Source organism: Rheinheimera metallidurans, assembly GCF_036983985.1.
Classification (GTDB): Bacteria; Pseudomonadota; Gammaproteobacteria; order Enterobacterales; family Alteromonadaceae; genus Alishewanella; species Alishewanella metallidurans.
On sequence record NZ_JALAHQ010000002.1, the window covers coordinates 519,042 to 576,712 of the forward strand.

The window sequence follows — 57,671 nt, forward strand, 5'->3', positions numbered from 1 at the left end:
TTGGTTGAGTAGAAAAAACCTTTAATACCCAAAAACGATTGCGCTACGCCCTCTAGCGGTTGGTAAGCATTAAAACCCAAACCAGCCAGCCCAGCCAATATGTTCACTAACAAGACTAAGGCGGAAAAATACAAACTGCGTTGGCACAATAACCGACAGTGTTCTGGCATGCGCTGTGACAACGCCGACAAATAAGCAAACGCCAGTAACGGACTAATGATTTTTAGCGCTAACTGTAAATCAGCCTGTATCCAGCGCATTGGTAGCGCTGACCAATGTAACCCTGGGCCGATTAGCAGCAAAACCAACAACAGCGCTAAACCAGACACGAGCTTTGGCTTTTGTGCTACTAACGAAACCGTCATTAAGCTTAACAGTAGTAATTTATAAATACTGGCTAAGGCAAAACTGCTACCGGTATATTGCAGTAATGCGCCATTGACGCAGTCAACTAATAGAAACAGCGGAATAATACGCAGCAGCAGCGCATCACTGTTGCGCTGCCAGTTAGACACGAAATGAATTGGCATTATTTTTTAAATAGCCCACTAACGCCTTTACTAAACATTTTAATACGCCAGCGACTAAGCACACCAAGCTTATGTTTTATATAGTAACGCCACTTTAGCTTTACTAAGCCAAAACGTGTGCTATTTATCAGCTGCATAAAACTAAGCGGAATATGCTCCATACTTTGGCGATAAAACATTTGGTTATGTAAATTACGCTCATTCATTAAAGCTCGGTGTTTCGACACAAACTGCTTATGTGCATCTAAACGCTTTGGTGAATTAGTAATGCGACCTAGTTCATGGCCAACATTAACTTTATACGTCGGCTCGGCAATACGCAGCGCAGGGCCAAAACCTAGCACCACACGCACCCACATGTCATAGTCTTGAAACGCCGCTAACGACACATCAAAACCGCCAAGTTGCATCATACGCTCGCGCCGCACTAAAGCTTGATTAGATAAGCTATGTAAATCAAGCAATTGTGGCAAACTAACCACTTCTCTTGTCGCAAACAGTTGCTTTTGTACCGTGCCGTAATCCCAAATATAGCCCGAGCAGACGCAGCTATATTTGTCATCATAGGCCTGATATAAACTGGTTAAACGATTAGGTAAAAACTCATCGTCGTCGTCAATGCCAGTAACAAAATCGCCTTTAGCCTGTTCAATTGCTCGATTACGGGCAGCACAGGCGCCTTGACCAGTACTCTGACGAAAAAAGCGTAGGCGCTCGTCATTAATATATTTATTAGTCAGTACCTGCCAAGTATCGTCGGTTGACGCATCGTCCACCACCAATAGCTCTATATTCGGGTAATCTTGTGCTAATACCGATTCAATCGCGCGAATAGCCATATTCACTCGGTTAAAGGTTGGCATGTAAACGCTGATCAAAGGTAAGTTTTGCTGAGTCATATCATTTCATCCGTGACATTAAATTTTGCCAGTCCAGTACCACCACAAATATCGTAGTAAACCTAATTGCCGGCCAATACGGCTGGGCTGAGACAACAAGCGGTAGGCCCATTCTAAATTAAGCTTACACCACAGTTCTGGTGCCCGTTTTACATTACCGGTATAAACATCATAAGTACCACCAACACCCATATAAAAACAATTTGGGTGTTGCGTTCGAATACGCTGGATCAGCAGTTCTTGTTTAGGTGAGCCCATAGCTATGCTGACAAAACGCGCGCCACTTTGCTTTATTTGCGCAATAAGTTCTGCTTCATCTTTAAAGTAGCCATCTACGGCGCCGACTAAATTGACCTGTTCTGCACGCAGTTTTTCTGCCGTTTGCTGATTTACGTCCGGTTTGGCACCAACAATAAATACTGGCACCTTAAATTGTGCCGCGCGCTTTACCAACTGCTGCCAAAGCTCACACCCCGGAATACGCTGTACGTTTTTCTTTAAACGCTTACGCATTACCTTTACTACACCAATACCATCGGCATAGCGGATATCAGCCGCGTTAATTACCGCTTCAATATCAGGGCTACGCATCGCCGTGAGCACTTTCTCAGGGTTTATCGCAATAGCTGAACCGGCATAAACGCTACCATCAGGGCGAATAATAAATTCCATTAATTGCTGCATATCGGCAAATGCCGATACCATTACTGGGCCAATTTTCACTTCAGCAATAGGTTGCTGTAATTCTGCTACCGCTTGGTTCATAACACAACTCTCTGATATATCTGTTGTAATTCGTTAACTACCTGACCTAGCAAATACTGCTCCGCACTGGTGCGACTATGCAGTTGCATAGTGTGATACTGCTGTGGCGTTTGCTGAAAAAACTGCTCTAACGCGTATGAAAACCGGTTAATTACTGTGACTTCGTCGCCTTGTTGGCTTATAAGTACGCCGTTAACACCGCTAACTAATTGCTCAGCACTGCCATCCGTTTGGCTGGCAATCACTGGCGTATAACAGGCCATTGCCTCTGCCATGACTAAACCAAAGGCTTCATGGCGCGATAAACTAATAAAACACCGCGCTTGCCGATATAGCTCTTTTAACGCTGCGCTATCTTTTGGCCCAACCACCAACACATTAGGAAACTGCTGCGCTGCAAGCTGTAATTTTTCCAACCACGGCCCAGAACCGGCAATGACTACTTTCTTATCTTTTACTACCGGCAATAAAGCTAATAAGCGGTCCATGCCTTTATTCTGATCTAGGCTACCTACATATAAAACATCAATCGTTTTGTCCTGCCAAGATACAGGTTCAACCACACGAAACAACTCGCTAATGCCAGCAGGTAACACCTGAGCCTGTTTTACTGGCAAACTAAAATGTTGCGCCAAGGCTTTACTGGCGAAAATCCACTGGTCAACCTTGGTTGCACACCACGTATACAACTTGCCTGGTGGTTGATATTTATAAATATCACTGCCATGACAGGTAACAACAATTTTAACTTTAGGGTTACGCAGTGCTTTATACAATAATGCTAGCCAAATCGTCGGATAATAAAAATGTACATGTACAATATCAAAACGACGCCGACTAAGCATATAACGCCAAATAAAATCGAGTATAAAAACAGGGTATTTCAATAACTTGTTCAGCAAAGAGTCACTGTGCCAGCGCATATAATGATAACTAGGATGAAGCGCCGCAAGGGCCCACACTTGGTTATGCACAAACTTCCCCTGAAACGGTGAAGATGGCTTGGGCCCCATGTTGCTCACAATCAAGATATTATTATTTATGCTTTGCACGCTGAACTTTCACCCTGACAGCCTGACAGACTGTGTACAATACTTGTTGCTTGATAAAAAAACACTTAGTTTATATCGCTTTGCGTATTAAACCCTGAACTATAGTAATAACCGATTTCAGCTGACGCTTGGCTGAATAAACACTAACACTTGTTAACAACCGGATCGGTAAATGCCAACACACTTACTTTTCGCTATCAGCGCTTTTTTCGCGGCCTGCGCCGCCATCTGGCTATTATATCCATTATCGGTGCGCGTCGGCTTAGTTGATGTTCCGCGTGGCCGTAAACAACATCAAGGTGCGGTGCCGTTAATTGGCGGCATTGCTACCTACTGCGGCCTTTGTGTAGCTATGCTTTTATTTGCCGACTCCAGCGTTGAGCCACTATATTACTTAGCCTGCGCCGGTGTTATTGTTATTTTAGGTGCCTTTGATGACTACCTAGATTTAAGCGTAAAGCTGCGTTTAGCGGTACAAACCTTAGTCGGTTTAGCCATGACCTACAGTCTAGATTTACATCTTGCCAGCTTAGGTAATTTATTTGGTATGGGCCAAGTAGAGCTAGGCGTGCTGGGTTTGCCTATTACGCTGGTTGCAGTTATTGCCGCAATTAACGCTTTTAACATGACCGATGGCATCGACGGCTTAGCCGGCATGCTAAGCTTAGTCAGTTTTAGCGCTATCGCGATTTTTATGGCATTGTGGGGGCAGCCTTTACATGCCATGTTCGCTATGGTGATTGTGCTGGCAATGCTGCCTTATTTAGCCTGCAATTTAAATTTAATACCCGGTAAACGTATTTTTCTCGGTGATGCCGGCAGTATGCTGATTGGGTTAAGTGTAATTTGGTTGCTTATTGTTGGCACCCAAAGTGAAAGCGCCAGCTTTCGTCCAGTGACGGCACTGTGGATCATTGCCATTCCACTAATGGATATGATAGCGATAATGGTACGCCGCATCCGCAAAGGTCAGTCGCCATTTCAAGCCGACCGTGAGCATTTGCACCATATTTCGCTGCGTTTAGGCCTAAGCTCGCGTGAATCATTAGCATTAATAACCGCTTTGGCTAGTATTTTTGCCTGTATTGGCATTATTGGTGAGTATTTATTAGTACCCGATATCGTTATGTTGCTGCTATTTTTACTGGTATTTACCGGTTATTTATATTTGCTACAAAACATCTGGCGTATTATTTCGCACGTTCGTAGACAACGGCTACAGCACAAATTTCCTAGGGTTATTAAGTAGTGAAAATAATTAAGAAAATTTTAATCAACCTCAAATACTTACTCTTAAATCCACTTCACCTAGCTAAAGGTTACTTATGAGCAAACCGTTTTACGTCGAAATTAAAGGTGTTCAGTTTCGCAATAAAGGCGCCTATTTAATGTTACTGGCCTGCCTTGATGGCTTAAAGCAACTGCCGCACCCGATTGAACTGGTGCTATCACCCGGCCCTAACTTGCCCTATCCAGAACGCGCCCGCTTAGGCGCTTGGCAAAAGCTGTCGTTTCGCCGTGGCGGCTTAGATTTAACGGCAGTGATTGGTAAGTTACCAAGCGCAATGCAACGCCTATTTAATCGCTACGGCATGGTAACCGAGCAGCAAATAGATTTAGCACTCGAAGCCAGTGGCTTTGCCTATGGTGATCAGTGGCCACTGCGTTTTTTACAAAACACCGCCAAAGAAGTAGTGCGTTTTGCTAAAGCCGGTAAGCCGTTTATTTTTATGCCCCAAGCTTTTGGCCCGTTTAAAAGCGAAGCCAGTAAAGCGGCGATGCGCGACATTGTTAACCATGCCACACTGGTATTTGTGCGCGATCCAGTATCTCTAGAACACGTAAAAGGCTGTGTTGGCACCCTACCCGATACTGTAGTGTTAACGCCTGATTTCACTGTAGGTTTAACCGCGCGCGCCAATGATGAAATACCGGCAATAACGCAGCCTTATGCTGCACTTATTCCCAATAATAAAGTGGTGTCTAAGTTTAACCACGCCAATGCTGAACAACTACGCAGTAATTATATTAATGCCTTTGCCGGCGCAGCGAATAAACTAAGCGCACAAGGTATGCAATGTGTGCTGGTAAACCATGAAGGCAAAGAAGACGCGCTGTTATGTGACGAAATTGCTGCCAAAGCGCCCTGCACTATAGTGCAAATAGAAGATCCGCTAGCGGTTAAAGCGTTTATTGGTAAAGCCGAGCTGGCTATTAGTTCGCGGTTTCATGGTGCAGTAAATGCACTAAGCCAAGGCGTACCTTGCATTGCTACCAGTTGGAGCCATAAATATCACGCGATGATGAGCGATTTTGGTATGGGCGAATATTGTGTTGCCGAACTAACAGAGCAAAGCTTACTTACGGCGCTAGAGCAGCTATTAACCCACAAAGTCGAACTGGCCAGTGAAATAAAAGTTAAAGCCGCAGCGTTAAAACAGCAAAACCAACAAATGTGGCAGAAGTTATATCAAGCTGTTAGTAAAACACACTAACAGCAACTAAGGCCGGCGCTTTTGCAGTTTACGCTGCAACGTGCGCCGGTGCATGCCAAGCAAACGCGCAGTTTGCGATACATTCCCTTCGTGCTGTTGTAATACTCGCTGAATATGTTCCCATTCAACCTGTTCTGGGCTTAACATTAACGTAGTTTCTTGCTCTGTTGTTAACGTGTTTTCACCCGCTAAGCTTTGCAACAAGGTGCTAAAATCGACCGGTTTAGTGAGAAAGTCATCTGCACCTAACTTAATGGCCTGCACCGCACTGGCGATACTGGCAAACCCAGTTAACATAACAATACGTGCTTGCGGTAAGGCTTGACGCAACGGCGCAACAAAATGTAAGCCCGACTGTGCGGCAAAACGCATGTCTAACAAAAAGCAGTGTGCATTGGTGTGTATTAATTGCTGCTCAGTAACAGGTTCAGTAAACACAACCACACTATAATCGTTTGCCGTTAAACGCCGCGCCAATACCTGGGTTAAAGCAATGTCGTCATCAACAATACATAGCTTAGGCAAATCAGTCATATTTTACCTTTACACTGGTAAAGATGATCTGAGTAAGCATGCCACCTTCGGGCAAGTTACTACGGGTAATTTCCCCGCCTAGACTTTCAATGGTCAGGTTAGCTAAGTACTGGCCTAAACCTAAACCTTGCGTGCTTGGCTGCGGTATATGCCCTAGTTCAGCTAAACGCGCATCAGATAAACCTTCACCAAAATCACGAATACTTAGCACTATTTGTTGATACTGCTGTTGCAGTGTTAATTCAAGCTGCGCGTTACCTTGCGCTAAACTGGCGTCAGCCGCGTTATTTAAAATGTTATAAATGGCAGCCGGCAAGCTAGCCATACCCGACAATATAATGTCATTCCCATGCAACGGCTCATTAATACTCAGTTGCACTTCCGGCCGACTGGTTAACCAATGACTAATGCTTTGCTTAATCAGTTCAGTAAGCGGCTGACGGTTTTCAACACGACGAATATCTCTGGCGTTAACTCTAAGAGTTTGCACTATATGCTGACAGCGATCGAGTTGCTGGCGCAGCTCAACGACCACATCGGCGGGTTGCTCTAGTTCGTCGGCAAGTAGCGCCATTATTTGAATAGGCCCAGCTAAATCATGTGCCGCATTTGCAGCATAGGTCGCCACGGCAATGGCTTGTTCTTGTTGTAATTGTTGTTGCTGTAACACGGCAATTTGCCGAGCTTTAGTACGAATAAGCTGGGCTTGGGTACTAACAAACCAGCTAATCATCGCGGCAGATAGCGTAAATGCCCACCACATTTGTAGCATATGCTGGCTAAAATGCTGTTCATTATCGGGCGCTAGCGCACTGTGTTGGTGCGATTCAAGTATTGTATGTGTAATTGCCGTCATATCGCCTAGTTGCAATAATAATGTGTAGGCAATAACCGCCAGCAAAGCGAGTAAATAACTAATACGTACTGGCAATAACACACTACCAATAGCAACAGGTAACAGCAATAACGCCACTAAACCGTTACTGGTGCCGCCCGACAACGCCAGTAAACAACTTAACAACACCAGATCGGTAATGCAGCTACCAATGAAAATAACCGAAGAATAATGTTTAGCGTCACGCAAATAGTGCAGCAATAAATTGGTCGCACTATGTGTAAGCAATAGGACAAAAATTAATGGCCAACTCACGACTAAAAATGCGCTGCTAAAACCTAACACCGCAAAAAGTAGCTCAAAGCCTATCAGCCCCCAGCGCAACCGGCTTAGGCGATTAATTTGCAACGACGGTGATAATTCAGCTCGCACTATAGGTTGTATGGCCATAATTTTTTAAAAAAGCGGCTGCCAAAGCAGCCGTTGCAAAATGTCAGAGCAGACTAAACCATCGCAGCGGTAATGTCATCTCCAGCCCCTGCAGATTAGTCGTATCAGCGATTAGCGGCAATGCGACAAAGTGTCGCATCGGCATAAGCCTATAATTTTCTTACACTAAGCAGGTTGTTAAAATCCGGAGCCTGCCCATGACACAGTATTCAATGCTTACTCTTGCTTTATTCGCCGCCTTTAATGCCCAAACCGCTACAGCCCTTACCTCTTCAGCAAACGACAATGCCGACATAGAGCACGTGTTAGTGGTTGGCCAAGCACTTAGTAGCCCAGTTACTGTGCTTACCGATCCGAAAAAACCGCGCCAGCCGTTACCCGCACATGATGGCGCCGATTATTTAAAAACCATTCCCGGCTTTTCAGTAACACGCAAAGGCGGCGCTGATGGCGACCCTTTATTTCGCGGTATGGCCGGCTCACGTTTAGGTATTTTAGTGGATGGTGAAAATATTCTTGGTGGCTGCAATATGCGAATGGACACACCTACCGCCTATATTTACCCTGAATTACACGACAGCGTCACCGTTATTAAAGGTCCGCAGTCGGTGCGCTATGGTGCTGGGCACTCGGCGGCGACTATTGTGTTTGAGCGCAATACCGAGCGTTTTACAGAACCAGGTTATCGGCTACACGCTAGCGCACTTGCTGCCAGCGCCAATCGTAATGATCAACTAGTCGATCTTACTTTGGGCAATCAAACTGGCTACTTATTATTAAATGGCAGCCATTCTCAAGCCGATAATTACCGTACTGGCGATGGCAATAAAGTGCATTCGCAATATCAACGCTACAGTGCTAATGCAAGTGCTGGCTGGACGCCAGATGATAACCATACACTAGAGTTATCCTTTACCCGCAGCGACGGCGAAGCGGCTTATGCTGATCGCAGCATGGACGGTACCTCTTTTTTACGTGATAGCATTAATTTACGTGGCGAAAAGCGCAACATTAATAACTGGTTAAACGAACTGAAATTTCATGTGTTTGATAACAGTGTTGACCATGTGATGGACGATCAGCAGCTACGCACCGCAGGTATGATGGGCTATGCGAACGTTACCCGTGATACTCATGGCGGTCGCATTAGCGCAGAACTAACCCCCTTAGAACAACTTAAGGTAACACTGGGGTTAGATCAACAAGTTAACAACCATAGCTCGCGTAATGCTCCACCCTCAGGTGTGTATAGCGCGACTATTGATGACGCCCGCATTCGGCAGTTTGGGGTTTTTACCGAATTAAGCTACCAGCTAGATAGCCGTAATTCACTGCACGGCGGTTATCGCTTAGATCAATGGCAAGCAACTGATCAGCGTGATGTTATCAGTAGTATGACAGCAGCAAAACCTAACCCGAGCGCACAGCAAACTCGCAGTGACAATTTGCATAGTGCTTTTGCCCGTGTTGAACACAAACTAGCTAACACATCAGCACTGGTTTACTTTGGTATTGGCCACACTGAACGCTTTCCCGATTACTGGGAGCTAATAGCCAAAGAAGCGGAACAAAGCATTAGTGGCTTTAATATTAAACCCGAACAAACCACGCAGCTTGATACCGGCATAATGTACCGTAACGCAAAAACTGAGTTTTCCGTATCTGCGTTTTATAATCAAGTAGACGATTTTATCTTAGTAAACTACAGCAACATGATGAAAGCCAACGGCTTTGTGCAAAACATTGATACAAGAAGTTACGGCGCCGAGTTAAGTATTGCGCACGCTTTAAGTAACTCATGGACGGCAGAAACCGCGCTATCCTATGTGCATGCCACCAACACTAGTGATAACACCCCTCTACCGCAAATCTCACCATTAGAATGGCGTACTGGGCTAAGTTATAGCCGCGACAACTGGTCAGTAGGCTCGCTAATGCGGGTAGTCGATAGGCAAAATCGTTATACGTTAAACCAAGGTAATATTGTTGGCAAAGACTTAGGTGCCGCGGCCGGTTTTGTTATTTATTCACTTAATGCTAGCTGGCAACTAACCGATAGCACACTGTTTAGCGCGGGTGCCGACAACCTATTTGATAAGAATTATGCCGAGTTTGTTAGCCGTGCAGGCGGCAATGGTATGGGTGGCGGTATTCCAGGGTTTATTCAAACCGAACGTGTTAACGAGCCCGGCCGCACCTTTTGGCTGAAGTTACAACTAACCTTGTAAAGCTAGCCATAGCACCTATAAATTAAGGCTAGCATAGCAATATTTACCGCTACGCTAGCCTTTTATATACCCAGCTACTTAATGCCTTTATCACTATCACTCACTTGCACTTTCTGTTGCATTACCTGCATTTCAATATCGGCTTTTAAACGACATACCGCCAATTGTGCCAAGCGCATGGCTTTAATTTCTGCTAGAGGGTCAACCGTTTGCAGCCGATTATTTTCAGTAGCATAAGATAAACCGTCATTCTTTGTTGGCGCATTATTTTGGTTTTCCATCATCGAAAAATATCTCTTACATCGTTATTTACTGGCATTAAAAGTACTTAGCTACATAGTTAGGTACAACACACTCAACGCGTATTATTGAGTAAGCTCACGCACTAACGGCTTATCAGTAAAGGGTTTAATGCCTAGTTTTGGATAAACCTCTGTCGGGTAATAAAACACGCCACCGCGCGAAACTAAGCTAATCGTTTTAATGGCTTTAAGATCTTCAGTTGGGTTACCCGGCACTAAAAAGAAGTCAGCCAATTTACCGGCTTCAATACTACCTCGGTCGCTATGCCCCAAATAGTTCGCCATATCATAGCTGCCTAGTTTTAGTAATTCTGCGGCGCTATAACCCAACTGTTGAAAAAGCTCTAGTTCACGATGCAACGTAAAGGCACCGCCCAAGTCTGTACCCGGTATCAAAAATATGCCCCTATCCTTCATCATTTTTAACGTAGCCACTATTTTTTCGTAGGCACCGCGATAGGCAACATCTTGTTCCGAACTACTCACTGCAACCATGGATACTTTGGCACTTCGCTGCACCGCTGGCGGCATGTGGTCAATATAGTCTATTGCCCCAGCTTGCATTTCACCATTTCGTGATAGCAGTAACCGCTCATGAATAGCCATGGTCGGTTCGTGAGCGATATTATTATCTATCATTAACTGCAATGTGTGCTGCACTGGCTCACTGTTAAGATCTAATTGCGGCAAGCGATCAAGCGCGGTCAGCCGCAGCAAAGTACGGGTATCTTCGTCTGGCTTTAGCACCCAACCCAGCATGATCTGATTAATATGGGTTAATTCGTGATAGCCCGCAGCAATCATTTGATTAGCATTAGAAAACGCAGGTACGTGGCCAGAAACGCGCATATCAAGCGTTTTGGCCAGTTCTGCCATTGCTGGCACCCATTCACCTTTCATACTGTTGTATATTTTTATACCGGGAAAACCATGTTCAGCATAGGTTTTTACTGCAGCCAATGCCTGTTCTTGCGTTTCTACCAATATACCGTTGTTGTTGTTAGACGGGCTTTTACCCTCAATCATGCCATAACGAGTTATTCTTGGGCCTACCAACGTGCCAGCTTCAATTTTGTCTATTAACTCGCCCAGCACCGGCAATGAATTACCCATATCTCGAATTGAGGTTACCCCTGCCAGCACATTCATTAAGGCATCTTTATCGCCCACATGGCCATGCATATCGTAAAGCCCAGGCACTAATGTGCCGCCACCACCGTCAATTTCTGTTTCGCCAATTGTGGCGGGTTCTTCAAGTGCAGCAATACGCTCAATGCGACCATTTTTTACCAGCACCGACACCGGTTCTGAAACTACAAGCTGCTGCGGTTCAAATACACGCACATTACGAATTCGTACTACACCAGCATAATGGTGAGCAAATTCCGACTGGAAAGCTTCAAGTCTGTCGGTAGAGTATTTTGCTGAAAGCTGACGTAACTGCGCTTCTTCAGCTTCAAAACCTTGTCTAATAACAATATATTGTGGTGTTATAAAGGCAAAAAACTGCTGTTTGCTGTCAACCACTAAATAATCAGGGTTTACGTTAGCGCCGGCTAAAGCGTAAGTCATTAAATTCAGTTTACTACCATCGGTATCTATATTCAGGCTTTCTAACTTTTCTAGCGATAACTGCCCAGCTGGCAGTGCCGGCATAGTCTTATTCTCAGTCTGCATTAGCGCTTTAGCTAAGATGTATTGGGTATAAGGGCTACTGTTTTGTGGCACGTACAATGCGCTTTGGTGCAGGGTTTTCTCGCCAGAACCGGTGGCATCTTGCCAACTGGCTTTCTCACCTAGGCTGTGCATGTATTCGGTAATGCTATTACCAAAGGTAGTATTACCGCTAATTTGCCAATTGGTTGGCACGCCTTGTTGATCTAAAGTTAGGCTTTCCTGAGAGCCAGGCCCACGGCCATTACTCTTATAGTCAAAATCGACCTTTATCTGGCTGCCACTTGGGATCAGGTTAGTGGTCACATTTAAATGCCCCACTGTGTTGCCATTGAGCATTACCGTATAGTTATCCTGACACTCTACAGGCTCGTTGGCTTGCTCAACTGACTTCGAACAGCCAAATAGTAAGCCAAACATGGCGCTATATATTAACACTCGCATTACCTAGCTCCTTTAAAGCGGATTATCGTGGTATCAGCTCAAACCAATAGTTAAAGCCCAAGTTGCTGCCCACAGTCAAATATTTAAAATAATTAGTTATTTTTTATCGTGTTAAGCCAACCAACATAGCCTTGTATATATTTATCGAGAAATTCTGCAGTTTTTTGATCAGCTAGTTTACCGTTTTCATCAAATGCTTTATGTGCCGACGCGAGTAAAAATTCAGGCGCCAAATATACCGGTGATAAAGTGCCAAACAAGATATCTCGTAAGTGAATTTGCGCTCTAGCACCACCTAGCGAGCTCATTGACGCACTGACTATACCGCAAGGTTTCTTGGTTAGTGCGGCATTAAAACCCGGCCGTGACGCCCAATCAATCGCGTTTTTAAGTACCCCAGGAATACTGTAGTTATATTCTGGCGTTGAAAATAGTAGGCCATCAGCGTTTTTAATCGCAGCATTAAATTTGACTACAGCGTCAGGCTTATTATCAGCATCCAGATCAGAATTATAAAATGGAATGTCAGAAATATCGTATATCTCGAATTTTACACCGGCTTTTTGCGCTAATTCAGCAGCGACCTTTAATAAAGCCGTATTAAAAGAACCTGCTCTTAAGCTGCCACTTATACCTAATATTTTCATCTGTTGTCCTTAGATGTTATCAATGATGGAATCACAATTTTCGTGCTGTTCTAGGTGATAAAATACTGCCGTAATTAAAGCTTTAAAATACGCCTCCATACTGACATTGTCTGTATTTACTTGCATGGCAATGGCAATTTTCTTATCTGGGAAATACGCTAACACACTATTATATCCAGGAAAAAAACCATCATGCCGATAACAGGTGCCAAACGCTGACTTTACGATGTTAACACCTAAACCGTAGCCTAACATGCAACCGGTGTCATCGGCTAACGGCTTGGGGCGCGCTATGGATGTCAGCATCTGTGTTAATAAAACGGGTGTAAGCACCGAGCCCTCAAACAACGCTTTGGCCCAGCGCACCAAATCTGCCGTAGTACTAACTATGCCGCCACCTGTCCATTCCAACGAGGGATGCAGCACCAGCTGCCCATGCTCAAGCATGCGTTTGGGGATCCCGAATAAGCGTCGACTCTGCTGCGCATAGCCTTGAACTAAACGGGGTATGTCAATGCAGTCAAATGCCAAGGTGTCAGCTAGGTGGCGTGGTTTAAGCAAGCGCTGCGATAACGTGGCGTAATAGCTAGCTGAGCTTGCGCGTTCAATTAGCATACCTATCAACACATAGCCTGTATCGCTGTAATGAAAGCCCATACCGGCTAAAAACAATGGCGGGCGATCCAGCGCAAATTGTATTAGTTCTTCGGCTGCAATGGGTTGATGTAGCATTTCATCTACTAATTTTTGTTTAATAAAATTTGTAAAGCTGATGCCAGTGTCAAAAACATGGTCGATAAGGCCACTACTGTGATTAAGCAAATGCCGTAAGGTTATGGTTTTATAATTTGGTAGCCGACAAAACCAGTTGGTATTAGCAAACCATGGTGCAATCGGCGCATCTAATACTAAGATGCCATCAGCAACCATGCTAAGCACCACCGCAGCAACAAAGGTTTTACCAATACTGCCCGCAGGCATTTTTGCAGAAATTGTCATAGGTCGTTGTAATTGCCTATCGGCGTACCCCGCGGCAGCGCTTGCCAGCATGCCATCTGGCATAGCAACTGACACAGTAACACCTGGCAGCCGCTTATTGCTTTGCAGCATGAGTTCACATTGCGTGCGCAAGATTTGTGCTATTTGTGCAGCCAAATGTAATCCACTCCTATCTATTACTCATCTCTAGAGGCATACTGAAATCGTCATACACCAAGTTGTCGGGTTGAAAAGGTTATGACGTAGCTACAGCCATTAAGTTGGCTCAGTTTGCTTTAGATTAAAGAGGGAAATATCATGAGCAAAGGCAAAGACAGTAAGAAAGACGTTAAAAAGAAACCACTTTTAACAGCAAAAGAGAAAAAAGCGGCGAAAGAGTCCAAGAAATCCTCAAAAAATGTTCTAGGCAATTAAACGTAGCATAGCCATCGCAATGTGTTGATGGCTTTTATTTTTTGTAGCATTAATAATATTATTCGCCATCATTAAATTTGCCTTATCCTCACGCTATTTTAAATCAGCATCTTGATCGATTATCTCAGCTATTAGTATAAATTTCAGCTGTTACGGATAGTACTCGAATTCTGCTTTGGAATATCACTATAGCTTGTTTGTATTTATTCTATAGAATCAATGCCTAATCAATATGCCAAGCTAGCGGCAACGAAGATGGATAGAGAAAATTGACGACAGTTGTTGTTACCCTGCATTTGCTTTTAGTTTTAAGCTTTACCACGCGAATTTTACTACGTGATGATTTATCACCACCGGGCCGCTTGGCGTGGTTTATTGTGTTAAACGTAATGCCTTATTTTGGTGTAGTGATATATTTTCTGTTTGGCGAAATTGATATTGGCCACCGAGCCATTAAACGCCATAAGCAGATTTTTGCCGATATAAAAGCTAACGCTGCCGAGTTTATGGGCGAAAAAGCCAGTGTCGAAAACTTAATTGAACCCTTATATAGACCCGGGTTTCGCTATGCGGGGTCAATTAATGGTTTTTATACTGTACCCGGCAATACAGCAGAACTGATGGCAGATGATAATGCCACCATAACGCGGTTAATTGCCGATATTGATGCCGCCACAGATCATGTGCACGTGCTATTTTATATCTGGCTTAATGACACTACTGGGCGAGCAATTGCGCAAGCGCTTATCCGTGCGGCACAGCGCGGTTTAACTTGCCGAGCAATGGCTGATGGCCTTGGCTCTCGCCGCCTAATTCGTTCAACACTTTGGCAAGATATGCATGCTGCTGGGGTTAAGCTTGCGGTTGCTTTGTCGTTTAGAAATATTATTAGCACGCTGCTACTTAGCCGGTTTGATTTACGCAACCATCGTAAAATTACCGTTATTGACGCTCGTATTACTTATTGTGGTAGCAGAAATTCAGCTGATCCAGAATTTTTACCCAAAGCCAAATACGCACCCTGGGTTGATATTATGTTGCGTTTTGAAGGGCCTGTTGTCGCGCAAAACCAGTTATTATTTGCCAGCGATTGGATCCAAGCTACCGGTGAGCCATTAGACGCATTTAAACTCAATGCCACTGCTACCGCAGCTGGATTTCCCGCACAGGTCATGGGCGTTGGCCCTACTGAACGTCGAGCTGCAACACCTCAACTGTTTGCTAATTTGATTGCCAGTGCAGAAACCCAACTTACTATTTCTACACCCTACTTTGTGCCTGACGCAACGTTACTAGATTCTTTATGCGCGGCGTCACATCGTGGCGTTCGGGTTACATTAATTTATCCCAAAGCGAACGACAGCTGGATTGTCTCAGCCGCCAGTCGTAGTTACTACCATCAACTGCTCGATGCTGGGTGTATTATCTATGAGTTCAACGCCGGCTTGTTACATGCAAAAACGCTGACTATTGATAATTGTGTTAGCTTAATTGGCTCGTCAAATCTTGACCTGCGCAGCTTTGATCTAAATTACGAAAACAATATTTTGCTACAAGACAGTACAATTACCACGGCAATTCGCGATCGGCAGCAAAGTTATATTACCGATTCTGAGTTGGTTGAACTAAATACCGTGCTTAAATGGCGCTATTCGCGGCGCATCTGGAATAACATTATTGCCACTATTGGGCCTATTCTATAGCAACCCAATTAAAGTAAAATGCCATAAAACAGTTAAGTGGCTTTTGATTATGTTGGCTCAGTAACTTATAGGCTTCGCCATTAATTAACTGTAAAAAGCTTCAACTGTGCCTTTTAGGGTCATTAATAACGGTTGACCACGACGGTCTAACGCTTTTGGTGACGCTGCTTTTACCCAGCCTTCGCTGATGCAATATTCTTCAATATCAAAACGTTCTTTACCGTTAAGGCGAATACCAATGCTATGTTCGAAAACCTCAGCGACATAATGCGGGCTGCGTGGGTTGCTAGAAAGGCGATCGGGTAGCGCCGGTAGAGATTTAGTATCGTTCATGTTTAACCTATAATAAATAAAAGTGCGCTATTGTAGACAATATAGGCCAATCGCTCAATAAGCTAGGCTAACCTCGCGCCATTGGGTAAATTCAGATCAACCGTCGATAGCACCACCGAACCGTCAGCACGATGTAATCCGGTAACTAAACACTCTGACATCATTGGGCCAATTTGTTTAGGTTTAAAATTTACTACAGCCAATACCTGCTTACCTAAAAGCGATTCTTTGGTATATAGCTCTGTTATTTGCGCGCTAGATTTTTTAATACCCAGCTCTGGGCCAAAATCTATCTGTAATTTATATGCCGGGCGGCGGGCTTCTGGAAAATCTTCCACGGCAACTATAGTACCGACACGGATATCAACTTTCTGAAAGTCGCCCCACTCAATATAATGCATCTGCTAGTAAGGCCTCCTAATCCAGTTATAATTTTACATCTAGCCAAGCTAACTAATATTTATCACTAATTCAATGGTGTATTGTTATCGCTATATAAGTAGCTGCGCTGACATAACTGCTGGTAATCGGTTAGTATCGGCGTTTTAAATGTATAAGGCTTACACTTTGACACCTAGGGTAACAACACAACGTTTAGCAAAATGGATTGCACAAAGCGGTTATTGCTCGCGCCGTGCGGCCGAGCGTTTAATTAGCGAGGGCAGCGTTAGCTGTAATGGTCAGCTGGGCAAGCATACCGATTTGGTAGGTAACGCCGATACTATTACCATTGCCGGAAAAGCGTTACCCGCACAAGCCGAGCACCAATACTTGCTATACCACAAGCCAATTGGTATTGACTGTAATAACCGTCCTAGCGATCCAGCCAGTTTATATCAGTTACTAAAAACCTTGCCGCAACGTTTATTCGCCGTCGGCCGGTTAGATAAAGACTCTAGTGGTTTATTATTACTTACCAATGACGGCGAGTTAAGCCAACGCCTAATGCATCCGGATTACTACCATGAAAAAACCTATCAGGTTGATGTCGATAAAGATATTAACGCAGAATTTATACAAAAAATGGCTAATGGCGTTAGCTGGCGATTGGGCGAAACGCAGTATTATTCTCGCCCGTGTCTGGTGCAACAAACTACTACGCGGCAGTTTAATATCACGCTAACTCAAGGCCTGCATCGGCAAATTCGCTACATGTGTAAAACACTAGGCTATCGGGTTACTGCATTGCAGCGCCTTAGTCTACATAACTTACAACTAGGCAATTTGGCCGCCGGTGAACTGCGTGAGCTTAGCGTGGCTGAATTAACTCAGCTGCAAGCGCTTAGCCTGTTGCCACAACCAAAGACATAACAGCAAGGTAACGCTATACATTAATAGCGCGCCAACTACGATGCCAGGCCAGTGTAACCATTGCCAAAACGGCTGCAAATATAAGCTGCCGGTACTGGCCCCCAGATAATAAAACACCAAATACAACGCACTGGCGCTGGCTTTAGCGCGTGTGGCACATTGGTTTACCCAACTGCTAGCCAATGAATGGGTTAAGAAAAAGCCAAACGCATTGATAAAAAAACCGAGCACAATACCAAACAAGCTAGTACTTAAGGTTATCAAAGTGCCAAGCATAAGAATAACAATACCCAAGGCCATACCCAGCGGCACCGGCACTTTAACCGCAACTTTACCTGAGATGGCAGAGCCTATTGTGCCGGTAAAGTAGGTGACAAATAGCAGACCAATCCAAAAGCTGGATAAATAATAAGGCGCTTCTGACAACACAAAAGCAATATAGGTATATTGATTTAAAAAAATAAAAAAGCTAAGTCCACCAATAAGATAAGTTAACAGCAATAAAGGCTGGCGTAAGTGATACCAGTTATCGGCTATTGCGTGGCGTGCGTTAAATGAGCTTGCCACAAAACGTCGTGCTGGCGGCAAGGTTCGCCAAACCAGAAAACAACTTAAAATACCAAGCGCAGTAACCGGCCAAAACACCCACTGCCAATGGCCAATATCAGCCAGCGCGCCAGCCATTAACCGGCCGCTAATACCGCCTAACGAGCTAGCACTAATATAAAAACCAACGGCTGCCACTAATGCCGGTTTAGTATACTCTTCACCCATGTAGGCAATGGCAATAGCTGGTAGGCCACCTAAAAATATCCCCTGTATCGCCCGCCAAAATAATAGTGCGGCAAAGCTATTTACCTGCGTTAATGCCAATGTACTTAAGGTCATACCCACTAACGTGATTAACAGCAGTTTTTTTCGGCCCCAAGCATCGGATAAAGCAGCGTAAACTAATAACGACAAGCCCAAAAACAACGTACTAATGGTATAAGCCCAAGAGGTTTGTAACAGGCTTAAGCCAAATTTACGGCTTAATTCAGGCAGCAATGGCTGCATTAAATGCAAATTAGCAAACACCACTACGGCGGCTAAGCACAAGGCAAAGGTACTGCGATAAAACATCGCACTTTTGTACTCAATCACAGCATTAAACCTATTAAAGAAATAACGCCTAGTATAAAGGCTATTAGTTTATAAATATAAAAATTAAAGTTTTATTAGTTGCTACCGATAACCTGATAAGCACTATACTAAGGTAAAATTTTAGGAGCATATTATGGCTATCACATCAGGTGGTAATACGTCGATTACAAACGCAGCAAAACCCAGCACTGCGCCGGTTAAACCCGAAGAAAATCAAGAAATTAAAAATCAAGCGGCGCAAGCTAAGCAAGCGCAAAACATCGCCATTATGCGCGCTAATGAACAGGTATCATTGCGCAGTAATAACGATTCGTTAAGTTTATTATATAAAACCGCACTAGATGGTATTAACGCAGAGCTTGAACCTGTTATGGGTGCAAATGCTGCACAAAAAATTTACGACTCGGGTATAGATACTTCACCAGAAGCGACAGCAGATCGCATTGTTGCCTTTGCCACTGGTTTTTATAGCCGCTATAAAGAGCAAAACCCCAATAAATCGGAAGAAGAAAACCTTGATAACTTTTTAAAGGTTATTGGTGGTGGCATTGAAAAAGGCTTTGCCGATGCTAAAAATATCCTTAAAGGTTTACAAGTATACGAAGGTGAAGTGGAAACGGGTGTAGATAAAACTTATGGCTTAGTGATGAAAGGCTTAACCAGTTTTCGCGAAAAAATGCTAGAACTGGCGACCAATCCCGAAAAGGCTGCTGCGGATAATACGCAATAGCAGCCTTACGGCTGCTATGTTATTTAGGCTTTATCGCTAGTTTCAATTGGTGCAATGCGGGTTACTAACAGCTGATCTATCTTGTAGCTGTCGATATCCACTACTTCAAATTTATAATCGGCATGTAACACAAAGTCGGTACGTTTGGGTATTTTACGCAAAGTAAACATCATAAAACCAGCAATGGTTTCATAGTTTTCTGAATTAGGAAAACCGTCTATATCGAGTACACGCATTACATCTTGTAACGGTGTAAGCCCTTCTACTAGCCAAGAGTTTTCATCACGAGCAACAATCTGGTCTTCCTCTGAATTTACCAGCTCACCCATCACAATACTCATTACGTCTTTTAGCGTAATAATACCCACCACCAACGCGTACTCATTCATAATGATGGCAAAATCAACACCAGCCGATTTAAAATGCTCTAGCACTTCGTATAGTGACAAGGTATCAGGAATAATTAACGGTGCTCGAACTATACCTTCTTTTTTTAGCGATATAGGTTGGTCATGCAATACCTGCATTAAAATATCTCGGGTATCAATATAACCAACCACTTTATCCAGTACGCCTTCTACCACTAAAAACTTTGCATGTGGATGCTCGGCAAGCTTAGCTTTAATACCTTCTTGCGTTTCATCAGCGGTAAAATAAATAAGGCTTTCACGCGCTGTCATTGCTGAGGTTACGGTGCGAGATTCCATATCAAATACATTTTCTAGTAACTGATGCTCATGCTCTTGTAATACACCAGCCTGCGCGCCAGCTTCCATCATGGCAATAATATCATCTGGCGTAATATCATCTTTACGCATCGTTGGCACTTTAAATAAGCTAAAAAACAGGTTGGCTAAGCCGTTAAATAACCAGACAAAAGGCTTAAGTACGGTAATTAAAAACAACATTGGTGTAACAACACGCACGGCAATTTTTTCAGGTGAAATCATCGCCAAACGTTTTGGCATTAAGTCAGCAAATAAAATAAATAATGAGGTAACAAAAAATACTGATAAAGCGAAACCGGCTTTAGGCACCCAACTGCCGCTAAAAAATAATGATAATAAGTGACTAAAGTATGGCGTGAATGCCGACTCACCTAAAATACCGCCCAAAATAGCTACCGCATTTAAACCAATTTGCACAATAGTAAAAAAGTTACCTGGGTGTTCTTGCAGCGCTAATACCTTTTCAGCGTCCACATTACCCTCGGTAGCCATTAGGCGTAAGCGCATTTTACGCGATGCGGCGAGCGCGATTTCCGACACGGAAAAAAACGCACTGCTTGCAACCAATAAAATGATTAGCAGCATATACTCTAGCGTGGACATGTTCACTCCTGTAACAACGAGTCAGCACCATAAACTGAACTACTGCGCTATTATAGCGTTGTTCTGGCATAATCTTGCTAACTTACTGAAAATATTCAAACAGAATTTTGTGTAACACCAAGCTTGCGCCCTAAAGTCTGTCTATACTTTGTCGGCAAATAACAAATTTGCTTGCCATAATATATTCCCTGGAGGTATTTATGAAGAAAGTTGTACTTGGTATTGCCGCGTTACTTTTAAGCTCAGCGTTTCAACTTCATGCTAATGATCAGTTAGCAGGCACAATGTGTAGCTATATTAAAGAAGACAACCGTAATCAACTCCGAAAGCTATTAGCAGATAATAAAATAAACGTCAGAACTGTTTTTGGTAGTGTATTTTGTAACAACGAAAACATGCTGCAATTTGCGATCCGTAATGATGCTTACGAAACCGGCACCTTTATTGTAAAGCAAATGCCGTCGAAAACTCTTGCCGAGCTTGATTACGCAAAATGGGCTAACGAAAACAACTTTGCCACGTCACCACTGGTAAACGAAATAAGTACACGTATTGGCGAGTGATTTATTAACAAGCAAAGCAGCGTTTGTGCTGCTTTGCTTAATAGCATTGTACTGTGAGCGCCGATTATAATAAGGCAAAGGCTAACGCAAGGCTTCGCCAACTCAATAGTAAACTTACCAACAGCACCAGCAAGCCCAATATATTTTGCTTGCGGTTATTTTTATATTGTCCTAACACCGCATGGTTCATCGCTAACAATAAACACAGACAAATTATGGGTAATAAAATACCGTTTGCAACCTGCGCAAACCAAATAATGCTTACCGGTTTAATTCCCAAAGATGACAACACTACGCCGCAAATAATGATAAATAACCACGTAAGTCGAAATACCGGCTGCTTTAAATTTAGCGGTTTACCTAAGATGCCCGCTAACGCATAGGCGGCAGCCAAAGGTGCAGTAATCGCCGATGATAAACCCGCCGCCATTAACCCTAATGCTAAACACCAGGTTGCCGCGCTACCAAATAACGGCGTTAGTGCCTGCGCTAATTGCGCGACATTATCTAATTGCAATTTACTACCAAAAAAAGCGGAGGCAGCCGTTGAGACAATAGCAATAGAAATTAAACCGCCTAAAGGAATGGCGATGGCGATATCTTGTCGTGCGGCATGCAAAGCTTCCTTAGTGTCTATGCCGTGCCGCGGCCATTTTTGTGCAGCTGCAGCAGCGTGTAAAAATAGCGAATATGGCACAACAGTGGTACCAACTAAGGCCACCACCGTTAATACCGCACCATCTGGCATAGTTGGCCAAAGCGCACCTTGTAACAAGGCAAGCAAATTTGGCTGAGTTAACACCATAGTACCAATAAAGGCCAAACTCATTAGTAGCACTAAGATGATAAGGCTGCGTTCTATTAACTTGTACTGGCCGAACCACAAGATCAATGCGGCTAGCGCGCCAAGCAATAGTGCCCAAAGATTAACGCCGGTAGCAATGCCCCATGTATAAATAACGCTATTATCAGCAAATAGCGCTTCTGCACCTAATGCTGCCCCACTAATATTACCGCCTTGATAAGCCGCATTGCCCACAACAATGGCCACCACCACTAACAATAGTAGTGGCCAACGCAACAAAGGTTGCTGCACCAGCTCACGTAAATTCTCACCCAAGCCTCTGCCTGTAACAATACCTAACCTTGCCGCCATTTCTTGCAACACCATAGTCGCAAATACCGAAAACAACAGTGCCCAAACTAAAGCATAACCGTAATTAGCACCTGCTAATGACGCGGTAATCACTGTGCCTGGGCCGATAAATGCCGCGGTAACTAAGGTCGCTGGGCCAAACAAGGTCTTCTTATGCGTTGCAACTGTTGACATAGATAATAACTGACAAAGATAGTGTGGTATCACCTTAGCATACGCAGGCTGCAATACGATAAACAGAAATATATTTAAAAACCTTGGCTAATTCAGAACAATTACCTCATGCTATTTTTAACGTTTCAACATTTGTATTTAGACAATTTGTCGCAATAATCAAAGGTATATAACAATAAAATAGGTAGTAGATATTATGGTTCAACGCCTAATGACGCTCGTGTTTGCAGTAATACTACTTATCTTTGCGCTGTCGGTAGCGCTAGTGTTTCACCTAAAAACCCAAGTCAATAATCTTGGCGATATGTCGCAATTACGCTACAAATCGTATCAAGCTGCCGATGAATTAAGGCATAGTTCGGATGAACTTACCCGTTTTTCCCGCACTTATGTGGCCACCGGCAATGCTCAATATAAAAAGATGTATAACGACGTCGTTGCTATTCGTAGCGGCAATAAAAATCGGCCCGAAGGTTATGAAGGTATCTATTGGGACCTAGTACTTGATTACGGCGATAAGCCCAGACAAGACGGTAAGACTCAGTCGTTACAAGCGCGGATGCGCGAACTGAACTTTAGCGCTAAAGAATTTGAGCTATTACAACAAGCAGAAAACAATTCAAACCAGTTAGTTGAGCTTGAAGTTAACGCAATGAACATTATTGATAACCCTGCGCACAGCGAACAACAGCAATTAGAGGCTATTAGCTTACTAAATGGCGAAAAATATCATCAAGAAAAAGCGCGTGTCATGCAGCCAATAAATGAGTTTTTTCTAGCACTTGAACAACGAACTAAAACACAATATGAAGCGGCAATGGCATCTGTTGCCTGGTTTGTTATGCTAACCACACTCGTGGTTTGTCTTGGTATCTTGGGCTGTATTATTGGTTATATAATTGTAAAAACCAAAATAACCACACCGATCAGTACCATTTCTCAAGAACTGTTAAATATCAATAAAAGTAAAGATTTAACTAGCCGTTTATCAGACAAAAGCCAATCTGAAATTGGTGCTATTGCTGGAAATTTCAATGAGTTGCTACAGTTATTTCAATCTAGCTATAAAGCTATTAATACCGCAACTAACCAAGTGGCTATTGTTACCGACGTGGTCGCGTCCTTAGCCCGTGATAGTAGCCAACAGGCAACCTCGCAAATGGAAGAGCTAGAAATGGCCGCTGTCGCGATAGAGCAAATGACTACAGCCCTTGCTTCGGTGTCAGAAAGCACGCAAAATGCCGAAATTCAGGCCGCTAAAAGTGAAGATCATGTCGACTCCGGCTTACGCTTATTCTCGGTAGCAGTTAATGAAATGCAGTCACTATCAACCAACTTGGCACATAACAGCTCGTTAATTCAGGCATTATCTGATGAAAGTAAAAATGTAGGTAATGTGCTCGATGTTATTAAGTCTATTGCTGAACAAACTAATCTGTTAGCACTAAATGCGGCAATTGAAGCGGCCAGAGCCGGAGAACAAGGCCGCGGTTTTGCTGTCGTTGCCGACGAAGTAAGAACCCTAGCGCAACGTACTTCTCAATCTACGAAAGAAATTGAGCAAATGATTGCCAATTTACAACAAAAATCTGAACAAACGCGAATTGCCATTAACGACAGTAATAGCTTGATGTTAAGCACCCAAGATAAGGTACAACAAGCATCGGATTCACTATCCGAAATTGGTAATGCCTCAGCCGAAATTCATAATTTAAATACATCGATCGCAGCAGCAACGGAAGAGCAACTCGCTGTATCAAGCGAAATTTCTAGTAATATTACCCGAGTCAAAGATCTGTCGTTAAATATGAAAACAGCCATCACCGGCTTGCCGACAAAATTACATGAGTTAAGTAACAGCATGACGCAGCTGGTAAAAATATCCTCTGAATTTAAAGTGTAAATGCACAAAATAGCGTGCTTGCACCGTAACAATAAAATACCTCGTCGCTGTTTTCGACTTTAAATAACAGCGACTTTACAGTGCCAGTAATAGTCGGTTAAAACTAGCTGTGGTATAACATTACAATAAAAACAACCTTGTAATGGGATACAGGCTATGACGCTGGGTCAATGTTTATCTGCTGCCACACTGCTAGTATTTACCCCACAAAGCTATGCAACCAGTGCTACCGAGCAGCTACAGCAGTTGCTTGCTGAGCACTGGGCACAGGCTAATAAAGAACAAATTTTCTTTCGCAAAGACCCTGACGCATTTCGCATGAATGGCAAATTACCGGATATGTCCAAAGCGGGACGTGAGCGGCGTGAAGCCTTTAATCAACGTATGTTGCAACAGCTCGCGAAAATTAAGCCTGATACGCTCTCAGCCGCGGATAGCATCACTTTACGCTTATTTAAATACGAGCGGGAAACAGAAGCGCAAAGCTATCAGCAATTTGATTATATGTTTCCAATGCAGGCTTATTCTGGTTACCACAGTTATTTTGCCGGCGCACCAGATAATATGTCGTTTTTAACTAAGCAAGATTACGATAACTATCTTATTAGCTTGGCTGATTTTCCGCGCTACAATCAGCAACATATTGACGATATGCGTCAAGCTATTAAGAAAGGTTACACCCAGTACTGTGATAGCTTTGCTAATTACGATAAAACCATTAGCCAACATATTGTAAACAAGGTTACTGACAGCGTATTTTATGCACCTTTAGCCAAGCAACCGGCCCAGTTTAGCCAAGCACAGCAAGATTATTATCAAGCTAACGGTAAAAAGCTGATTACTGAAACAGTAATTCCTGAGTACGCCAAGCTATATACGTTCTTTAGCCAAGAATATATGCCGGCTTGTCGTAAAGAGGTCGGCATTACTGCTCTAGAAGATGGCAAAGCGTATTATCAGTACCTGATTAACTTTTACACTACAACCAATATGACGCCAGAGCAGATCCATCAGCTTGGTATAGATGAGGTAAAACGTATTCGTTTACAGATGACGAAAATTATTAAAGACGTTGGATTTAAAGGCGATTTTAAAGCCTTTATTAACTTTTTACGTACTGATGATCAGTTTTATGCCAATTCACCACAGCAGTTACTGGAAAAAACCAGCTACATTACCCGTAAAATGGCCGGTCAGTTGCCCAAATGGTTTGCCACCCTGCCCAGAAACACCTTTGACGTTAAAGCCAGCCCCAATAGTGGCGCGTATTATGTGGCATCAGATGGCAGTGGCACCACATCAGGCACCTACTTTATTGGTGCAAATGACTTGCGCAGTGCGCCACTCTATAACTTAGAAGCCCTTACATTTCATGAAGCAGAGCCCGGTCATCATTTGCAAAGTGCTTTAGCACAAGAAATGGATATGCCCGAATTTCGCAAAACCCTATACCATAGTGCTTATGGTGAAGGCTGGGGCTTATATGCCGAAAGCTTAGGGAAAGAAATGGGTTTTTATCAAGATCCGTACAGCGACTTTGGCCGACTAACCTATGAGACGTGGCGTGCTTGTCGTTTAGTGGTAGACACTGGCATGCATGCGATGGGCTGGAGCCGTCAACAAGCTATAGATTATCTAGCCGATAATACTGCGCTAACAATGCCCGAAGTGGAAGCACAAATTGACCGTTATATAACTTGGCCAGCGCAAGCCTTGTCGTACAAAATTGGTGAAATAAAAATTCGCCAATTGCGCCAGCAAGCTGAACAACAACTCGGTGATAAATTTGATATTCGTTTGTTTCACCAACAAATCTTACAATCCGGTAGCCTGCCACTAGAGCTATTAGAACAGCTAACGTTAGAATGGATAGCCAAGCAACAATAAGCAGCCTGTTAGCACAGCACCGGCATATTACACACCATCGAGTAATTGCCGGTGTAACTGTTTTAGCTGCTTAATATCATCGCTATCTGTCATAGCCTGCTCGGTACCTCTATTTGCGGCAACTAAACCACGCTAAGTAATTAAGTACGGTTTATATAAGGCTACACATGCTTGGAATGCGGTAGTTGTTGCCACCACTGTAGCAGCTGCTCAGCATTGCCGCGCATAATTATCGGCACATTGCGTTTTTTTAGCTGATACGCATACATAGGATCGTAATAATCGGTTAATAACCGCTTGATCCAAAGCCGATGTAAATGGATATCGCCGCTTTGCTGCTGCTCAAGCAATGCCTGTTGTAACAATGTTTGTAACTGCGCATATAGTGCCCCGCCTAAACGCTTACGAATACGCAGCATCGCTTGTTGCAACATGTCGCTATAGATAGCAAAGCCTTGCTCTGCATTATGTTGCTGAGCTTCCAGTTGTAAATCGATAATATAGTCTTGCAGTATCACTTCAACCCGCTCAGTTAGCGGTTCTTCTAATAACAATAATGGCCCACGCTGCATAGCTTGGTGTAACAGCGCGGGAATATTACGCTGGCCAATTAATAAGCTTTCATCTTCTAATAACAAGTAGCTGGGGTTGGTTGCCATTACCTGCAAAATAGCGCCGGCTAAATCGTTTTCAAAGCGTATTTGTTCGGGCTGTGCTGATAGCCGGCGGCCAAATGACGAGCCACGATGATTAGCAAGTGCTTCTAAATCTACGGCGTGTAATTGTTGTAACAACCGAGTTTTACCACTGCCGGTTGGCCCACCAAGCAGTAATAGTTTTTCCGTTGCGGCGTGATTAATAACATCAATTGCCGCATTACGCAGTGCTTTAAAGCCGCCTTTAATACGCGGGTAAATTACGCCGCTGTCAGCCAACCATTGCTGGGCAATTTGTGAGCGCAACCCGCCTCTGGCGCAATACAGCATGCCATTCGGGTTAGCTTGCGCAAATTGCTGCCAGCTGGCTATTCTAGCTTGTTTAACTTCACCAGTAACCAGCTGATGGCCCAGTTCTATGGCAGCCTGTTGGCCTTGCTGTTTATAGCAAGTACCAACGGCAGCCCGCTCGCTATCGCTCATCAATGGTAAATTATAGCTATGCTTAAATGCGCCTTTACTAAACTCTATTGGTGCACGTAAATCCAGCAGCGCGGGCTGCTGGCGTAAAATGTCATGATAATTGTCAAGCAATGGCAAGTGGTTAGGCTGTTTAGCGAACACGAATAAGGTGGCCTTTTCTCGCTGACTTTAACTCGCCAATTGGGCTCAGTACTAAATCGTGGGCTACCGCCAAATGAATAAACGCCGCTTCAGCTTCGGGGCTTACCGCCACTAGCAAGCCACCACTGGTTTGTGGATCACACAATAACGCTTGTTGTTCTACAGTTAACGCCGAAACTTTACCGCCATAGCTGGCAAAATTACGACCGCTACCACCCGGAATGCAACCCAGCTTAATGTATTCGTTAATATGTGGTAAAACCGGCACAGTATGGCTATCAATCTCGGCGCGCACACCACTGCCTTCACACATTTCAACCAAATGGCCCAGCAAACCAAAGCCAGTAACATCGGTCATGGCCGAAATGCCCTCCAGCTGCGCTATTTCGGCACCAATACTATTGAGTTGCACCATAGAATCGCGCGCAAGGTTCGCATGTTCTGGTTGCAGCTTTTTCTGCTTTTGCGCTGTAGTTAAAATACCTACGCCTAGCGGCTTAGTTAAATATAACCTATCACCGGCTTTGGCCGTATTGTTACGTTTTAACTGAGCAATATTTACTCGGCCAGTAACGGCTAAGCCGAAAATAGGCTCTGGCGCGTCAATACTATGACCGCCAGCTAACATTATGCCGGCGTCTTTACAGGCTTGTCGCCCACCTTCCAGTACTTGTTGCGCTAACTCTGGCGGTAATTTATTGACTGGCCAGCCTAAAATAGCAATAGCCAGCATCGGCTTGCCGCCCATAGCGTAAATGTCACTTATGGCGTTAGTTGCCGCAATGCGGCCAAAATCAAAGGCGTCGTCAACTATTGGCATAAAAAAATCGGTGGTACTTAGCACGGCACTGCCGTCACCTAAATCGTATGCTGCCGCATCATCTTTACTGCTATTGCCTACCAGTAAATTAGGATCGGTAAATTGCAGTGAAGAAACGAGTATTTTATCCAATACCTGAGGCGAGATTTTACACCCGCAACCGGCACCGTGACTGTATTCTGTTAAATTAATAGAGGAAAAATCAGACATATATAAACTTGGCTATAACCTAGTGGCGGTAACATAACGAAAGCATGGCTCAAGCACAAGAGCCAGCAGCAATTTCTGATATAGCGGCTAAGGCAAAACCCTAGCCGCTAGTCTATTTAGTGTGTAGCCTTCAGTGAATGGTCCCGAATGGTGCGAAACTCTTTACCCTGATGCCAATTCGGCCAGCTAGAGCTATTGGCTAGCTCGGTGCCTACCTGAAAAAACAAATATAGATCTTGTTGGCTGCCACGTAAATCCCAGTTTGGGTCAAACTCGTCGGTAACTTTATGATAATAATCGCGCACATAAATACGGCGCTGTTCTAAACCCCAATCTTTACCATTAACAAAGCTATCCACACCGCCGCGCGCATATAACATCGGCACGCCTTTTTTCGCTAAATTAAAATGGTCTGAGCGATAATAAAAACCGTCTTGCGGTGTTGGCTCTGGCGCAATATAGCGGTTTTGTTGCTTAGCATATTTCGCTAGTATTGGTTCAAGTTCGGAGCTGCCATAGCCAAATACTAAAACATCACGCATTGGGCCGTACACGTTTAGCACATCCATATTAATACCGGCGACGGTTTTATTCACCGGAAATAGAGGGTTATCAGCATACCAGGCAGAACCTAGCAAACCACGCTCTTCTGCAGTAACAGCAACAAAAGCAACTGAGCGCTTCGGCGGCGGGCCAGCTTTAAATTTTTCTGCTAAAGCTAACAAAGCTGCAACACCACCGGCGTTATCTTGCGCGCCGTTAAATATTTTATCGTCTGGACGACTAAAATCTAAACCGAAATGATCCCAATGAGCCATATAAATAATGGCTTCATCAGGCTGCTCAGTGCCTTTAATATAACCAATCACATTGCTTGACGTTAACTCACGCAGGTTATTGCTAATACTTACTGCGGCTTTAGCATTTAACGGCACAGGTTTAAAATCGCGTTTTAGTGCCTTTTCCCGCAGTTGCTCTAATGAGGTGTTATTAGCAGCGAATAGTTGCTCTGCAGCACCTAACGACAACCAGCCGTAGACTTCTGAGCGGTCCATGTTTTTATTATCATTTGCTAGCTCAAAGCGTATTGGGCTAGTGCCAGCAACCACGTTCCAACCATAACTGGCAGCGTCGGTTTCGTGCACAATAAGCGCCATTGCTGCGCCTTGGCGCGCGGCCTCTTCATATTTGTAGGTCCAGCGGCCGTAGTAAGTCATGGCATTGCCGGTAAACAGCGCGTCATCTTGCGTGGCATAACCGGGGTCGTTAACTAATATCACCACGGTTTTACCTTTTACGTCTAAACCGGCGTAATCGTTCCAGTTATACTCCGGCGCTACTATGCCGTAACCCACAAACACCACGTCACTATTGGCAACATCAACTTGCGGTACCATCCGCGTAGACCAAGCCATCATATCGGTTTTATAACCTAAGCTACGGGTTTTGCCGCTACTATCCGTTAGCGTTAATGCTGATACCTTAACCGGATCAATTTGCACCACGGGTACTGGCTGGCGATAGCTATCACCGCTGTATGGCGTTAAACCAATACGAGCAAACTGCTGTTCAAGGTAACTTACGGTAACTTCTTCACCCTTGGTTGCAGGTGCTCGCCCCAACATTTCATCTGAGGCGATATGCTGAAAATAACCAGCAAAATTATCACTAAAGTCAGTTTGTACTATTTCCTTATCCGCTAAGAGTGCGGTTTTTTGCTCGGCGCATGACACCGATAACAACGCAGCAGCACCAATTAGTGCTAGCGTATAACCAGAAGGGTGTTTCATTTATTTTCCTTTTACAACAGAAAAAGCCAACGCTTACCTTAACGTATAATGCCAGTGGAAACGACAAAATTGCGACTAGCTGTTACCTTGTAATTATTATTAGTTTGCCAGTACACTGCTTATTCTTATCGTTGCAAGGAAAGAACAACCATGTCTGCTCGACTTATTCCCCTCGCCGCCGGCTTGCTATGCAGCAGCTATGTTATGGCTAATACCGATGCTCATAGCTATGCCAATTATGAGGCTGTTGTCGTAAATCATCTGCATTTAGATTTAAATCTAAATTTTGCCCAAAAAGCCTTAACCGGCTTCGCTGATTTACAACTTAAGTGGCTAGATAACAGCGCTAACAACATCTACTTAGATACGCGAGATCTATTAATAGATCGCATTTACGCAAAACGGGCCGACGGTAACTGGGTAAAAGTGCCATTTTCATTGGCAAAGCGGGACGACATACTCGGCAGCAAATTAAGTATTACACCGTCGTTTAAAGCACAAACGCTGCGCATTTACTACAGTTCAACCGATAAGGCTTCCGGCTTACAGTGGTTAACCCCAGAACAAACGGCCGGTAAAACCACCCCTTTTATGTTTAGCCAAAATCAGGCTATTCATGCTCGTAGCTGGATACCAATTCAAGATACACCAGCAGTGCGCATGACGTACACCGCGCGTATTCATGCGCCTGATAACATACTGGCCATCATGAGCGCCAGCAATGAACCTGGTATGGTTCGCGATGGCGATTACCAATTTGTCATGTCTAAAGCGATACCTGCCTATTTAATTGCCATCGCCGCAGGCGACTTACAATTTAAAGCCATGAGCCAGCAAACTGGTGTTTATGCTGAGCCCTATATTTTAACTGCAGCGGCCGACGAGTTCGCAAGTACGCAAGCAATGATTAATGCTACTGAAAAACTGTACGGCGATTACCGCTGGGGACGTTACGATTTATTAATGCTGCCGCCCAGCTTTCCTTTTGGCGGCATGGAAAACCCAGAACTGTCATTTATTACCCCTACCGCAGTAGCGGGCGATAGCAGCCTAGTCAGTTTAATTGCGCATGAGTTATCACACTCTTGGTCAGGTAATTTAGTGACTAATGCGAGCTGGCGAGATCTGTGGCTAAATGAAGGTTTTACCTCCTACGTAGAAAACCGCATTATGGAGCAGGTATTTGGTACCGACCGTGCGGTAATGGAACAAGCCCTGGCGATACAAGGTTTAAAAGAAGAGATCGCCAATTTGCCGCCAGCCGACACGATGTTGTACATCGATTTAGCCGGTCGCGATCCTGATGATGCGTTTAGTGGTATCCCTTATACCAAAGGTCAGATGTTCTTAATGTTTTTAGAGCAACAGTTTGGCCGAGACAAGTTTGACCCCTTTGTACAGCAGTATTTTAACGATCATGCGTTTCAAAGTATTAACACCACCGACTTTATTCAGTATTTACAGCTTAATTTACTGCAAAAGTATCCCAATACGGTAACGCTAGAGCAGGTAAAAGAGTGGATATACGGCACAGGTCTGCCAGCTAACGCGCCAGATCCTAAATCAGATGCATTTAATCAGGTGCAACAACAAGCCAGAGCTTGGCTTAACGGCGAGCAGCCCTTGGCTGATGTTCCGACCAGCAATTGGACGGTGCATGAGTGGTTGTATTTTATTAATAATTTGCCGCTAAATATTAGCGCCGAGCAAATGGCCGAGTTAGATAACACCTTTGATCTTACCCATTCCACTAACGCTGAAATTGCCCACGCCTGGTTTTTAATCGCATTAAAAACCGGCTATCAAGAAATTGCCCCAGCGTTAGAGCAATACTTAATTAAGATTGGTCGTCGTAAACTGATCATCCCGTTATATAAACAACTTGCAGTAACGCCAGAAGGTTTAGCCTTTGCCCGTGCGGTTTACGAAAAAGCGCGCCCAGGTTATCACCCGCTATCACAAAGCACGGTTGATGAGCTACTAAAATAGTAAACCAGAGGCCGGCACCATTAAATGGGTGCCGGCGCTGATCCAAACCCGCCAATAAGCGTATACCCGTTAGCAGAATACGTTTTTCACTAGTATTACGTTTAACCTAACGGGCATAACGATGAAAAAACTTTTTTTTGATGGCAGCTGTAAACTTTGCTTACGTGAAATTTCTTGGTTGGCACCTAAACTTAGCCCTCACATGCAGCTGGTAGATATTAGTCTTGCTAACTTCACTGGTTATGCGGGTGTGGCTAAAGCATCGATGATGCAGCAAATTCATTTATGGAATGAAGACCACTTCCTCATTGGCATTGATGCCACACTGCACTACTGGCAACTGGCTGGGCATAACTGGCTAGTAAATTTCTTACGTTTTCCGCCCTGCTATTGGTTAGCCAGTAGAGGCTATAGATTTTGGGCCAATAAACGCATACGGTGCAGTGATGGCCAGTGCGAGTTACTTAAAAAGTTAAACCACGCCGATAAAGCAGAATAACGGCGTGCTAGGTTACTACTTAATGCGACAGTAAGTACTGCTTTATCCATTGTGCAGTATCAGCGGCTGGTGCGGGTTTAGCATACAGATAGCCTTGATAACAACGACAGCCACTTTGTTGTAATAGTTGTTGTTGCTCATGAGTTTCGACACCTTCCGCTACTAGTTTCATGCCATAAGTATTAGCAATACCAACAATAGCATCAACAATTACCCAGTCTCGGGGTTGTCCTGTGCTGCCACTGCGGACAAAGTACTGATCTATTTTTACTTCATCAAACGGTAAGCGCGATAAGTAAGATAATGACGAATAACCAGTGCCAAAATCATCCATCGAAAACTTAACACCTAACTGCTTAATTTGCTGCATACGTGCTACCGCATCATCTAAATCAGCCAATACCAAGCTTTCGGTTAGTTCTAACATTAGGTATTCGGGTGTCAGGTTATATTGGCGTAAACACTGTTCTACTAAGCTAACAAACTCCGGCAAATAGAACTGCTGGGCACTAATATTAACTGACATGGTGATACCGACTAGTTGGGGATCAGTTTGCCATTTTTGTAATTGCTGACAAGCCTGATGTAATACCCAAAACCCGATATCTTCAATTAGCCCTGTTTCTTCTGCCACCGGTATAAAGGTTGCTGGTGAAATTGCGCCCAAATCAGGGTGAAACCAGCGCAACAGCGCTTCAACACCAATCACTCTGCCGGTATCGGTTACTTGTGGCTGATAATACAAACTAAACTGTTGCTGCTCTATGGCATTAACTAACGCCTGCTCCATGTTAAAACGCTGCTGAATATTCTGATACATTTGTGGTGCAAACATCGACTGGCTATTACCGCCAGCCGTTTTGGCATGAGAAACCGCAATGTCCGCTTGCTTTAATAATTCATCCGCATTGGCGTGCAAATTGTTAAACACCGAATAGCCTAAACTAACGCTACTACTATAGTAATGGCCGCCAATCGCGTAAGGCTGTTGTAAAGCCTTACGTAGCTCTGCAGCAAACTCTTTAAGTTGTTGCTCAGCCAGCGGTAACTGCGACGGCAAACTATTTACCAGCAAAACAAATTCATCACTCCCTAAACGACCACAAATACTGCCCACCGGCGCAAATTGCGCCAACCTAGCCGCCACTTGTTTTAATAATTCATCGCCAGCTTTATGGCCTTGGGTATCATTTATTCGTTTAAAATCATCAATATCTACCAAAATTACTGAGCCACTTTGCGCCTCACCATCAAATTGTTCGAGTAAATCTTGTAAACATTGCTGAATTTTACGCCGATTAAATAAGCCGGTTAAACCGTCAAAAAAGGCCAGCTGATAAATATGTTGCTCGGTGGCTTTACGCTGCGAAATATCGGTAATAAAGCCGCTCCAACTCACACCAGTTTCATCACGCTCTGGCATTGCATTACCAAGCAACCAGCGAATATCACCATTTGCGTTTTGTACACGATATTCATGATGCCAGGGTGATAAACTTTGCGCCGAATCATAAATAGACTGACGCATAGCGTCACGATCATCCGGATGTATCGCTAGCATTATCGGCATAGCATCAAGCTGAGCTTGTTCTGGGCTAACACCGTAATAATCTTGTATAGCATCACTGGCGTAAGGAAAGGTAAAGCTGCCATTATCGTCTAATCTGAATTCATACACTAAGCCTGGCACCCTAGAGGCAATACGCTGTAACCTAATAGCAAGCATTTTGGCATGTTCATTAGCTTTATCTGTGTTGTGCTCGGCACTACTAACGCGTTGTCGCATAATAACGGCAACCGTAGCCAATAATAAAATAGCCACAGCAACCACTACGGCTAATGTGCCTAAAGTAGCTTTGTTCAGTACAATACTGCTAATGGTGTTAGGCGATAATGTTGGTACAAATACCGTAGCGTGCATCGCCACATAATGCATACTGGCAATGGCCATGCCCATCACAACCGAGCTAATAATCTCTAATAGCAGCTTATTGCGCAGTATATTATTAAGCCAAGGCCGAACGGCTAACGCCAATACTGCCATGAGTACGGCAACCAAAATAGATAACGCAAAAATTTCCGGCACATATAAACGTTCAGCTTGCAGCACCATAGCTGCCATGCCGATATAATGCATACAGCCAATACCAGCGCCCATTAATACGCCACCCACCAGAATACGCCCGGCACTTTGCTGTGGTGCAGCCACAACATTAAGCGTAACAACAGCGGCAATAATTGCGGGTAATACTGAGATAAGCGTTAAATCGAGGCGGTAATTTACGTCGACTGGCAGTTGTAGCGACATCATACCGGTAAAGTGCATAGCCCAAACACCCAAGCCCATAGCTATGGCGCCACTGGTATGCCATAAATAACGTGACACCGGCTTAGCAGCCCCCTGCATTAGGTGGCGATGGCTAAAACTAGTATAAGCAGCCAGTATGGCAATGAGTAATGATAATAATACTAACGCCATCGCATGATGGCCATGATAAGCAACAGACAAGTTAGTGGTGTCAGAGGTAAAGGCAAGCAGCATAGTACGACTCATAAACACGGCTATAGAATTTGACGTCCAGTATTGCCCAGCCTTGGTCGTACCACAAGCGAGAAACTATAAATCACATTGTTAACGAGACCAGCATCAAAACGGTAAGCTATGTTGACGCAAAAACAGCGCGATATCATCTTGTATTGCTGGCGTTAAGTTCAGGGTAAAGGCAGCAATGTTTTGCTGTAATTGCGCCATACTAGTTGCGCCAATAATAGTAGAGGTAACACCGTCTACCTGATTAACCCACGCCAAGGCTAAGCTTGTTGCCGCTATACCATGATCATGCGCTAAGCTATTAAACGCGGCGATAGCTTGGTCAGACTCTGGCGTATCTCTAAATAAACCATTACGTTGCAACATACTCCAACGCGTGCCCTCGGGGCGTTTACCCTGTAAATACTTACCGCTTAATGCTCCGCCCGCCAATGGCGACCAAGGTAAATAGGCAATATCCTCATGTACACATTGCTCAATTAAATACGGCCAGTCTTTGGTATGCAAAGCGCTAAACTCATTTTGAATAGACACCATGCGTGGCAAGTTATGCTCTGCACTTAGTTTAAGATACTGATTTATTCCCCAGGGCGTATCATTAGACAAACCACAATACCGAATTTTTCCAGCATTAACGCAACTTTGCAACGCTTGTAACAGGCCTAGCATTTGTTCAGTGTGCTGCTCTGCATTTACACTAGAAAAGCTCAGCTTATTAACACTATGGCGTGCAAAGTGTGGCGTGGTTCTATTTGGCCAATGTAGCTGGTACAGGTCAATATAGTCAGTTTGCAATCTAATAAGCGAGTCATCAACCGCTTGCAGTAAGGTTTCTGGCGTCATATCACCGCCGCCGCGAATATGCGCTAAACCATTACCCGACATTTTGCTTGCCAGCACTAATTCGTGGCGCTTACCAGAACGCGCTAACCAATTACCAATAATACATTCAGTTGCACCATAGGTTTGTGGTGATGGCGGCACCGAATACATCTCGGCAGTATCGACAAAATTTATACCCTGAGCTAAAGCATACTCTAGCTGGGCATCAGCATCGGTTTGCGTATTTTGACAGCCCCAAGTCATTGACCCCAAGCACACCCGAGATACCCTAACCTTACTACTACCTAATACTGAATATTGCATCTAAAACCCTATTATTCTATTAACTACTGCGTTAACGCGTATTGTCGCACCAGTTTAGTGTTACAACACTAGCAGTGTCGTAACGTTTTGTATCATAATCACAACCATTATTCTTACAGAAAAGAGTTAACCATGAAATTAATCCATTTACTCACCGCCGTTATCTTAACCCTTAGCTTAGCGGCATGCTCTGACAAACCTACCGAAGCCAAATTAGAAAACATTCTTCAGCAACAAGTTGATGAGCGTTACAACGGACTCATATCGGTAGACGATGTAAAAAAACTAAATGGTTGGCAAGACAACGACAAGCATTATGCCGCCGAGGTGTCGTACACTATTACCTTTAAACAATCTTTTAAAGATTATATTGATGCACAAACCACGAAACCCGGTAACCCATTGGAAAAAATGGCTAACGGTATGTCGGCGGGTATGTTGAAGCTGCAATACGGCGATTTTAAAGCCGGCGATCACTATCAGGTGGCCAAAGAAATTATTACACTACGTAAAAGTGAAAACGGCTGGATATTAGATAACTAAAGCCGCTAATCGGGCCATAATGTCGTCGCTACAGGATTGAACTTTAGCGCGTAATCTACTATGGTATCGCTATGCAAACCCTGTTAGTTATTCCAGCCACAATGTTAATTGTGTGCTACCAATCATATATCGCTATTGCCTTCCATTCCTAGGCCGGTTTTGCCCTGCGCGAAACCGGCTGAACAGTTTTAATTTTTAATTTCTTTGCTGTCACAGCTGGCTACTATGCTACTTAGCAACACTTTACAAAGAGAACTCGAACTAACCCTGCTTCGTCAGCGCTCATATTTTGCGTACTAACGAAGCAACATGTAACACATACTTTAAAAGGATTGAATAAATGAACACACCAGAAATAACGCTTTCTATTACAGACAGTGACCGTTTAGAACAGTTATTAGACAACCTAAGCCCAGACGCTGTTGGTGCAGCGACCTTGCGTCAAGAACTAGACCGCGCCAATATTGTGCCGACGGCTGAACTTCCTGCCGATGTTGTAAGCATGAACTCTACTGTGCGCTTTAGCTTCGCCGATGGCAAAAGCAGCTGCTTAACCTTGGTTTATCCAAAAGATTTAGATCAAAGTGGCAGTAAAATTTCTGTGCTAGCCCCGGTTGGTAGTGCCCTGCTTGGCCTACGTATTGGTAACAGCATTAATTGGCCATTACCGCATGGTGAAATGTCGACAATTACCGTTGACGAAATAGTTTACCAACCAGAGCGTGAAGGTGCACTGCATCGCTAAACTGTATACTGACACCGGCCGGGGCATACCCGGCTACCGCTTTAAATAAGTATCTTCTCAGTATATTTTTCACGCTTCGCTTATCTCGTAATCTACTATAGAATGCGCCACCGAAAACTAGCCTCAGGTGGCGTCGCTATGTTGTTATCTACCTTGTTACCCAATGCGTTATATACCGATCTGTCCGGTTATTACGATCTTATGTGTGCCGATATTAACTATCAGGCGCAAACCAACACGGTACTAAGGCTGGCTCAAGCACTGGGTAATGGTGGCAAAACGCACCTCGATTTAGCCTGCGGCACCGCACCACATATCTATCATTTTCTTAAGGCTGGTTATCAAAGCATTGGCTTAGATATTAACCAGCCAATGTTAGACATAGCGCAGCAGCGCTGCCCACAAGCGCAGTTTATGCTACAAAACATGTGTGAATTTACGCTAAGCACATCGGTTGACTTAATCACCTGTTTTTTATATTCCATTCATTACAGCGCCAGCATTGCCCAATTACAACACTGTATTCGCAGCGTATATCACGCGCTTACACCAGGTGGTGTCTTTTGTTTTAATGCGGTAGATAAAGATAAAATTTGTAATAACAGTTCTGTGCGCCACAGCACACAGCATGATGGTAGCCAGTTTGTGTTTGAATCTGGCTGGCATTATTCTGGTCAAGGTGAGCAACAAGCACTTAATCTTAGTATCAGCAAAACCTGTACTGCACAAACACAACACTGGCAAGACCAGCATACTATGGTGGCCGTTAGCTTTACTGAACTTGAAGCCTTACTCCTACCCTACTTTGAAGTGCACATATTGGCGCACGACTACGACAAGCTCACGCCTTGGGACACCCAATCAGGTAACGCCATTTTTGCCTGCGTAAAACGTTAACGACAAACAAATTCGTAATCTACATATTTTGTATTTACGTATAATCAAAACATAAATTTACGTTTATCATAAAATAATTATTGATAAACATAATTTATTGCGCTAAATTAACCGCATGAACATACAAATTAATCTTGATATACAACTTGCTAAAAACAAGATGTCACTTACCGAATTGTCGCAACAAGTTGGTGTGTCACTAACTAATTTGTCGCTATTAAAAACCGGCAAGGTAAAGGCCATCCGCTTTAGTACATTAGAAGCAATTTGTCAGGCTTTGAACTGCCAGCCTGGTGATATTTTGCAATACCTACCACAGGACACTAACGCCCAATAGGCATAGTTTAAAAACTCGGAGCTTTTATGATTAAACATAATTATGTTTTACCCGGAATTGCCGCTTTGCTGCTGGCCGTATTATTTCCGGTTTATTGGCTTTATGCCTTTGACGTTGGCGTAGAAAATTTTATTGAAGTATATCGTGCTGACTTACTTAGCCTTAGCTTATCAGACTTAGCTTTTGTACTGATTGGTGCATTAGAAGTGTATATTTACCTGTGTTTACGCCACAGTTTTAATCAGCGTTTAGCAACCAATACGGCCGGTATATTACTGTTACTAATGGCAATATTGGTGGCTATATTTCATGCCACCGTATTAGTTGACGTAGTACTAACGTTTAACGGCTCAGGCATCTCTGAGCAGACCATTAACACTATTTGTGAGCTAACAATAGTTGTTGCATTAGGTGTGCTATTTGCCTATGCGGTAGTGGGTTTCATTCTTAGTATAGTATTGCTACTTAACCGCACTGGCGCACCGAGTGTACTGAAATACTTTTCCGCGGTGTTATTGGTATGCTGCATACTGCAATTAAGTGTTATTTTAAGCCCTATCAATACTTTTGTCTTTCCAGTTGCACTGCTGTTGCTAGCCGTTTATTTTTTAAAACCACCACAGATGCTAGAAGTGGTTTAACCTATACATGAGATAGTACGAAAGCATATCGTACTATCTTGTTTATAGTATTTATTGTGCCGCAAGCTCAGCTTCTAGCATATTATTACAATCAAATGTTTGCCGGCGTAACGTTACACTAACGTCATCACCCAATTCTACTTGATATAACATGCTGAAGTCTTGCTCACTAAGTGACGCGATATCGATACCACTTAACTGAGTAATAAGCTGTGGAATAGTATTACTATGCCCTACTACCAACACGGGGTTTTCTGCCGCACGTAATAAACCCAATAAGCTGCTGGGATCTCTCGCATCATATAAATAAATTTTACTCTGATGCTGCCGTGCTACCGGGGCACCCGTTTGCTGTGTGCGCTGATAAGCTGTTGCATATACTGCACTTATATCAGCATTAGCAAAATAACCGGCTAAAGCGTCGGCTCTGGCTTGGCCACAGCTGGTTAGCTCTGGATCAGCACCGACATTTTGCTTTTCTGCATGACGCACAAAATACAAAGTATTAGCTGTTACCTGTAGCGATATTAAACACAAAGCACCGCTAAGCAGACCCAACAAGCTAATTTTGCCAAACATAATAATATCTCCCTAGCACACTGATTTAATTCATAGTATGACAGAATAACTAGCGTAAAAAATATCGATGTGTGGTTTGAAGCGAAAAATAACCCGCTAAAATGCTACACGGTTACGGCCTTCACGTTTCGCCTGCATCATTGCTTGATCAGCACTATTTAACAGCTCATCAAACGCATTTTGTAGTAATACATCGCTTGTCGCTTGGGTTAAATCAAGCGTAGCTATGCCAAAGCTTGCGGTGCAATGTATGGTAGCGCCATTAAGACTTATACTTTGTGCATCAAAAGCAAACCGCATGCGCTGCGCCAATTGCTTAGCCTGCTTAAGCGTAGTATTGGGGAGTATTATGGCAAACTCCTCACCACCAATTCTTGCTAGCGTATCTGCGGCTCTAACCAGCTGTGTTGCCAAAGCGGCAATATTCACCAACACAGTATCGCCAGCGGCATGCCCAAATTGGTCATTAATTTGTTTGAAGTTGTCTAAGTCAAACATAATTAGCGAAAGGTGAGTTTTGCTACGTTGGGTTTGTTGTACTACGCGCTTACCTTGATTAAAAAACGCACGTCGATTATTTAATTGGGTTAACTCGTCAGTATCAGCCAGCTTTTCGGCCAGAGCTTTTGCATCGTATAATGCTTGCTCCATCAATTTACGCTCGGTAATATCAGTGGCTATTTCTAGCCGCACCGTGCGGCCATCAATCCAAGTAATGGCTTGATCTCGGCATTGATACCAACGATTATTTTTAGGGTTTTGAATTTCCCAAACATGCGCTCCAAGCAGGCCACCGCTTTCATCGACAAGTTTCTTGTTAGTGCAAAAATCGCAAGGGCCAGTCTGACCAGGCTGAAAAACTTGATAACATTTGCGCCTTGCGATAGCCCCCCAAATAGATACGCCATAGTCATTTAAATACACTAACTCATGTGTCTGCATATCTGCGACATATACCAGTGCATCGAGACTATTAAGCACTCTATCTACGGCTTTATAGCTTTGCGCCGCTTCAGCTGGCAGCAATAATGTACTGTCAATCTCGACGTTACTGGTATCTGGGTTCATGCTTTGAAAACCATCCATGTGAATTCAATAAAAATAACATTTAACAACTGTAGCATACTTTGTATTTGTACTCAGCGCTCCTTAAATTGGAGCGCCTGGCGGTAAGGCTTTGGGTACAAAATTCGCTTGCCAAACGCCTGTATTTACATAACTTTGCCAATCACTGAGTAATTTTTGATGATCGGCATCTTTTTGTTTAGCCAGCCAAACTGCTGTATCAACCAGCTTACTATGCAATAGTGCCCTTGCTTCTGGCGCCAATTCTTTTGCATTAAGACTTTGCATTAGCTGATAAAAAGCAACATGTGCCACTCGCTGCTGTACTAGTAAATCTGCCCCTGTTAATTTTTGCTTAATAGTTGCAGTCAATACGGCATCTACCACATTACCTAATTGCTGCTGGCCGCTAATTCGGTTTAACCGTTGTGGATGCAATATTAGCTTTAGCGTATGGTTTGCCGAGGCCTCGGCTGCTGACAGTGGATCAAAAGCTAAACCATAGCGGCCGTTAAAACTTTCGCGGCCATTAGCATCACCAAATATTTTCGGTGGTATCAATGCTAATAAGTTATTAGGTAACGCTAAATACTCGGCACTTAGGGTATTAAGCAACGCCTGCAGTGCCTGTTGTTGAGTGTTACTATCGACCCAACGAAAGCCCTTGGGTGTTTTATAATCACCTTTTAGCTCGTACTCATAATAAGCGCCGCCAAGCAATTTACTTACTGCTTCTACTTGGTACCGGTGCAATAAATAAACTGGCACTAACGCTTCTTGTAGCGACGACAGCGCCTGCCCATTAGCAAGGTTATTTAAACCGAAGTTAGCCAGCGCGACTTTACGCACATCGGCTAAGCGGTTTAGCTCAGCTACCGCATCAGCGCCACTATCCCATAAATGGCCAATAGCACTCACTCCGCCTTCTGGTCGTGCATCTTCGTCGGCCATAAACTCTAGCCCTTTAGTTCTAACCTGCGTTACAAGCTGCTGCAGCTGCGTTGTAGAATAGTCACCATAACCATAGGCAATAGCATAGTTGTCCCACTCGGCTAAACCTTCGCGATACGCGTTTTCTAAGCTTATTTTGCCATCGGCTAGTGTTACCTGCGGATGCGGGTAATCCATTACTGTGGATTGGCCGTTAGCACTGCCGGCAAAGTTATGAATAAGCCCAAGGGTGTGGCCTACTTCGTGCGCTGATAGCTGGCGAATTCGCGCCAATGCCATCGCTTTTTGCTTTTCTAGATCAACATTATCGCCAGTAAAAGGTGCCGTAAGGCCGGTGGCAATTAAAAAATCTTGCCGTACCCGCAATGAGCCTAAAGTAACATGGCCTTTAATAATTTCACCGGTGCGAGGGTCAGTAACACTGGCACCATAAGACCAACCGCGAGTGGCACGATGCACCCACTGAATCACGTTATAGCGCACGTCCATAGGGTCGGCATCAGACGGCAAATCTTTTACTTGAAACGCGTTTTTATAGCCTATTTTTTCATACGCGCTATTCCACCACGTTGCACCTTCAATTAGTGCCGTGCGCACAGGCTCTGGCACTCCTGGGTCTAAGTAATACACTATCGGCTCAACCGCTTCACTTAACGCGGCACTAGGGTCTTTTTTTACTAAACGGTGGCGAGGTAATAGCTTTTTCACTATCGGTGCATCAAAGCTAGTGGCGTAATCCATATATTCTACCGGCCAATAACCCGAGTAAGGATGAAATTCACGGCTTTGATAGCCTTCTTCAGGCAAAGCAATTAACGAATGATGTAAATGCACGCTAATAGCGTGCGAAGCCGGTGTTACTTGCCTAACGTACTCACCTGCATTAGTGCCGCTGTAAGTCACCAAGGCTTCAAGTTCAGTGTTTCGCTCAAAGGCTTTACTACGCGGTAAATATACACCGCTACGTTTACTATCAACGCTATAGCTACCCTGTTTTTGTGCAGCAAGGCTAGCACTTACTTGATGAATATCACTTTGCAAGAAATCGGTATAATCAACTAATACGCTTTTACCATCAGAGGCGACTACCGATAAGCCCGCAATAACCGAGCTAGCAAAGGCTTCTTCGATACTTAAACGCTCAGCACTATTATTAGATTCGGCGCGATAATAGGTGTTCAACTGCTTTAGCATCACTTTATTGCCAAAGCGTTCAAACTGCACTAACCGCGTATCGCCTAGCTGGCCACGGTCTAAACCAATATCGTTTGAACCAATGCCGCGCGGTAATGAACTTTGAAAAATAAACGGTTGGGCTAATTTATCTACTTTTAAATACAGCTTATCGTTAGTGTTATCGTGATAAAAATCAAAATAGCCGCTTTGGTGTGTCATGCCACGGGTAAAGCTAGCAATAGAGGTAAGGTTATTTACACTGGTTTTATCACTATTATTAGCGTTTGCCGCATGTACAGCAGTAACAGGTAACATTCCTGATGCTAGCAATAACAGACTTAGCAGACTGACAATCTTCATGCCTATTCCCTTTATTTTTCTAGTTAGTCGTTATAATTAGTTATCTATATCACGCAGACAGTAGCTCGCGCATTAGCGAACTACTATATAACGACTGGCGCTAGGTTAACAGACACAAAACCGCAGCTGGCCAATGGCAGTAAAATTTATTACGGTAAGTAAGATTAAGCTTAATCAGCTTATTTTTTATTCGCTAACATTCGACGCAGCGTATTATCTTTAAAGCCATAATGGTGAACTAACGCCGCAAAAGCGTGCAAGCCAATTAAATAATAACCAAGAGTACCAATCGTTTCGTGGATCTCTTTTATCTGTTTAGATAAGTCTTTATTTTCTGCTACCAATGCCGGTAGCTCAAGGCCAAAAAATGGAATAGGTTTACCGGCAAAACTGAGTATTAACCAACCGGCTATTGGCATACCCAACATTAAGCCGTACAACGCATAATGCATTAACGCAGCCACTAGTGTCTGCCAGCGCTCTATGGGTGGTGTGATGGTAGGTTTAATGCCCCCAATAAACCGAGCAACTACGCGTAATAACACTAATAACAATACCGACAAGCCCAGCATAAAATGCCAAGTTTTTAGCAGTTCACGTAATTCACTGCCTTTAGGATAAAGTTCACGTAATTCGATACAAGCATAAACCGCCGCTATTAAAATAAACATTAACCAATGTAAGCCAATTGATACCGAACTATAACGTTCAGAGGTATTTTTCCAGATCATAGTTTGCCCAACATGCTCAATAATTAAGATATAAATTTAGTGAACAAAAAGACAAAAAGCGAACCTAGCTGTATTTTTTATGATTTACATCAAACATTAATCTTATTTAATAAAGATATAAAAAAACCCAGCCTTGCAGCTGGGTTTTGTTGTTTTAACCTATTATTTAAACCTTACCGATACGCCTCTGGGCTTGGGCAAGAGCAAATTAGGTTACGGTCGCCGTAAACATCATCGATACGTGATACTGCTGGCCAAAACTTGTTTTCACTAACATAGCTAGCTGGAAACGCCGCATATTGACGCTCGTAAGCACGGTCCCACTCTGGGTCGAAAATGTCTTGCATAGAGTGCGGTGCAAACGCCAATGGGTTGTTATCCACTGTCCATTCACCGGCTACTACTTTGTCAATTTCGGCACGAATGGTGCTCATGGCTTCAATAAACTTATCCATTTCCGCTTTGCTTTCAGATTCAGTAGGCTCAATCATCAGCGTACCGGCAACGGGGAAGCTCATGGTCGGCGAGTGATAACCAAAGTCCATTAAGCGTTTAGCAATGTCCATTTCGGTAATGCCGCTGGCTTCTTTTAATGGACGAATGTCGATAATACACTCGTGCGCCACGCGATCGTTTGCGCCGCGGTATAATACCGGGAATAACGGATCAAGCTTATTCGCCATATAGTTAGCGTTTAAAATAGCGTATTCAGTCGCCTGTTTTAAACCCTCGCCGCCCATCATGGCAATATACATCCAGCTGATAGGTAAAATACCGGCACTACCATAAGGTGCAGCTGAAACAGCACCATTACTAGCGCCGGTACCGGCAATATTCACTACTGTGTGGTTAGGTAAAAATGGCGCTAAATGGCTTTTCACACCGATTGGTCCCATACCTGGGCCGCCACCGCCGTGTGGAATACAAAACGTTTTATGCAGGTTTAAGTGCGATACGTCTGAGCCGATGAAGCCAGGTGAAGTTAAGCCAACCTGCGCGTTCATGTTAGCACCGTCCATATACACTTGGCCGCCGTAACTGTGCACTATGTCACACAGCTCGCGAATGTTTTGTTCAAACACACCGTGCGTTGATGGATAGGTAACCATAATTGCTGCTAAGCGATCGCCAACTTCTGCGGCTTTGGCTTTTAAGTCAGCCATATCAATATTGCCGCGTTTATCGCAGTCAACCAATACCACTTCGTAGCTAGTCATAGACGCTGTAGCTGGGTTAGTACCGTGTGCAGACACCGGAATTAAACAGATATTACGATGACCTTCGCCACGGCTTTCATGGTATTTACGAATAGCTACCATACCAGCGTATTCACCCTGTGCGCCCGAGTTTGGCTGCATAGAGATATTGTCATAACCGGTAATATTAACTAACCAATCGCCCAGTTGGCTGATCATTTCGTCATAACCTTGGGCTTGGTCGCGCGGTACAAATGGGTGCAACGAGCCAAATTCAGGCCAAGTGATTGGGATCATCTCAGCGGTTGCGTTTAGCTTCATAGTGCACGAACCCAAAGATATCATTGAATGGTTTAATGATAAGTCTTTGTTTTCCAGCTTTTTGATATAACGCAGCATTTCAGTTTCACTGTGATACTGGTTAAATACTGGGTGGCCCAATACACTGCTGTTACGCACCAAATCGGCTGGAATAGACTTGCTGCCATCTTTAACAATAGCCGCATCTAACGCGTCTACGTTTAAACCGTGACCTGTGCCTAATACAATATCAAACAACTCAGCAATATCATTGCTGTTAGTGGTTTCGTTAAAGCTTACCGCTAAAGTATCGGCAACATCGGTACGCAAGTTAACACCAGCAGCTAAAGCACGCTTAATAACACCAGCGCGGTCGGTAACCTTAAAGGTAATAGTATCAAACCAATGCGCGTTAACAATTTCTATTGCTTTAGCTTTTAAGCCAGCAGCAAAAATATCGGTGCTACGGTGAATACGCTCAGCAATATTCTTCAGGCCTACTGGGCCATGATACACCGCATAAAACGACGCCATATTGGCTAACAATACTTGTGCCGTACAGATATTCGAGTTGGCTTTCTCGCGACGAATATGTTGCTCACGGGTTTGCATTGCCATACGCAGGGCCTGATTGCCGCGACGGTCTTTCGACACACCAATAATACGGCCTGGCATAGAGCGCTTATACGCATCACGGGTAGCAAAAAATGCCGCGTGTGGGCCGCCGTAAGCCATAGGTACGCCAAAACGCTGGGCAGAACCTAATACTACGTCGGCACCTAATTGACCAGGCGCTTTTAATAGCATTAATGCCATAGGATCTGTGGCTACCGCAACAATGGCTTTATTTGCCTGTAACTGGGCAATTAATGCGCTGTCGTTACGAATATCGCCATTAGTCGTTGGGTACTGAATTAATGCACCAAACACGTCATGCGCTGCCGCATCTGCGGCTTTACCTACGATGATGTCAAAGCCAAACATTTCGGCACGCGTTTTCACTACGTCGATAGTTTGCGGGTGTACATCATCGGCAATAAAGTACTGATTAGATTTGCTCTTAGTTACACGTTTAGCCAACGCCATCGCTTCTGCCGCAGCCGTTGCTTCGTCTAACAGTGACGCACTGGCTAATTCCATCGCGGTTAAATCCAGTGTTATTTGCTGGAAATTCAACAACGACTCTAACCGGCCTTGCGCAATTTCTGGTTGATATGGCGTATACGCAGTATACCAACCCGGGTTTTCTAACACATTACGCAGAATAACATTAGGCGTTAACGTCGGGTGATAACCCATGCCAATGTACGATTTGAACATTTTATTCTTGCTAGCAGCTTTTTTAATATGGGCCAGCGCGTTAGCTTCTGTCGTTGCTGGGCCAGTGGCCAGCGGCGTTTTCAAGCGAATGTCAGCTGGTAAGGTTTGCGCAATCAGTGCCTCTAGACTATCAACGCCTAGCTCACTTAACATTGCGGCCGTTTCGGCAGCATCTGGGCCAATATGGCGCTGAATAAATTCTTCGTGATTCGCAAGTTGCGACAGGGTTTTCACAGCGGAGTTGGTCATGCCTTGAATGTCCTGATAATGGTTCTAGAACGACTAAAATTAAACCCCGTGCAATACGGGGTTTAAACGAGGTGTATTTATTGGCTTACTCGTCAATAGAGTTTTTATAGCCGTCTGCATCTAACAACGCAGCAAGCTCAGCACTATCTGATGCTTTAATTTTAAAGAACCAGCCATCTTCGTATGGGCTGCTGTTTACTAATTCTGGTGCATCAGCTAAAGCTTCGTTAATTTCAACAATTTCACCCGATAAAGGAGCATAAATGTCTGATGCCGCTTTTACTGACTCAGCAACGGCACAATCGTTACCTTGAGTTACGCTATCGCCTACGCTTGGTAATTCAACAAATACCATGTCGCCTAACAAACCTTGCGCATGTTCACTGATACCAACAGCATAAACGCCGTTACCTTCGTCGCGCACCCACTCGTGGCTGCTGGCATACTTTAAATTATTAGGAATTGAGCTCATTATTTAACCCTCAGATAGTCATTTATTTAATATAGTTCGTTTAGATTACGCTTTTGCCCATACGGACAAAAGCTGGCTTAATGACCTTAACTGGGATCATTTTACCGCGAATATCAACTTCTGCCACATCAGCCGTATTAGCTGGAACACGGGCAATGGCAATGCTAAAGCCTAGCGTTGGCGAGAAAGTACCTGAGGTAATTTCGCCTTCGCCGCCTGCAACCACAACGCGTTGGCCGTGGCGCAATACGCCTTTTTGTTCCATTACTAAGCCAACTAGCTTAAAGGTGCCATCGGCTTTGTGTTGTTCAATGGCTTTACGGCCAATAAAATCACGATCTTCCGGTGCCCAAGCAATAGTCCAGCCCATATTGGCTGCCAGTGGCGATACCGTTTCATCCATATCTTGGCCGTATAAATTCATACCGGCTTCTAAGCGCAGCGTATCACGCGCACCTAAACCTGCAGGTGCAACACCTGCGTCAATTAATTTTTGCCAAAAATCTGCGGCTTGCTCATTTGGTAATACGATTTCATAGCCATCTTCACCAGTGTAACCGGTAGTAGCAATAAATAAATCACCTGCTTGCTGGCCAAAAAACGGCTTCATACCATCGATGGCCTTGCGCTGCTCTGCCGTTAGTAAGGTTGCAACTTTCGCTTTAGCATTAGGGCCTTGTACTGCAATGTTAGCAAACTCGGTACGCTCAGTTACCTTAACATCAAAGGCTTTAGCATGGGCATTGATATGCGCTAAGTCTTTATCACGGGTAGCTGAGTTTGCCACTACACGGAAGAAGTCTTCTTGCAGAAAATACACGATTAAGTCATCAATGATGCCGCCAGTTTCGTTTAGCATAGGGCTATAAAGCGCTTTACCTGGCACAGTTAATTTAGCCACATCGTTGGCTAATAAATAACGCAAGAACTCGCGCGTTCTAGCACCGTGTAAATCAATGATATTCATGTGAGAGACGTCAAACATACCCGCGTCACGGCGTACCGCGTGGTGTTCTTCGATTTGTGAACCGTAATTGATTGGCATGTCCCAACCAAAGAAGTCGACCATTTTGGCACCGGCTTCTAGGTGTTTGCCATGTAACGCAGTTTGCTTAGCCATTGTTATTTCCTGCTTATTGTAAGGCCGGTACGGCGCCAAAACGTAGCGCCGCAGCACAGTCTAACTTTATGTTATGCTGCCCTGGCGGATAAAAAGGCGTCTGGATTATAGCGCAAGGTTGCGCCGGTCAACAGCCCCTAATTAATTAGTTTTTGTAATGCGACAACTACTATTACAAAAAAAACTAACTCAGGCATGGTGGCTGGTTTTGCTTTGCTCGCAGGCCAATTTAGGTAAGTCGCCACTATTACCAAGGGCTGCAGCAATGATCTTAGCTTTAAGCCACGGCCATTGATTTACGCCACTCATACCAACAGCTCGAACCAGCTTAAGTAACGGCTGTGAATTGCTGAAACCGCGTTTGAAAACTTCCATACTAGCAATTAAAGTTTGGGCTTCCGCTTTACGCCAACGCTCATAGCGCCGTAATAACCGGTTGTCGGTAAAGTCTTTGTTTTGTTCAACAGCCTCATTTATTAGTTCTGCTAATGCAGTTACATCCATTAAACCCAGGTTCATACCCTGACCAGCAAGCGGATGTACGCTGTGTGCCGCATCGGCTACCAATACTACTCGACCACGCAACCAGGTGCTGGCGTAGCGCATTTTCAAGTCAAATGCCGTTGGTTGGTTTTCTAAACTTAGCACGCCCAGTACTGCATTACTTGCCGCCGTGAGTGCTTGATTAAAGCCCTGTGCGTCCAGCGCTAATAGCTCTGCCGCGCGTTGTGGATTACAGCTCCAAACAATAGAGCACTGCTTAGTATTAGGCAGAGGTAATAGCGCCAGCGGGCCAGTAGGTAAAAATACCTGCCGAGCAATGGCCTGATGTGGCAGCTCGGTATTAATAGTGGCAACTATGGCTTGCTGATCATAATCCCAGTGCGTAACGGGCAGTTGCATAGCTTTACGCACCATAGAGTTAACACCATCAGCACCGACTAATAAACGGCTAAGTAATAACTGCTGCTGATTAATATTTACTAATACATCGCGCTCGCTTTGCACCACACTATTAATAGTGCAGTTAAATTCGCAGCGCACATTAGTAAATTGTTTAAGCTGCTGATATAACGCTAAGCGAATATTTTCGTTATCGCAAATCCAGCCTAAACTTTCGACGCGCTCGGTTAGCGCATCAAATTCAATGCGGGCGAAGCTGTCGGCATCCCACACCTGCATTTTGTCGTAGGCCTGTGCTGTTGCGGCAATAGCTGGCCAAGCGCCAACATGGGCAAGCACTCGCTGCGAGGCCAAATTAAGCGCACTAACGCGATGTTGCTCACCTTTGCGCCCTGCTGGTTCGCTGCCCTGCTCTAACACTGCTAGTGATAAACCTAACGGCGCTAATAGCAGCGCTAGCGTTAAACCCGCACTACCAGCACCAACAATAGTAATATCGACGTTTTGCATTTTAGCTCCGCAGCCCCATAGCTTGTTCAGCTAATGGGCGTTTTAATTCATCGCATAAGGTCATGGCAAGTAGACCTGCATTTCTGGCGAGCGCCACGGTGCGCGAACGATTTGAAAACAGCCGCACTAAGGCATCAGTGGCGGTAGTTACCCGTTCAATATCGTGCTGACGCGCTTGCTGATAAGCCCGCAACATGGTGTAACCACCAATATCATCTGGTTTAGCGGTAACTTGCTGAACTAACTCGGCGATGTCTCTAAGTGCAAGATTAAAGCCTTGTCCGGCAATGGGGTGTAAATTGTGCAAACTGTTACCTAACAACGCAACGCGATGACGCACTATATCGCCACTTACGCGCAAGCTAAGCGGGTAACTAGCGCGCGCGCCACTCGCTTTAAAAATACCGGCACGATAACCAAAGGCTTGCTGCACGCTGTGTAAAAAAGCGTCATCGTCAAGTTGCATTAAGCTGCTGGCCATTTCGGCAGTAGTGGTAAACACCAATGAAAATCGTTGTTTAGACAAGGGTAACAAGGCAATGGGGCCGTGCTCGGTAAAACGTTCAAACGCACTATGTTGATGACTCTGATTAAGTGCTAAGTTAGTAATAACCGCATGTTGCTGATAGTGGCGTTCAGTTACACTAAAGCCGGCCAATGTTCGGCTTGGTGATGCCCCACCTTCAGCAATAAGCAATAAGCTAGTCTGTAAGATCACGCCACTATTTAAGGTTAACTGTTGATGTTGCTCAGTAGGCGTTATCTGGCTTATGGTATTGGGCGCAAAGCGTTTAAGTTGCTTACAGTTCGCCAGTTTTTGGCTGAGTAACGCACCTAAATAGTCTACTTCAAGCACATAACCTAATGCATGCTGCTGATATTCGGCAGCGGTTAGCTGGGTTTTGCCAAAATGGCCGCGATCAGACACGTAAATCTGTTTAATGGCACAGGCATTAGTAGTCAGCTCAGGCCATAACCCCCACTGCTGCAACATATTTACACTACCTGCGGCAAGAGCAATACTGCGGCTATCGAAACTGGCAGGGCTTATGTGCTCGGCTTGCTGCTCAATAATCGCCAGCTTTAACCTCGGCTGCGCGTGCAGTAACGCCCAAGCTAAGGTACTGCCGGCCATACCACCGCCGCTAATAACAATATCAAAATGCTCAGACTCAAACTGTTTACCACCCCATTCGGAGGGTTCAAACTGCTCATGAGCAAAGGGTTCTGGGCTAGGTTTACTCATTTAATGCAGTGTCTTATTGCTAGCGGTTTGGTGGCCAAACTTTTGCCCAACCTCGGTATAACAGGCCAAAACCATAATCCGAATATGCTCTAACACCAGAAAATAGGCCTCATCATTTTCTTCAACGCTACCATCATCGGTAGTATGAATATCAATACGGGTTACTTCGCTTAACTGATCAAGCGCTTCGCGAACATCGTCAGACACCAGTGACAAGTCCGTTTGCTGTACGGCAAAACCAACCAGAAATGCCTGCGTCCATTCAACCATGGCGTCTAAGCGCTCAGGCAAGCTATCGTCATCACTGGGTAATAACAGGCTGAAGCTAAAGTCATTTTGTGCTAATTCTTTGGCGGTACTTTCAATTAAGCTAATCACATGCTGTTTTATATCTTGGCTTAGCGCTTGGCCGTCATGCAAAAAGTCGCTTAACACTGGCAGTATTTGCTGTGGGCTAGCCTCAACGCCAGCGCTAAGTAAGCCGGCAATAATACCGTGTACTTCAGCGGCCGACGCCATCACATAAGATTGATCTAGCTTGTACATCCACTCATCGTATGTCAGTAAAAATGGGCTATTCATATCAGTATTCATGCTTGTATTAACTGCTGTTATGCTACCACCACAGAGAAAAAGCGCCAACCTTCACGCTAGAGTTTTCATTACCAGCATAAAACCTAAACAAAAGTTGCTGTAAAACCATGCAACTAGCAATAATAATAGCAAAACTGCGATGAATGGCCTTATACAGCTAGAAATGCAGTGTTATACTCAAGCCAGTTCTCTGAATTGTTAGTGATCAGGTGAATGTCCCTGAGCCGATAATTTTTTTCACCCAGGGATTTTTTTGTGTTACCAGTGTGCAAGCCCAGCTAGTACTGGGAAGCCTGAGGTAGCCATCTGACTCCCGCCTTGAACCTAGGGTTCAAGGGCTGACATCAGACACGGCAATTTGGAGAACCCTTTTATTTTTTGCCCATTCAGGCATACTCGATAGTATTCGTTATTAAGCCCTTATTACTATCGTGTCTACTCGCATAACCTTACGCCAACAGCTTAGACAACTGATCCGTCAACGACGAAAGCAACTTTCAGTGTTAGAGCAAGCAAGCGCCGCCGCAGATTTAGCAGCACAACTTACACAGAGTACACTTATTCAGCAAAGTCAGCATATTGCGCTGTATTTAGCTAATGATGGCGAACTAGACCCCTTTGTGTTAATTCAAGCCTTATGGCAGCTTAATAAGCAGGTTTACTTACCGGTGTTGCACCCCGTTGTTGCTGGCTACTTGTTATTTGTAAAATACGACCGCGACACACTGCTTTATCCTAACCGTTTTGGCATTCCAGAGCCGCTAGTACAGTGCCATCACATTATGCCGGTACAACTGCTCGATATTATATTTACGCCGTTGGTGGCGTTTGACGCGGCCGGTAATCGATTAGGTATGGGTGGTGGGTTTTATGACCGTACACTTTCGCAACTGCCGGCTAACACGCAGTGTAAAGTAATAGGTTTAGCGCATAACTGTCAGCAAGTAGATAGCGTGCCTACCGAAGCCTGGGATATTCCGTTAACGCAAATTATAACGCCGTCCAAACATTGGAAATTTAGCTAACCACTATTGTCTTGTGTATCATTTCGGCCACAACACCCGCTCTGGCTCGTCACAGCAACTCGCCCTTCTGCCGTTGGCAGGGCTCAGACACTCTGTGACGCCCAGATCGTGTTTCTGGCCTTCATTAAATGCCTGCGATATCCATTGAATTAAAACCGCAGAAAATTGTTTTCATGTTTATTCTACTTTTACCCTTTTGTCGGCAAGCCCTTTCGATATAATATCCATCTGTATGGCTAAATACTAAGCACTACCCGCACACTTTAAAGAGACTGCAATGACACAAGATGAGATGAAAAAAAACGCCGCTTGGGCCGCATTAGAGTTTATTCCGCGCAACACTATCGTTGGTGTTGGCACCGGCTCTACGGTTAATCACTTTATTGATGCCTTAGCCAGTATTAAACAGGATATTAAAGGTGCGGTATCAAGCTCAGTGCAGTCTACCGAAAAACTTATCGCGCTAGGCATTGAAGTACTTGATTTAAACGATATTGCCAGCTTTAGCGTATACGTTGATGGTGCCGATGAAATTAACCGGCAAAAACAGATGATCAAAGGTGGTGGTGCCGCCCTTACCCGAGAGAAAATTGTCGCCGCCGTTGCTGATAGCTTTATATGTATTGTCGATTCAAGCAAGCAAGTTGAGGTACTCGGTAAATTCCCGCTACCGGTAGAAGTTATTCCTATGGCTAGCGCCTATGTTAGTCGTGAGCTAATAAAGCTCGGCGGCCGTCCAGTGCTGCGCGCGGGTGTCACTACCGATAACGGTAACGTTATTCTTGATGTACACGATTTAACAATTAGCCAACCACTACAACTTGAACAGCACATTAATAGTATTGTTGGCGTCGTAACCAATGGCATCTTTGCCCAGCGCGCCGCAGATATCGTGTTAGTTGGCAGTGCTAACGGCACACAAGTTATACGGTAGCGTTACGTATTTAATTTTAACGTATTAAAGAGACCTAACATGAGCAAGTTTTCGCTAACCAAAGATAAAATTAAAATACTGTTGTTGGAAGGTTTACACCAAAGCGCGGTGCAAAGCTTTAAAAGCCAAGGCTATAGCAATATTGAGTATTTGAAAACCTCGTTACCAGAAGCTGAATTAATAGAGCGAATTAAAGATGCACATTTTATTGGTATTCGCTCTGGCACCCAATTAAATGAGCGCGTACTTGATGCAGCCCAAAAACTCGTTGCCATTGGTTGTTTTTGCATAGGCACTAATCAGGTTGATCTAACCGCCGCATTAAAGCGCGCTATTCCGGTATTTAATGCCCCGTTTTCAAATACACGCTCGGTCGCCGAGCTTGTGCTTGGCCAAATTATTATGTTACTGCGCGGCATTCCGCAGCGTAATGCTGCTGCGCATCGCGGCCAATGGCAGAAAACAGCCACCAACTCGTTTGAAGCTCGCGGTAAAACCTTGGGTATTATTGGTTATGGCCACATTGGTACGCAGCTCAGTATCATGGCGGAAAATATCGGCATGCGGGTGCAGTTTTACGATATTGAAGACAAGTTAGTTTTAGGTAATGCTACCCAAGTTGATTTTGGCACCCTACTTAAAACCTCTGATGTCATTAGCCTGCATGTGCCAGAAACGGCTCAAACCAAAAATATGATTGGCGAGGCTGAGCTAGAACTGATGAAAGCCGGCTGCGTACTCATTAACGCCTCACGTGGCACTGTTGTGGATATTAACGCACTAACCGATGCCCTGCGTAAGGCTAAGCTAGCCGGTGCAGCAATTGACGTATTTCCAATAGAGCCTAAGGGTAACGATGATGAATTTATCTCGCCACTGCGTGAGTTTGATAACGTTATCCTAACCCCGCACATTGGTGGCTCTACCCAAGAAGCGCAAGAAAACATTGGCTTTGAAGTCGCCGGTAAATTAGTGAAGTACAGCGATAACGGTTCTACCTTGTCAGCGGTTAACTTTCCTGAAGTATCTTTACCTGAGCATAAAGGCCGCTCTCGCCTGCTGCATATTCATATTAACCAGCCCGGCGTGCTAACTAAAATTAACGAAGCCTTTGCCAAACACAATATCAATATTGCTGGCCAGTATTTACAAACCAATGCAGAAATCGGCTATGTAGTAATAGATATTGATTCAGACGACGTAGAGCAAGCAGTTAACGAATTAAAAGCCATACCCGGCACGCTACGCGCCCGAGTATTACATTAAATAGCGCATTAAAATAAAAAACCTGCTTTATGCAGGTTTTTTTGATCTTACAATTAACGCGATATGGTAAATGAACTGATATGTTCTAAGCCGACCGTTGAAGCCCTGGACGGGCGGAAACGAGCCCCCATGGATGGGTTTACGGCGTGTCAACGTGAGCATGTCAGTTCAACCAACTCAGTTAACTTAAATTAAATTAATCTTCCTGCATTTCACTGATTAGCGTGTCGGCTAGCTCTTCTGGTAACACCACTACACCTGGGCCATCAGTGTCTGGTAACACGGCAATCGCCAGTTCATCACCATTTAAACCAGAGGTCCACTTTTCTAACCAGGTTTCAACATCTACTGCTTGCGCAGTGCAATGTGACCATTCACCTTCAATCCACTGCTCAGCTAGCTCCGCATGCGGCCATACCGGTACACAACGCTCGTCTTCTGCACTAACTAACACAAAGCCTTCGTCATCAGTTAAAATCCAGATCTGCTGCAAATCGACTACTGCTTGAATAAAATAAGCATAACGCTGCTCCGCATCTAATGCGGTAATGCGGCTTAGTTCTTCAGTAGTTAATTGGTATTCCATAAATTGTTCCTGTGTTTAAATCAATAATTGCGCTAATGATGACGGATTTAACCGGTTTTTACCAATAATTATTCCGTAACCAAACCATACTAGGCCAAACAAACTTGCCACATAATTCGCAACCATATTGCCCATAACACCGCACAACCAAGCAAAAACACATTAAAGCGTAGTCTCACATTGTTAGTGCCTATATGGATAAAGGTGTGTAGCACCCGCAAAAAGACAAACGCAGCACCTAATGCAACATAAGCCGTATCCGCCAGCCCCAGCTGCAAGGTAAACAATACACTAAACAGATACAGCATCGGCATTTGAAACTGATTATCAAAATTACGGCTAGTCGCAATAACTTGCTCGTTTGCACCGGTTAAATTCATCGTTTTAAATGCGGCTATGCTAATTTCTTTATTTTTTGCTGCGCGGATCCTGCGCCGTCCCATCAGTATCATTACAACGCTGGTTAGCAGTACCTGCACAAATACCGGCAACAATATTAGTTTTTCCATTATTTACTCCTCTAAAAGCTGGCCTGAGCTTAATGTAGTATTGCTAAAGACGCTAGCGCGTTTCAGTAATTGCGCCGCACTTTTATATTTTTATTGCCAATGTTGCTATACTGCGGCGTCTTTTATTAGGTGATGCTATGGCACAATTATATTTTTATTATTCAGCGATGAATGCGGGTAAATCTACCTCACTATTACAAAGCGCCTACAACTATCAAGAAAAAGGCATGACCGTTGCTATTTATACCGCGGCGTTAGATAACCGCTATGGCCTAGGTAAAGTAAGCTCGCGTATTGGCCTAACGATGGACGCCTACATATTTGACCCACACTTTGATTTCGTAGCCCACATTCAGCAATTAAAAACGCAAGGTGCATTAGATTGTGTGCTACTTGATGAAGCGCAGTTCTTATCTAAAACTCAGGTGCGCCAACTTACTACCGTTGTTGATAAGTTAAACATTCCCGTATTAGCCTTTGGCTTACGTACTGATTTTTTAGGCGAAACCTTTGCCGGTAGTGCAGCGTTACTGGCGTGGGCCGACAAACTTATTGAGCTTAAAACCATTTGTCACTGTGGCCGCAAAGCCAACTTTGTGGTGCGGTTAGATGAACACGGCAACGCCGCC

Annotated in this window: 52 protein-coding genes and 1 other RNA gene (2 of these 53 cut by a window edge); 21 read left to right on the forward strand and 32 right to left on the reverse strand. The window is 44.2% G+C overall.

All coding sequences use genetic code 11. From position 1 onward, the window contains the following. The 4 genes in view from MN199_RS07790 to MN199_RS07805 are tightly spaced (at most 18 nt apart) and all read right to left on the reverse strand, a layout consistent with a single transcriptional unit that may run on beyond the window. Nucleotides 1–530, reverse strand: the start of a protein-coding gene (locus tag MN199_RS07790; RefSeq protein WP_335738987.1) for an O-antigen ligase family protein. It extends 763 nt beyond the left edge of the window; 530 of the gene's 1,293 nt are visible here — the first part of the coding sequence; the start codon lies at nt 528–530; the stop codon falls past the left edge of the window. Further along, a complete protein-coding gene (locus MN199_RS07795; RefSeq protein ID WP_132584072.1) occupies nt 530–1,429 on the reverse strand; it encodes a glycosyltransferase in 900 nt (299 codons plus the stop codon). The genes MN199_RS07790 and MN199_RS07795 overlap by 1 nt, the downstream gene beginning before the upstream one ends. A gap of 18 nt (nt 1,430–1,447) precedes the next feature. Beyond that, a complete protein-coding gene (locus tag MN199_RS07800) occupies nt 1,448–2,194 on the reverse strand; it encodes a WecB/TagA/CpsF family glycosyltransferase (RefSeq protein WP_418338079.1) in 747 nt (248 codons plus the stop codon). Then, nucleotides 2,191–3,168, reverse strand: a complete 978-nt coding sequence (locus MN199_RS07805; protein ID WP_335738988.1) for a glycosyltransferase family 4 protein — start codon at nt 3,166–3,168, stop codon at nt 2,191–2,193. The genes MN199_RS07800 and MN199_RS07805 overlap by 4 nt, the downstream gene beginning before the upstream one ends. Nucleotides 3,169–3,418: 250 nt before the next feature. On the opposite strand from MN199_RS07805, the gene wecA reads away from it, so the two are divergent. Beyond that, complete coding sequence (wecA, locus tag MN199_RS07810; RefSeq protein WP_335738989.1) at nt 3,419–4,495, forward strand: UDP-N-acetylglucosamine--undecaprenyl-phosphate N-acetylglucosaminephosphotransferase; 1,077 nt, start codon at nt 3,419–3,421, stop codon at nt 4,493–4,495. Between the two features lie 76 nt (nt 4,496–4,571). Beyond that, nucleotides 4,572–5,741 carry a polysaccharide pyruvyl transferase family protein gene (locus MN199_RS07815; RefSeq protein ID WP_335738990.1) on the forward strand — a complete coding sequence of 390 codons (1,170 nt, stop codon included), beginning with the start codon at nt 4,572–4,574 and terminating at the stop codon, nt 5,739–5,741. Between the two features lie 6 nt (nt 5,742–5,747). On the opposite strand, the gene MN199_RS07820 is transcribed toward MN199_RS07815, so the two are convergent. Both MN199_RS07820 and MN199_RS07825 read right to left on the reverse strand, forming a co-directional pair. Then, nucleotides 5,748–6,275 (reverse strand): response regulator transcription factor, encoded by a 528-nt coding sequence (locus MN199_RS07820; RefSeq protein ID WP_335738991.1) that lies wholly within the window; start codon nt 6,273–6,275, stop codon nt 5,748–5,750. Beyond that, nucleotides 6,268–7,560, reverse strand: coding sequence for an ATP-binding protein (locus MN199_RS07825; RefSeq protein WP_335738992.1), 1,293 nt, complete (start codon nt 7,558–7,560; stop codon nt 6,268–6,270). Before MN199_RS07825 ends, MN199_RS07820 begins: the two co-directional genes overlap by 8 nt. A 197-nt stretch (nt 7,561–7,757) precedes the next feature. Here MN199_RS07825 and MN199_RS07830 point away from each other — a divergent pair, with 197 nt between their 5' ends. Beyond that, nucleotides 7,758–9,788 (forward strand): TonB-dependent copper receptor, encoded by a 2,031-nt coding sequence (locus MN199_RS07830; protein WP_335738993.1) that lies wholly within the window; start codon nt 7,758–7,760, stop codon nt 9,786–9,788. Between the two features lie 74 nt (nt 9,789–9,862). Here MN199_RS07830 and MN199_RS07835 read toward each other — a convergent pair whose 3' ends face one another. From MN199_RS07835 to MN199_RS07850, 4 genes are all read right to left on the reverse strand, one after another. Next, nucleotides 9,863–10,072, reverse strand: a complete 210-nt coding sequence (locus MN199_RS07835) for a hypothetical protein (protein WP_132584085.1) — start codon at nt 10,070–10,072, stop codon at nt 9,863–9,865. Nucleotides 10,073–10,153: 81 nt separating this feature from the next. Beyond that, nucleotides 10,154–12,208, reverse strand: a complete 2,055-nt coding sequence (locus MN199_RS07840; RefSeq protein WP_335738994.1) for an amidohydrolase family protein — start codon at nt 12,206–12,208, stop codon at nt 10,154–10,156. 92 nt (nt 12,209–12,300) lie between these two features. Then, entirely contained in the window at nt 12,301–12,855 is a 555-nt protein-coding gene (locus MN199_RS07845) for an NADPH-dependent FMN reductase (RefSeq protein WP_335738995.1), read from the reverse strand. A 9-nt stretch (nt 12,856–12,864) separates the two neighbouring features. Further along, the gene (locus tag MN199_RS07850; RefSeq protein ID WP_335738996.1) at nt 12,865–14,010 is read right to left on the reverse strand and encodes a serine hydrolase domain-containing protein; all 1,146 of its coding nucleotides are present in this window, start codon (nt 14,008–14,010) and stop codon (nt 12,865–12,867) included. 527 nt (nt 14,011–14,537) lie between these two features. On the opposite strand from MN199_RS07850, the gene cls reads away from it, so the two are divergent. Continuing rightward, a complete protein-coding gene (gene cls / locus MN199_RS07855) occupies nt 14,538–15,971 on the forward strand; it encodes a cardiolipin synthase (RefSeq protein WP_335738997.1) in 1,434 nt (477 codons plus the stop codon). 84 nt (nt 15,972–16,055) lie between these two features. On the opposite strand, the gene MN199_RS07860 is transcribed toward cls, so the two are convergent. Continuing rightward, nucleotides 16,056–16,304: a DUF3297 family protein gene (locus MN199_RS07860; RefSeq protein ID WP_132584095.1), complete on the reverse strand. Its 249-nt coding sequence runs from the start codon at nt 16,302–16,304 to the stop codon at nt 16,056–16,058. A 62-nt stretch (nt 16,305–16,366) separates the two neighbouring features. Continuing rightward, nucleotides 16,367–16,705, reverse strand: a complete 339-nt coding sequence (locus MN199_RS07865; RefSeq protein WP_132584097.1) for a tRNA-binding protein — start codon at nt 16,703–16,705, stop codon at nt 16,367–16,369. A 148-nt stretch (nt 16,706–16,853) separates the two neighbouring features. On the opposite strand from MN199_RS07865, the gene MN199_RS07870 reads away from it, so the two are divergent. Continuing rightward, entirely contained in the window at nt 16,854–17,615 is a 762-nt protein-coding gene (locus MN199_RS07870) for a pseudouridine synthase (RefSeq protein WP_132584099.1), read from the forward strand. On the opposite strand, the gene MN199_RS07875 is transcribed toward MN199_RS07870, so the two are convergent. Continuing rightward, nucleotides 17,568–18,758 (reverse strand): MFS transporter, encoded by a 1,191-nt coding sequence (locus tag MN199_RS07875; RefSeq protein WP_335738998.1) that lies wholly within the window; start codon nt 18,756–18,758, stop codon nt 17,568–17,570. The genes MN199_RS07870 and MN199_RS07875 overlap by 48 nt on opposite strands. 133 nt (nt 18,759–18,891) lie before the next feature. On the opposite strand from MN199_RS07875, the gene MN199_RS07880 reads away from it, so the two are divergent. Further along, entirely contained in the window at nt 18,892–19,488 is a 597-nt protein-coding gene (locus MN199_RS07880) for a DUF5610 domain-containing protein (RefSeq protein WP_335738999.1), read from the forward strand. Nucleotides 19,489–19,511: 23 nt separating this feature from the next. Here the strand turns inward: MN199_RS07880 and paeA are convergent, their stop codons facing one another. After that, nucleotides 19,512–20,819, reverse strand: a complete 1,308-nt coding sequence (paeA, locus tag MN199_RS07885) for a polyamine export protein PaeA (RefSeq protein WP_418338080.1) — start codon at nt 20,817–20,819, stop codon at nt 19,512–19,514. 200 nt (nt 20,820–21,019) lie between these two features. Between paeA and MN199_RS07890 the strand changes: the two genes are divergently transcribed. Beyond that, nucleotides 21,020–21,382 (forward strand): DUF3718 domain-containing protein, encoded by a 363-nt coding sequence (locus MN199_RS07890; protein ID WP_335739000.1) that lies wholly within the window; start codon nt 21,020–21,022, stop codon nt 21,380–21,382. A 64-nt stretch (nt 21,383–21,446) separates the two neighbouring features. Here MN199_RS07890 and MN199_RS07895 read toward each other — a convergent pair whose 3' ends face one another. Beyond that, nucleotides 21,447–22,712, reverse strand: coding sequence for an Nramp family divalent metal transporter (locus MN199_RS07895; protein WP_335739001.1), 1,266 nt, complete (start codon nt 22,710–22,712; stop codon nt 21,447–21,449). Between the two features lie 211 nt (nt 22,713–22,923). Here MN199_RS07895 and MN199_RS07900 point away from each other — a divergent pair, with 211 nt between their 5' ends. After that, the gene (locus tag MN199_RS07900) at nt 22,924–24,615 is read left to right on the forward strand and encodes a methyl-accepting chemotaxis protein (RefSeq protein ID WP_335739002.1); all 1,692 of its coding nucleotides are present in this window, start codon (nt 22,924–22,926) and stop codon (nt 24,613–24,615) included. Between the two features lie 156 nt (nt 24,616–24,771). Continuing rightward, a complete protein-coding gene (locus MN199_RS07905; RefSeq protein ID WP_335739003.1) occupies nt 24,772–26,502 on the forward strand; it encodes a DUF885 domain-containing protein in 1,731 nt (576 codons plus the stop codon). A 161-nt stretch (nt 26,503–26,663) separates the two neighbouring features. Here MN199_RS07905 and mnmH read toward each other — a convergent pair whose 3' ends face one another. The 3 genes from mnmH to MN199_RS07920 all read right to left on the reverse strand — a co-directional run bounded on the left by mnmH (nt 26,664) and on the right by MN199_RS07920 (nt 30,602). Next, nucleotides 26,664–27,782: a tRNA 2-selenouridine(34) synthase MnmH gene (gene mnmH, locus MN199_RS07910; protein ID WP_335739004.1), complete on the reverse strand. Its 1,119-nt coding sequence runs from the start codon at nt 27,780–27,782 to the stop codon at nt 26,664–26,666. Then, complete coding sequence (gene selD, locus MN199_RS07915) at nt 27,772–28,812, reverse strand: selenide, water dikinase SelD (RefSeq protein WP_132584119.1); 1,041 nt, start codon at nt 28,810–28,812, stop codon at nt 27,772–27,774. The genes mnmH and selD overlap by 11 nt, the downstream gene beginning before the upstream one ends. Before the next feature lie 116 nt (nt 28,813–28,928). Further along, nucleotides 28,929–30,602: a M28 family metallopeptidase gene (locus MN199_RS07920; protein ID WP_335739005.1), complete on the reverse strand. Its 1,674-nt coding sequence runs from the start codon at nt 30,600–30,602 to the stop codon at nt 28,929–28,931. A 150-nt stretch (nt 30,603–30,752) separates the two neighbouring features. On the opposite strand from MN199_RS07920, the gene MN199_RS07925 reads away from it, so the two are divergent. Further along, nucleotides 30,753–32,591, forward strand: coding sequence for a M1 family metallopeptidase (locus MN199_RS07925; RefSeq protein WP_335739006.1), 1,839 nt, complete (start codon nt 30,753–30,755; stop codon nt 32,589–32,591). A gap of 121 nt (nt 32,592–32,712) precedes the next feature. Further along, nucleotides 32,713–33,090, forward strand: coding sequence for a thiol-disulfide oxidoreductase DCC family protein (locus MN199_RS07930; RefSeq protein WP_335739007.1), 378 nt, complete (start codon nt 32,713–32,715; stop codon nt 33,088–33,090). Between the two features lie 19 nt (nt 33,091–33,109). Here MN199_RS07930 and MN199_RS07935 read toward each other — a convergent pair whose 3' ends face one another. Beyond that, on the reverse strand, nt 33,110–35,644 hold the full coding sequence (locus tag MN199_RS07935) for an EAL domain-containing protein (protein WP_335739008.1): 2,535 nt from the start codon (nt 35,642–35,644) through the stop codon (nt 33,110–33,112). Nucleotides 35,645–35,737: 93 nt separating this feature from the next. Beyond that, nucleotides 35,738–36,787: an aldo/keto reductase gene (locus MN199_RS07940; protein WP_335739009.1), complete on the reverse strand. Its 1,050-nt coding sequence runs from the start codon at nt 36,785–36,787 to the stop codon at nt 35,738–35,740. Nucleotides 36,788–36,919: 132 nt separating this feature from the next. On the opposite strand from MN199_RS07940, the gene MN199_RS07945 reads away from it, so the two are divergent. The 5 genes from MN199_RS07945 (at nt 36,920) to MN199_RS07965 (ending at nt 39,950) form a co-directional block, all read left to right on the forward strand. Beyond that, complete coding sequence (locus tag MN199_RS07945; RefSeq protein ID WP_132584131.1) at nt 36,920–37,330, forward strand: hypothetical protein; 411 nt, start codon at nt 36,920–36,922, stop codon at nt 37,328–37,330. A 340-nt stretch (nt 37,331–37,670) separates the two neighbouring features. Beyond that, a complete protein-coding gene (rnk, locus tag MN199_RS07950) occupies nt 37,671–38,075 on the forward strand; it encodes a nucleoside diphosphate kinase regulator (RefSeq protein ID WP_132584133.1) in 405 nt (134 codons plus the stop codon). Nucleotides 38,076–38,213: 138 nt separating this feature from the next. Continuing rightward, on the forward strand, nt 38,214–38,972 hold the full coding sequence (locus tag MN199_RS07955) for a class I SAM-dependent DNA methyltransferase (protein ID WP_335739010.1): 759 nt from the start codon (nt 38,214–38,216) through the stop codon (nt 38,970–38,972). Between the two features lie 115 nt (nt 38,973–39,087). Further along, nucleotides 39,088–39,309: a helix-turn-helix domain-containing protein gene (locus MN199_RS07960; RefSeq protein WP_132584137.1), complete on the forward strand. Its 222-nt coding sequence runs from the start codon at nt 39,088–39,090 to the stop codon at nt 39,307–39,309. A 26-nt stretch (nt 39,310–39,335) separates the two neighbouring features. Continuing rightward, complete coding sequence (locus MN199_RS07965) at nt 39,336–39,950, forward strand: hypothetical protein (RefSeq protein ID WP_132584139.1); 615 nt, start codon at nt 39,336–39,338, stop codon at nt 39,948–39,950. A gap of 51 nt (nt 39,951–40,001) precedes the next feature. On the opposite strand, the gene MN199_RS07970 is transcribed toward MN199_RS07965, so the two are convergent. The 10 genes from MN199_RS07970 to MN199_RS08015 all read right to left on the reverse strand — a co-directional run bounded on the left by MN199_RS07970 (nt 40,002) and on the right by MN199_RS08015 (nt 52,722). Continuing rightward, complete coding sequence (locus MN199_RS07970) at nt 40,002–40,529, reverse strand: SixA phosphatase family protein (RefSeq protein ID WP_335739011.1); 528 nt, start codon at nt 40,527–40,529, stop codon at nt 40,002–40,004. Between the two features lie 96 nt (nt 40,530–40,625). Next, a complete protein-coding gene (locus tag MN199_RS07975; RefSeq protein ID WP_335739012.1) occupies nt 40,626–41,615 on the reverse strand; it encodes a GGDEF domain-containing protein in 990 nt (329 codons plus the stop codon). Between the two features lie 63 nt (nt 41,616–41,678). Beyond that, nucleotides 41,679–44,081 carry a zinc-dependent metalloprotease gene (locus MN199_RS07980; RefSeq protein ID WP_335739013.1) on the reverse strand — a complete coding sequence of 801 codons (2,403 nt, stop codon included), beginning with the start codon at nt 44,079–44,081 and terminating at the stop codon, nt 41,679–41,681. Nucleotides 44,082–44,260: 179 nt separating this feature from the next. After that, nucleotides 44,261–44,812: a cytochrome b gene (locus MN199_RS07985; protein ID WP_132584145.1), complete on the reverse strand. Its 552-nt coding sequence runs from the start codon at nt 44,810–44,812 to the stop codon at nt 44,261–44,263. A gap of 173 nt (nt 44,813–44,985) precedes the next feature. Further along, complete coding sequence (gene gcvP, locus MN199_RS07990) at nt 44,986–47,877, reverse strand: aminomethyl-transferring glycine dehydrogenase (RefSeq protein WP_132584147.1); 2,892 nt, start codon at nt 47,875–47,877, stop codon at nt 44,986–44,988. Nucleotides 47,878–47,962: 85 nt separating this feature from the next. Next, nucleotides 47,963–48,349 (reverse strand): glycine cleavage system protein GcvH, encoded by a 387-nt coding sequence (gene gcvH, locus MN199_RS07995; RefSeq protein WP_335739014.1) that lies wholly within the window; start codon nt 48,347–48,349, stop codon nt 47,963–47,965. A gap of 40 nt (nt 48,350–48,389) precedes the next feature. Then, nucleotides 48,390–49,469, reverse strand: a complete 1,080-nt coding sequence (gcvT, locus tag MN199_RS08000; RefSeq protein ID WP_335739015.1) for a glycine cleavage system aminomethyltransferase GcvT — start codon at nt 49,467–49,469, stop codon at nt 48,390–48,392. Between the two features lie 189 nt (nt 49,470–49,658). After that, the gene (locus MN199_RS08005; RefSeq protein WP_335739016.1) at nt 49,659–50,882 is read right to left on the reverse strand and encodes an FAD-dependent monooxygenase; all 1,224 of its coding nucleotides are present in this window, start codon (nt 50,880–50,882) and stop codon (nt 49,659–49,661) included. A 1-nt stretch (nt 50,883) separates the two neighbouring features. Then, nucleotides 50,884–52,128, reverse strand: a complete 1,245-nt coding sequence (gene ubiH, locus MN199_RS08010) for a 2-octaprenyl-6-methoxyphenyl hydroxylase (protein ID WP_335739017.1) — start codon at nt 52,126–52,128, stop codon at nt 50,884–50,886. After that, entirely contained in the window at nt 52,129–52,722 is a 594-nt protein-coding gene (locus MN199_RS08015) for a UPF0149 family protein (protein WP_335739018.1), read from the reverse strand. Nucleotides 52,723–52,906: 184 nt separating this feature from the next. Here MN199_RS08015 and ssrS point away from each other — a divergent pair. The 4 genes from ssrS to serA all read left to right on the forward strand — a co-directional run bounded on the left by ssrS (nt 52,907) and on the right by serA (nt 55,947). After that, nucleotides 52,907–53,091, forward strand: a non-coding RNA gene (gene ssrS / locus MN199_RS08020) — 6S RNA. A gap of 62 nt (nt 53,092–53,153) precedes the next feature. Then, nucleotides 53,154–53,747: a 5-formyltetrahydrofolate cyclo-ligase gene (locus MN199_RS08025; protein ID WP_335739019.1), complete on the forward strand. Its 594-nt coding sequence runs from the start codon at nt 53,154–53,156 to the stop codon at nt 53,745–53,747. Between the two features lie 277 nt (nt 53,748–54,024). Beyond that, nucleotides 54,025–54,681: a ribose-5-phosphate isomerase RpiA gene (gene rpiA, locus MN199_RS08030; protein ID WP_335739020.1), complete on the forward strand. Its 657-nt coding sequence runs from the start codon at nt 54,025–54,027 to the stop codon at nt 54,679–54,681. A 39-nt stretch (nt 54,682–54,720) separates the two neighbouring features. Beyond that, nucleotides 54,721–55,947, forward strand: coding sequence for a phosphoglycerate dehydrogenase (gene serA / locus MN199_RS08035; RefSeq protein ID WP_335739021.1), 1,227 nt, complete (start codon nt 54,721–54,723; stop codon nt 55,945–55,947). A gap of 196 nt (nt 55,948–56,143) precedes the next feature. Here the strand turns inward: serA and MN199_RS08040 are convergent, their stop codons facing one another. Both MN199_RS08040 and MN199_RS08045 read right to left on the reverse strand, forming a co-directional pair. Continuing rightward, nucleotides 56,144–56,533, reverse strand: a complete 390-nt coding sequence (locus MN199_RS08040) for a DUF2750 domain-containing protein (RefSeq protein WP_335739022.1) — start codon at nt 56,531–56,533, stop codon at nt 56,144–56,146. A gap of 89 nt (nt 56,534–56,622) precedes the next feature. After that, nucleotides 56,623–57,042 carry an MAPEG family protein gene (locus MN199_RS08045; protein WP_335739023.1) on the reverse strand — a complete coding sequence of 140 codons (420 nt, stop codon included), beginning with the start codon at nt 57,040–57,042 and terminating at the stop codon, nt 56,623–56,625. 137 nt (nt 57,043–57,179) lie between these two features. On the opposite strand from MN199_RS08045, the gene MN199_RS08050 reads away from it, so the two are divergent. Next, a protein-coding gene (locus tag MN199_RS08050; RefSeq protein ID WP_335739024.1) for a thymidine kinase crosses the window boundary here: on the forward strand, nt 57,180–57,671 show its 5' portion. It continues 93 nt past the right edge of the window; 492 of the gene's 585 nt are visible here — the first part of the coding sequence; the start codon lies at nt 57,180–57,182; the stop codon falls past the right edge of the window.

Coding starts and splice junctions, on each gene's coding strand:
- MN199_RS07840 (WP_335738994.1), bottom strand. CDS start 12,208: ATGCGAGTGTTAATATATAGCGCCATGTTTGGCTTACTATTTGGCTGT.
- MN199_RS07980 (WP_335739013.1), bottom strand. CDS start 44,081: ATGAAGATTGTCAGTCTGCTAAGTCTGTTATTGCTAGCATCAGGAATG.
- MN199_RS07905 (WP_335739003.1), top strand. CDS start 24,772: ATGACGCTGGGTCAATGTTTATCTGCTGCCACACTGCTAGTATTTACC.
- MN199_RS07930 (WP_335739007.1), top strand. CDS start 32,713: ATGAAAAAACTTTTTTTTGATGGCAGCTGTAAACTTTGCTTACGTGAA.
- MN199_RS07860 (WP_132584095.1), bottom strand. CDS start 16,304: ATGAACGATACTAAATCTCTACCGGCGCTACCCGATCGCCTTTCTAGC.
- MN199_RS07945 (WP_132584131.1), top strand. CDS start 36,920: ATGAAATTAATCCATTTACTCACCGCCGTTATCTTAACCCTTAGCTTA.
- MN199_RS07935 (WP_335739008.1), bottom strand. CDS start 35,644: ATGAGTCGTACTATGCTGCTTGCCTTTACCTCTGACACCACTAACTTG.
- MN199_RS07820 (WP_335738991.1), bottom strand. CDS start 6,275: ATGACTGATTTGCCTAAGCTATGTATTGTTGATGACGACATTGCTTTA.
- MN199_RS08005 (WP_335739016.1), bottom strand. CDS start 50,882: ATGCAAAACGTCGATATTACTATTGTTGGTGCTGGTAGTGCGGGTTTA.
- MN199_RS07845 (WP_335738995.1), bottom strand. CDS start 12,855: ATGAAAATATTAGGTATAAGTGGCAGCTTAAGAGCAGGTTCTTTTAAT.
- MN199_RS07970 (WP_335739011.1), bottom strand. CDS start 40,529: ATGTTTGGCAAAATTAGCTTGTTGGGTCTGCTTAGCGGTGCTTTGTGT.
- MN199_RS07890 (WP_335739000.1), top strand. CDS start 21,020: ATGAAGAAAGTTGTACTTGGTATTGCCGCGTTACTTTTAAGCTCAGCG.
- MN199_RS07920 (WP_335739005.1), bottom strand. CDS start 30,602: ATGAAACACCCTTCTGGTTATACGCTAGCACTAATTGGTGCTGCTGCG.
- MN199_RS07800 (WP_418338079.1), bottom strand. CDS start 2,194: ATGAACCAAGCGGTAGCAGAATTACAGCAACCTATTGCTGAAGTGAAA.
- gcvH (WP_335739014.1), bottom strand. CDS start 48,349: ATGAGCTCAATTCCTAATAATTTAAAGTATGCCAGCAGCCACGAGTGG.
- MN199_RS07870 (WP_132584099.1), top strand. CDS start 16,854: ATGTATAAGGCTTACACTTTGACACCTAGGGTAACAACACAACGTTTA.
- MN199_RS07955 (WP_335739010.1), top strand. CDS start 38,214: ATGTTGTTATCTACCTTGTTACCCAATGCGTTATATACCGATCTGTCC.
- MN199_RS07925 (WP_335739006.1), top strand. CDS start 30,753: ATGTCTGCTCGACTTATTCCCCTCGCCGCCGGCTTGCTATGCAGCAGC.
- wecA (WP_335738989.1), top strand. CDS start 3,419: ATGCCAACACACTTACTTTTCGCTATCAGCGCTTTTTTCGCGGCCTGC.
- selD (WP_132584119.1), bottom strand. CDS start 28,812: ATGTCTGATTTTTCCTCTATTAATTTAACAGAATACAGTCACGGTGCC.
- MN199_RS07975 (WP_335739012.1), bottom strand. CDS start 41,615: ATGGATGGTTTTCAAAGCATGAACCCAGATACCAGTAACGTCGAGATT.
- MN199_RS07795 (WP_132584072.1), bottom strand. CDS start 1,429: ATGACTCAGCAAAACTTACCTTTGATCAGCGTTTACATGCCAACCTTT.
- MN199_RS07830 (WP_335738993.1), top strand. CDS start 7,758: ATGACACAGTATTCAATGCTTACTCTTGCTTTATTCGCCGCCTTTAAT.
- MN199_RS07880 (WP_335738999.1), top strand. CDS start 18,892: ATGGCTATCACATCAGGTGGTAATACGTCGATTACAAACGCAGCAAAA.
- MN199_RS08045 (WP_335739023.1), bottom strand. CDS start 57,042: ATGGAAAAACTAATATTGTTGCCGGTATTTGTGCAGGTACTGCTAACC.
- gcvP (WP_132584147.1), bottom strand. CDS start 47,877: ATGACCAACTCCGCTGTGAAAACCCTGTCGCAACTTGCGAATCACGAA.
- MN199_RS08015 (WP_335739018.1), bottom strand. CDS start 52,722: ATGAATACTGATATGAATAGCCCATTTTTACTGACATACGATGAGTGG.
- MN199_RS07825 (WP_335738992.1), bottom strand. CDS start 7,560: ATGGCCATACAACCTATAGTGCGAGCTGAATTATCACCGTCGTTGCAA.
- rnk (WP_132584133.1), top strand. CDS start 37,671: ATGAACACACCAGAAATAACGCTTTCTATTACAGACAGTGACCGTTTA.
- MN199_RS07835 (WP_132584085.1), bottom strand. CDS start 10,072: ATGATGGAAAACCAAAATAATGCGCCAACAAAGAATGACGGTTTATCT.
- MN199_RS07960 (WP_132584137.1), top strand. CDS start 39,088: ATGAACATACAAATTAATCTTGATATACAACTTGCTAAAAACAAGATG.
- MN199_RS07865 (WP_132584097.1), bottom strand. CDS start 16,705: ATGCATTATATTGAGTGGGGCGACTTTCAGAAAGTTGATATCCGTGTC.
- MN199_RS07815 (WP_335738990.1), top strand. CDS start 4,572: ATGAGCAAACCGTTTTACGTCGAAATTAAAGGTGTTCAGTTTCGCAAT.
- MN199_RS08040 (WP_335739022.1), bottom strand. CDS start 56,533: ATGGAATACCAATTAACTACTGAAGAACTAAGCCGCATTACCGCATTA.
- paeA (WP_418338080.1), bottom strand. CDS start 20,819: ATGTCCACGCTAGAGTATATGCTGCTAATCATTTTATTGGTTGCAAGC.
- MN199_RS07895 (WP_335739001.1), bottom strand. CDS start 22,712: ATGTCAACAGTTGCAACGCATAAGAAGACCTTGTTTGGCCCAGCGACC.
- MN199_RS07965 (WP_132584139.1), top strand. CDS start 39,336: ATGATTAAACATAATTATGTTTTACCCGGAATTGCCGCTTTGCTGCTG.
- MN199_RS07985 (WP_132584145.1), bottom strand. CDS start 44,812: ATGATCTGGAAAAATACCTCTGAACGTTATAGTTCGGTATCAATTGGC.
- MN199_RS07900 (WP_335739002.1), top strand. CDS start 22,924: ATGACGCTCGTGTTTGCAGTAATACTACTTATCTTTGCGCTGTCGGTA.
- ubiH (WP_335739017.1), bottom strand. CDS start 52,128: ATGAGTAAACCTAGCCCAGAACCCTTTGCTCATGAGCAGTTTGAACCC.
- MN199_RS07940 (WP_335739009.1), bottom strand. CDS start 36,787: ATGCAATATTCAGTATTAGGTAGTAGTAAGGTTAGGGTATCTCGGGTG.
- rpiA (WP_335739020.1), top strand. CDS start 54,025: ATGACACAAGATGAGATGAAAAAAAACGCCGCTTGGGCCGCATTAGAG.
- gcvT (WP_335739015.1), bottom strand. CDS start 49,469: ATGGCTAAGCAAACTGCGTTACATGGCAAACACCTAGAAGCCGGTGCC.
- serA (WP_335739021.1), top strand. CDS start 54,721: ATGAGCAAGTTTTCGCTAACCAAAGATAAAATTAAAATACTGTTGTTG.